The 56,196-nt window shown below is 64.2% G+C and carries 55 protein-coding genes and 1 pseudogene (2 of these 56 running past the window's edge); 25 read left to right on the plus strand and 31 right to left on the minus strand.

Annotated elements, in window-relative coordinates; all coding sequences use genetic code 11:
• Positions 1–1,300 carry the 5' portion of a long-chain fatty acid--CoA ligase gene (locus AC097R_RS16370; RefSeq protein ID WP_479599253.1) on the minus strand. 392 nt of this gene lie to the left of the window's left edge, so the window shows 1,300 of its 1,692 coding nt (coding positions 1–1,300); it begins with the start codon at positions 1,298–1,300; its stop codon lies off the left edge, out of view.
• 357 nt (positions 1,301–1,657) lie between these two features.
• Here AC097R_RS16370 and AC097R_RS16375 point away from each other — a divergent pair, with 357 nt between their 5' ends.
• The 5 genes from AC097R_RS16375 (at position 1,658) to AC097R_RS16395 (ending at position 6,152) form a co-directional block, all read left to right on the plus strand.
• Positions 1,658–2,692, plus strand: a complete 1,035-nt coding sequence (locus AC097R_RS16375; protein WP_479599254.1) for an amino acid ABC transporter substrate-binding protein — start codon at positions 1,658–1,660, stop codon at positions 2,690–2,692.
• Positions 2,693–2,807: 115 nt separating this feature from the next.
• Entirely contained in the window at positions 2,808–3,983 is a 1,176-nt protein-coding gene (locus AC097R_RS16380) for an amino acid ABC transporter permease (protein ID WP_479599255.1), read from the plus strand.
• Between the two features lie 9 nt (positions 3,984–3,992).
• Positions 3,993–5,096 carry an amino acid ABC transporter permease gene (locus AC097R_RS16385; RefSeq protein ID WP_479599256.1) on the plus strand — a complete coding sequence of 368 codons (1,104 nt, stop codon included), beginning with the start codon at positions 3,993–3,995 and terminating at the stop codon, positions 5,094–5,096.
• Positions 5,097–5,105: 9 nt separating this feature from the next.
• Positions 5,106–5,849, plus strand: a complete 744-nt coding sequence (locus AC097R_RS16390) for an amino acid ABC transporter ATP-binding protein (protein ID WP_479599257.1) — start codon at positions 5,106–5,108, stop codon at positions 5,847–5,849.
• A gap of 6 nt (positions 5,850–5,855) precedes the next feature.
• Positions 5,856–6,152: a hypothetical protein gene (locus AC097R_RS16395; RefSeq protein ID WP_479599258.1), complete on the plus strand. Its 297-nt coding sequence runs from the start codon at positions 5,856–5,858 to the stop codon at positions 6,150–6,152.
• A gap of 3 nt (positions 6,153–6,155) precedes the next feature.
• Here the strand turns inward: AC097R_RS16395 and AC097R_RS16400 are convergent, their stop codons facing one another.
• Positions 6,156–6,893: a M14 family murein peptide amidase A gene (locus AC097R_RS16400; RefSeq protein WP_479599259.1), complete on the minus strand. Its 738-nt coding sequence runs from the start codon at positions 6,891–6,893 to the stop codon at positions 6,156–6,158.
• A gap of 190 nt (positions 6,894–7,083) precedes the next feature.
• Here AC097R_RS16400 and AC097R_RS16405 point away from each other — a divergent pair, with 190 nt between their 5' ends.
• Both AC097R_RS16405 and AC097R_RS16410 read left to right on the plus strand, forming a co-directional pair.
• Entirely contained in the window at positions 7,084–7,602 is a 519-nt protein-coding gene (locus AC097R_RS16405) for a flavin reductase family protein (RefSeq protein WP_479599260.1), read from the plus strand.
• Positions 7,603–7,646: 44 nt separating this feature from the next.
• Positions 7,647–9,002, plus strand: coding sequence for a TAXI family TRAP transporter solute-binding subunit (locus AC097R_RS16410; protein ID WP_479599261.1), 1,356 nt, complete (start codon positions 7,647–7,649; stop codon positions 9,000–9,002).
• 5 nt (positions 9,003–9,007) lie between these two features.
• On the opposite strand, the gene AC097R_RS16415 is transcribed toward AC097R_RS16410, so the two are convergent.
• From AC097R_RS16415 to AC097R_RS16425, 3 genes are all read right to left on the minus strand, one after another.
• Positions 9,008–11,365: a DUF1631 family protein gene (locus AC097R_RS16415; protein WP_479599262.1), complete on the minus strand. Its 2,358-nt coding sequence runs from the start codon at positions 11,363–11,365 to the stop codon at positions 9,008–9,010.
• A 34-nt stretch (positions 11,366–11,399) separates the two neighbouring features.
• The gene (ettA, locus tag AC097R_RS16420; RefSeq protein ID WP_479599263.1) at positions 11,400–13,061 is read right to left on the minus strand and encodes an energy-dependent translational throttle protein EttA; all 1,662 of its coding nucleotides are present in this window, start codon (positions 13,059–13,061) and stop codon (positions 11,400–11,402) included.
• Positions 13,062–13,137: 76 nt separating this feature from the next.
• On the minus strand, positions 13,138–15,366 hold the full coding sequence (locus AC097R_RS16425) for a DUF1631 family protein (protein ID WP_479599264.1): 2,229 nt from the start codon (positions 15,364–15,366) through the stop codon (positions 13,138–13,140).
• 294 nt (positions 15,367–15,660) lie between these two features.
• Between AC097R_RS16425 and AC097R_RS16430 the strand changes: the two genes are divergently transcribed.
• Positions 15,661–17,433, plus strand: coding sequence for a DEAD/DEAH box helicase (locus AC097R_RS16430; RefSeq protein WP_479599265.1), 1,773 nt, complete (start codon positions 15,661–15,663; stop codon positions 17,431–17,433).
• On the plus strand, positions 17,396–18,016 hold the full coding sequence (locus AC097R_RS16435) for a Rossmann-fold NAD(P)-binding domain-containing protein (RefSeq protein WP_479599266.1): 621 nt from the start codon (positions 17,396–17,398) through the stop codon (positions 18,014–18,016). Before AC097R_RS16430 ends, AC097R_RS16435 begins: the two co-directional genes overlap by 38 nt.
• A 20-nt stretch (positions 18,017–18,036) precedes the next feature.
• Here AC097R_RS16435 and AC097R_RS16440 read toward each other — a convergent pair whose 3' ends face one another.
• The 4 genes from AC097R_RS16440 to AC097R_RS16455 are packed head-to-tail and all read right to left on the minus strand — an operon-like array spanning position 18,037 to position 21,572.
• A complete protein-coding gene (locus AC097R_RS16440) occupies positions 18,037–18,417 on the minus strand; it encodes a cupin domain-containing protein (RefSeq protein WP_479599267.1) in 381 nt (126 codons plus the stop codon).
• Between the two features lie 38 nt (positions 18,418–18,455).
• Positions 18,456–19,868, minus strand: coding sequence for an MATE family efflux transporter (locus tag AC097R_RS16445; protein ID WP_479599268.1), 1,413 nt, complete (start codon positions 19,866–19,868; stop codon positions 18,456–18,458).
• Positions 19,865–21,097, minus strand: coding sequence for an MFS transporter (locus tag AC097R_RS16450; RefSeq protein ID WP_479599269.1), 1,233 nt, complete (start codon positions 21,095–21,097; stop codon positions 19,865–19,867). The genes AC097R_RS16445 and AC097R_RS16450 overlap by 4 nt, the downstream gene beginning before the upstream one ends.
• Positions 21,090–21,572, minus strand: coding sequence for a MarR family winged helix-turn-helix transcriptional regulator (locus tag AC097R_RS16455; protein ID WP_479599270.1), 483 nt, complete (start codon positions 21,570–21,572; stop codon positions 21,090–21,092). The genes AC097R_RS16450 and AC097R_RS16455 overlap by 8 nt, the downstream gene beginning before the upstream one ends.
• A gap of 71 nt (positions 21,573–21,643) precedes the next feature.
• On the opposite strand from AC097R_RS16455, the gene AC097R_RS16460 reads away from it, so the two are divergent.
• Together AC097R_RS16460 and gloA are read left to right on the plus strand one after the other, a co-directional pair.
• Positions 21,644–22,198: a PaaI family thioesterase gene (locus tag AC097R_RS16460; RefSeq protein WP_479599271.1), complete on the plus strand. Its 555-nt coding sequence runs from the start codon at positions 21,644–21,646 to the stop codon at positions 22,196–22,198.
• Positions 22,199–22,224: 26 nt separating this feature from the next.
• Positions 22,225–22,638: a lactoylglutathione lyase gene (gene gloA / locus AC097R_RS16465; protein ID WP_479599272.1), complete on the plus strand. Its 414-nt coding sequence runs from the start codon at positions 22,225–22,227 to the stop codon at positions 22,636–22,638.
• 6 nt (positions 22,639–22,644) lie between these two features.
• Here the strand turns inward: gloA and AC097R_RS16470 are convergent, their stop codons facing one another.
• The 4 genes from AC097R_RS16470 to AC097R_RS16485 form a co-directional block, all read right to left on the minus strand.
• Positions 22,645–23,376, minus strand: coding sequence for a Crp/Fnr family transcriptional regulator (locus AC097R_RS16470; protein WP_479599273.1), 732 nt, complete (start codon positions 23,374–23,376; stop codon positions 22,645–22,647).
• Positions 23,360–24,187: a response regulator gene (locus tag AC097R_RS16475; protein WP_479599274.1), complete on the minus strand. Its 828-nt coding sequence runs from the start codon at positions 24,185–24,187 to the stop codon at positions 23,360–23,362. Before AC097R_RS16475 ends, AC097R_RS16470 begins: the two co-directional genes overlap by 17 nt.
• On the minus strand, positions 24,184–25,902 hold the full coding sequence (locus AC097R_RS16480) for a hybrid sensor histidine kinase/response regulator (RefSeq protein ID WP_479599275.1): 1,719 nt from the start codon (positions 25,900–25,902) through the stop codon (positions 24,184–24,186). Before AC097R_RS16480 ends, AC097R_RS16475 begins: the two co-directional genes overlap by 4 nt.
• Positions 25,903–26,137: 235 nt before the next feature.
• A complete protein-coding gene (locus tag AC097R_RS16485; protein WP_479599276.1) occupies positions 26,138–27,109 on the minus strand; it encodes a helix-turn-helix transcriptional regulator in 972 nt (323 codons plus the stop codon).
• A gap of 90 nt (positions 27,110–27,199) precedes the next feature.
• Here AC097R_RS16485 and AC097R_RS16490 point away from each other — a divergent pair, with 90 nt between their 5' ends.
• Together AC097R_RS16490 and AC097R_RS16495 are read left to right on the plus strand one after the other, a co-directional pair.
• Positions 27,200–27,826, plus strand: coding sequence for a LysE family translocator (locus AC097R_RS16490; protein WP_479599277.1), 627 nt, complete (start codon positions 27,200–27,202; stop codon positions 27,824–27,826).
• A gap of 184 nt (positions 27,827–28,010) precedes the next feature.
• Positions 28,011–28,283, plus strand: coding sequence for a YciI family protein (locus tag AC097R_RS16495; RefSeq protein ID WP_479599278.1), 273 nt, complete (start codon positions 28,011–28,013; stop codon positions 28,281–28,283).
• 24 nt (positions 28,284–28,307) lie between these two features.
• On the opposite strand, the gene AC097R_RS16500 is transcribed toward AC097R_RS16495, so the two are convergent.
• The 8 genes from AC097R_RS16500 to AC097R_RS16535 all read right to left on the minus strand — a co-directional run bounded on the left by AC097R_RS16500 (position 28,308) and on the right by AC097R_RS16535 (position 36,180).
• Positions 28,308–28,745: a DUF1801 domain-containing protein gene (locus AC097R_RS16500; protein WP_479599279.1), complete on the minus strand. Its 438-nt coding sequence runs from the start codon at positions 28,743–28,745 to the stop codon at positions 28,308–28,310.
• Positions 28,746–28,764: 19 nt separating this feature from the next.
• Positions 28,765–29,013 (minus strand): hypothetical protein, encoded by a 249-nt coding sequence (locus AC097R_RS16505; protein WP_479599280.1) that lies wholly within the window; start codon positions 29,011–29,013, stop codon positions 28,765–28,767.
• Positions 29,014–29,353: 340 nt separating this feature from the next.
• Positions 29,354–29,995: a bifunctional 4-hydroxy-2-oxoglutarate aldolase/2-dehydro-3-deoxy-phosphogluconate aldolase gene (gene eda / locus AC097R_RS16510; RefSeq protein WP_479599281.1), complete on the minus strand. Its 642-nt coding sequence runs from the start codon at positions 29,993–29,995 to the stop codon at positions 29,354–29,356.
• A gap of 38 nt (positions 29,996–30,033) precedes the next feature.
• Complete coding sequence (gene edd / locus AC097R_RS16515) at positions 30,034–31,902, minus strand: phosphogluconate dehydratase (RefSeq protein ID WP_479599282.1); 1,869 nt, start codon at positions 31,900–31,902, stop codon at positions 30,034–30,036.
• 86 nt (positions 31,903–31,988) lie between these two features.
• Positions 31,989–32,540: a nucleotidyltransferase family protein gene (locus tag AC097R_RS16520; RefSeq protein WP_479599283.1), complete on the minus strand. Its 552-nt coding sequence runs from the start codon at positions 32,538–32,540 to the stop codon at positions 31,989–31,991.
• Positions 32,530–33,540: an XdhC family protein gene (locus AC097R_RS16525; RefSeq protein ID WP_479599284.1), complete on the minus strand. Its 1,011-nt coding sequence runs from the start codon at positions 33,538–33,540 to the stop codon at positions 32,530–32,532. Before AC097R_RS16525 ends, AC097R_RS16520 begins: the two co-directional genes overlap by 11 nt.
• A gap of 25 nt (positions 33,541–33,565) precedes the next feature.
• Positions 33,566–35,704 (minus strand): xanthine dehydrogenase family protein molybdopterin-binding subunit, encoded by a 2,139-nt coding sequence (locus AC097R_RS16530; protein WP_479599285.1) that lies wholly within the window; start codon positions 35,702–35,704, stop codon positions 33,566–33,568.
• Between the two features lie 11 nt (positions 35,705–35,715).
• A complete protein-coding gene (locus AC097R_RS16535) occupies positions 35,716–36,180 on the minus strand; it encodes a (2Fe-2S)-binding protein (RefSeq protein WP_479599286.1) in 465 nt (154 codons plus the stop codon).
• A 221-nt stretch (positions 36,181–36,401) separates the two neighbouring features.
• Here AC097R_RS16535 and pdxH point away from each other — a divergent pair, with 221 nt between their 5' ends.
• Positions 36,402–37,040 (plus strand): pyridoxamine 5'-phosphate oxidase, encoded by a 639-nt coding sequence (pdxH, locus tag AC097R_RS16540; protein ID WP_479599287.1) that lies wholly within the window; start codon positions 36,402–36,404, stop codon positions 37,038–37,040.
• Between the two features lie 15 nt (positions 37,041–37,055).
• Here pdxH and AC097R_RS16545 read toward each other — a convergent pair whose 3' ends face one another.
• The 6 genes from AC097R_RS16545 to AC097R_RS16570 are packed head-to-tail and all read right to left on the minus strand — an operon-like array spanning position 37,056 to position 41,269.
• Positions 37,056–38,006, minus strand: a complete 951-nt coding sequence (locus AC097R_RS16545; protein ID WP_479599564.1) for an AEC family transporter — start codon at positions 38,004–38,006, stop codon at positions 37,056–37,058.
• A gap of 22 nt (positions 38,007–38,028) precedes the next feature.
• Positions 38,029–38,559 carry a DUF3299 domain-containing protein gene (locus AC097R_RS16550; RefSeq protein WP_479599288.1) on the minus strand — a complete coding sequence of 177 codons (531 nt, stop codon included), beginning with the start codon at positions 38,557–38,559 and terminating at the stop codon, positions 38,029–38,031.
• A gap of 32 nt (positions 38,560–38,591) precedes the next feature.
• Positions 38,592–38,834: a hypothetical protein gene (locus AC097R_RS16555; protein WP_479599289.1), complete on the minus strand. Its 243-nt coding sequence runs from the start codon at positions 38,832–38,834 to the stop codon at positions 38,592–38,594.
• 28 nt (positions 38,835–38,862) lie between these two features.
• Entirely contained in the window at positions 38,863–40,071 is a 1,209-nt protein-coding gene (locus AC097R_RS16560) for an ABC transporter permease (protein ID WP_479599290.1), read from the minus strand.
• Positions 40,068–40,760: an ABC transporter ATP-binding protein gene (locus AC097R_RS16565; RefSeq protein WP_479599291.1), complete on the minus strand. Its 693-nt coding sequence runs from the start codon at positions 40,758–40,760 to the stop codon at positions 40,068–40,070. The genes AC097R_RS16560 and AC097R_RS16565 overlap by 4 nt, the downstream gene beginning before the upstream one ends.
• Positions 40,757–41,269, minus strand: coding sequence for a Fur family transcriptional regulator (locus tag AC097R_RS16570; RefSeq protein WP_479599292.1), 513 nt, complete (start codon positions 41,267–41,269; stop codon positions 40,757–40,759). Before AC097R_RS16570 ends, AC097R_RS16565 begins: the two co-directional genes overlap by 4 nt.
• A gap of 105 nt (positions 41,270–41,374) precedes the next feature.
• On the opposite strand from AC097R_RS16570, the gene AC097R_RS16575 reads away from it, so the two are divergent.
• From AC097R_RS16575 to AC097R_RS16595, 5 genes and pseudogenes are all read left to right on the plus strand, one after another.
• Positions 41,375–41,539, plus strand: a complete 165-nt coding sequence (locus tag AC097R_RS16575) for a hypothetical protein (RefSeq protein WP_479599293.1) — start codon at positions 41,375–41,377, stop codon at positions 41,537–41,539.
• Positions 41,540–41,601: 62 nt separating this feature from the next.
• A pseudogene (locus tag AC097R_RS16580) lies at positions 41,602–42,300 on the plus strand (metal ABC transporter ATP-binding protein); the annotation flags it as partial.
• A gap of 5 nt (positions 42,301–42,305) precedes the next feature.
• On the plus strand, positions 42,306–43,196 hold the full coding sequence (locus tag AC097R_RS16585; protein WP_479599294.1) for a metal ABC transporter permease: 891 nt from the start codon (positions 42,306–42,308) through the stop codon (positions 43,194–43,196).
• A 43-nt stretch (positions 43,197–43,239) separates the two neighbouring features.
• Positions 43,240–44,163, plus strand: a complete 924-nt coding sequence (locus AC097R_RS16590; RefSeq protein ID WP_479599295.1) for a metal ABC transporter substrate-binding protein — start codon at positions 43,240–43,242, stop codon at positions 44,161–44,163.
• 96 nt (positions 44,164–44,259) lie between these two features.
• Entirely contained in the window at positions 44,260–44,448 is a 189-nt protein-coding gene (locus AC097R_RS16595; RefSeq protein ID WP_479599296.1) for a hypothetical protein, read from the plus strand.
• On the opposite strand, the gene msrA is transcribed toward AC097R_RS16595, so the two are convergent.
• Positions 44,445–44,987, minus strand: coding sequence for a peptide-methionine (S)-S-oxide reductase MsrA (gene msrA / locus AC097R_RS16600; RefSeq protein WP_479599297.1), 543 nt, complete (start codon positions 44,985–44,987; stop codon positions 44,445–44,447). The genes AC097R_RS16595 and msrA overlap by 4 nt on opposite strands.
• Before the next feature lie 167 nt (positions 44,988–45,154).
• On the opposite strand from msrA, the gene AC097R_RS16605 reads away from it, so the two are divergent.
• Genes AC097R_RS16605 through AC097R_RS16630 form a run of 6 tightly spaced genes read left to right on the plus strand, consistent with a single transcriptional unit; the run spans position 45,155 to position 52,608 of the window.
• Entirely contained in the window at positions 45,155–45,847 is a 693-nt protein-coding gene (locus tag AC097R_RS16605) for a TetR/AcrR family transcriptional regulator (RefSeq protein ID WP_479599298.1), read from the plus strand.
• Entirely contained in the window at positions 45,844–46,977 is a 1,134-nt protein-coding gene (locus AC097R_RS16610; protein ID WP_479599299.1) for an efflux RND transporter periplasmic adaptor subunit, read from the plus strand. The genes AC097R_RS16605 and AC097R_RS16610 overlap by 4 nt, the downstream gene beginning before the upstream one ends.
• Before the next feature lie 3 nt (positions 46,978–46,980).
• The gene (locus AC097R_RS16615) at positions 46,981–50,133 is read left to right on the plus strand and encodes an efflux RND transporter permease subunit (RefSeq protein WP_479599300.1); all 3,153 of its coding nucleotides are present in this window, start codon (positions 46,981–46,983) and stop codon (positions 50,131–50,133) included.
• A 45-nt stretch (positions 50,134–50,178) separates the two neighbouring features.
• Positions 50,179–50,832 carry a protein-L-isoaspartate O-methyltransferase family protein gene (locus AC097R_RS16620; RefSeq protein ID WP_479599301.1) on the plus strand — a complete coding sequence of 218 codons (654 nt, stop codon included), beginning with the start codon at positions 50,179–50,181 and terminating at the stop codon, positions 50,830–50,832.
• Between the two features lie 24 nt (positions 50,833–50,856).
• Complete coding sequence (locus tag AC097R_RS16625) at positions 50,857–51,198, plus strand: rhodanese-like domain-containing protein (RefSeq protein WP_479599302.1); 342 nt, start codon at positions 50,857–50,859, stop codon at positions 51,196–51,198.
• Between the two features lie 57 nt (positions 51,199–51,255).
• Positions 51,256–52,608: a TolC family outer membrane protein gene (locus AC097R_RS16630; RefSeq protein ID WP_479599303.1), complete on the plus strand. Its 1,353-nt coding sequence runs from the start codon at positions 51,256–51,258 to the stop codon at positions 52,606–52,608.
• Here AC097R_RS16630 and AC097R_RS16635 read toward each other — a convergent pair.
• The 3 genes in view from AC097R_RS16635 to AC097R_RS16645 are tightly spaced (each overlapping or abutting the next) and all read right to left on the minus strand, a layout consistent with a single transcriptional unit that may run on beyond the window.
• Positions 52,598–53,911, minus strand: a complete 1,314-nt coding sequence (locus AC097R_RS16635; RefSeq protein WP_479599565.1) for a 3-deoxy-D-manno-octulosonic acid transferase — start codon at positions 53,909–53,911, stop codon at positions 52,598–52,600. The genes AC097R_RS16630 and AC097R_RS16635 overlap by 11 nt on opposite strands.
• A complete protein-coding gene (gene waaC, locus AC097R_RS16640) occupies positions 53,908–54,981 on the minus strand; it encodes a lipopolysaccharide heptosyltransferase I (RefSeq protein ID WP_479599304.1) in 1,074 nt (357 codons plus the stop codon). The genes AC097R_RS16635 and waaC overlap by 4 nt, the downstream gene beginning before the upstream one ends.
• A protein-coding gene (locus AC097R_RS16645; protein ID WP_479599305.1) for a phosphomannomutase/phosphoglucomutase crosses the window boundary here: on the minus strand, positions 54,978–56,196 show its 3' portion. 158 nt of this gene lie beyond the right edge of the window; only the last 1,219 of its 1,377 coding nucleotides appear in the window; its start codon lies beyond the right edge, outside the window — the gene reads right to left on this strand; it ends in the stop codon at positions 54,978–54,980. The genes waaC and AC097R_RS16645 overlap by 4 nt, the downstream gene beginning before the upstream one ends.

The raw sequence follows: 56,196 nt of genomic DNA on the forward strand, positions 1-56,196 counted from the left end.
CCTCGCGCTCAAAGAACACGGCGCGCGTGGCGTCCGGGTTCTTCCAATACCCTTGGAACACCTGGGGCCCGTGCACCACGATTTCGCCCTGCTCGCCCACCGCCAGGTCCTGCAGCGTTTCAGGATCCACCACGCGCGCATCCACCCCCATGAAGGGAATGCCCAGGCACTGTTGCTTGGGATGGTCGGGCGGGTTGCTGTGGCTGGGCGCGGCGGTTTCGGTCAGGCCGTAGCCCTCGGCATAGCGCAGGCCATATTGCTCCTGCAGGCGCTGGGCCACGGCCTGCGGCATCGCGGCGCCGCCTCCGCCGATGTAGAGCAAGCTGGAGAGATTGAACGTGGCAAAGTTGGGGCTGCCCATGAGGTCAATGACCATGGTGGGGATATTGGTCCAGCTGCTGACCTGCCAGCGCGAGATCAGCTGGCCGGCCAGCTCGCGGTCCCAGCGCGGCATCAGCACCATGGTGGCACCCACATAGATGTTGGCATGCATCAGGCTCACCATGCCGGTGATGTGGAACATGGGCACCACCATCAGCGTGACGGTTTCCATACTGGCATTGCCCCACAACCCACTGGCCACCGCGTTGTGCATGATGCTGGCGTGGGTGTGCATACAGCCCTTGGGCAGGCCGGTGGTGCCGCTGGTGTACGGCAGCAGGGCCAGGTCCGCAGACCCGGTTTGCAGTGCGGGCGGCGTGGCGTCCTCGGGAATGTCTTGCCAGGCATGCACCTGCCCGCCGGCCAATGCAGGAAATGCATGGCGGGTCAGCAACCAGTCGGTCCAGGCTGCGGGCGGCGCGTCGTCCCCCGCGCCGGGGGCAAAGGCATCGGTGAAATGGGTGACCAGCAGGTGCTGCAGGCGTTGGGCCTCAGGCAAGGCGTCGCTGGCGCGGGCCAGTTCAGGGGCCAAATCTGAGGTGGTGATGGCCACCCGCACGTCGGGGTCGGTGATGTAGTGCTTGAGCTCTTCGGCCCGGTTCATGGGGTTGACCGGAACCACCACCGCATTGGCCCGCAGGATGCCAAAGTGCGCTGCCACCAGCTGCGGGCAGTTTTGCATGTTGAGCAGCACGCGGTCTCCCTTGGCCACGCCCTGGGCCTGCAGCCAGGCCGCCACGCGTTCGGCCTGGGCCGCCAGCGCGGCGTAGGTCACCACGCGGCCGAAGAAAATGAGTACAGCTTTGTCCGGATAGCGGCGCGCGTTGGTGGCCAGGTTGTCCCACAGGGACGTGGCGGGAATGGTGATCTGCTTGGGTAGCCGCGTGGGCCACACCGCGTGGTGCGCGCTGGGATTCATGGTGCCGTGTCTCCGTATTGTTGTGCATGCACGATACGTGAACCCGCACGGCTTGAAAACCGCGCCTGTCACCGCAGCGACCAAGCCCGTCAAAGCATGCGCCCGCAGGTCTGTACGAAAGCCTCAAAAGCCCTGTACGCGCCGGCAAAACCGAGAGCCAGTGGCATGCTTTCTGCTTTACGCAGCTGAACACCAAGCGGCGCACGCACGAATTAGCTTATTACTTTTTTGCATGCCGCTCGATGGTAAACCCCGATGATCCTGCCCTGGGGGCAGCGCTAAAGTTCAGCGGCAGAATCGGGGCGCGGACACCACTCTGGTGCACCCTGCTGATTCATCTATTTGGAGAAATGACATATGAGCATCAAAAACCTGAAGACCCTGGCCGCAGTAGTGGCTGCGCTGGGTGCTGTCATCGCAGCCCCCGCCCACGCAGGCAAAACACTGGACGCCATCAAAGCGCGTGGCCAAGTGGTTTGCGGCGTGAACACTGGCCTGGCGGGGTTCGGTGCAGCCGACTCCAACGGCAAGTGGACCGGCCTGGACGTGGACGTATGCCGCGCGCTGGCTGCAGCCACTTTGGGCGATGGCGAAAAAGTCAAATACATTCCCCTGAACGCACAGGCCCGCTTTACCGCGCTGCAGTCTGGCGAAATCGACATCCTGTCGCGCAACACCACGTTCACGTTGACCCGTGATGCGTCCCTGGGCCTGACCCAAACCGCCGTGACCTACTACGACGGCCAGGGCTTCATGGTGCCCGTGAAGAGCAAGCTCAAGAGCGCCAAGCAGCTCAAGGGCCAGACCGTGTGCGTGCAGTCCGGCACCACCACAGAGAAGAACCTGACCGATTACTCCAAGGCCAACGGCCTGGGCATCAAACCCATCGTGTTTGAAAAGCTGGAAGCCGCTGAAGGCGCGTACTTCGCTGGCCGTTGTGTGGCTTACACCACCGACGCATCCGGCCTGGCCTCCACCCGCAACAAGGTCGCGAAGAACCCCGCTGACCACATCATCCTGCCCGAGCTCATCTCCAAAGAGCCTCTGGGTCCCATGGTGCGCCGCGGTGATGACGAGTGGACCACCATTGTGAAATGGGTGATCTACGGTCTGCTGGAAGCCGAGGAGTACGGTGTAACCGCCGCCAACGTTGACGACCTGAAGACCACCAGCAAGGACCCCGTGGTGGGCCGCCTGTTGGGCTCCACCGAAGACACCGGCAAGCTGCTGGGCCTGGACAAGGAATGGCTGGCACGCGCGGTGAAGACCACCGGCAACTACGGTGAAATCTTCGAACGCAACGTGGGCCCCAAGTCGCCTCTGCAACTGCCACGCGGTTTGAACAACCTGTGGAACAAGGGTGGCGTGCAATACGCACCTCCCGTCCGTTAAGCAGGCATGCGAGACGCTGTGACCGGCGTTTCGCACCGCAAAAGGGCAGCCGCAGTCACCATGCGCTGCCCTTTTCAACTGGTTGAGCGAATTCTCCGTGACTACAAGGGCTGATATGTCCACACCCTCTTCTCCTCCCAAAAAATCATGGTCCTGGCGCAGCCAGGCATTCCGTGGTTTGGTGTACCAGATCATCGCCATCGTGGTGGTACTGGCCACCGTGCTGTACCTGGCCCACAACACCACCACCAACATGAAGTTGCGCGGCATCCAGAGCGGCTTTGATTTCCTGTCCAGCCCCGCCGGCTTCGACATCGGTGAGAGCCTGTTTGCGTTTGACTCAGGCGAGTCCTACTGGCGCGCCTACCTGGTCGGCTTTGTCAACACCTTGCGCGTGGCCGTGGTGGGCATCATCCTCACCACCATTCTGGGCACGCTGATCGGCGTGGGCCGGTTCTCGCGCAACGCGCTGATCCGCGGCCTGTGCACGGTGTATGTGGAATTTTTCCGCAACATCCCGGTGCTGCTGCAGTTGCTGATGTGGTACTTGATGTTCACCGAGGTGCTGCCCGCATCCAATGAACCCCTGGTGCTCGGCCCCTTCTTTCTGAGCAAGGGCGGCCTGAACTTTCCAATTCCCGAATGGGCCACCGGCCATGTCTGGGGCGCCTGGGGCCTGTTGGCCGGCGTGGGCCTGGCGTGGGCCTACCGCCGCTACGCCTACCGCGCATTCGAGAAAACCGGCACGCCCAAGAGCATGTTCTGGGTACCGGTGGCCATCGTCGTGGCCGCTGGCATTGTGGGCTGGCTGCTGGGCGGTGCGCCCACTGCGTTGAACATGCCGGTGCAGGGCGACTTTGCCATTGAAAACGGTGGCGCGCTGACGCCCGAGTACCTTTCGGTGCTGCTGGGCCTGACGATTTACACCGCGGCCTTTGTATCCGAGGTGGTGCGTGGCGGTATCCAGTCCGTGGCACTGGGCCAGTCGGAGGCCGCTGGGGCCTTGGGCCTGAGCCGTGGCCAGACCATGCGCCTGGTGATGCTGCCGCAAGCGCTGCGCGTGATCATTCCGCCCGTCACCAACCAGTTTTTGAACCTGACCAAAAACTCGTCGCTGGCCGTGGCCATTGGTTACCCCGATGTGGTGTCCATCGCCAACACCGCGATCAACCAGACTGGGCGCGCCGTGGAGTGCATTGCCATCATCATGCTGGTGTACCTGAGCACCTCGCTGTTCACCTCGATCAGCATGAATTGGTACAACACCCGCTCAGCCATCAAAGAACGCTAAGGGACGCACATGAGCGCAACTACTTTTCAACCGATTGCCGCGCGCCCCGCTCCCGTGAAAACGGAAGGGCTGGTCGCGTGGATTCACACCAACCTGTTTGGCGACTGGAAAACCACACTGGGCACCCTCATCATCGGCGCCGTGCTGCTGACCGTGCTGCCGCGCCTCCTGAGCTGGGCCCTGGTCCACGCGGTGTGGGTCCCGAACTTTGATGCCTGCCACGCCGAGGGCGCTGGCGCCTGCTGGGGCGTGGTGGTGGAGAAATTCCGCATCATCATTTTCGGCCGCTACCCCTTTGAGGAACAGTGGCGCCCCCTGATTTCCACCCTGTTGCTCTTGAGCCTGCTGGTGGTGAGCTGCATGCGCGCGTTCTGGAAAGCCTGGCTGGGTCTGGCCTGGATTGCGGTGCTGGCCTTCTTCTTTGTGGTGATGTACGGCGGCGTGCTGGGCCTGAGCCGCGTGGACACCGACCGCTGGGGCGGCCTGCCGCTGACCCTGTTGCTGTCATCGCTGTCCATGGCCATGGCGTTTCCCATTGCCTTGCTGATCGCCCTGGGTCGCCGCTCTACCTTGCCCGCCATCCGCAGCTTTTGCACGATCTATGTGGAGCTGATCCGTGGCGTGCCGCTCATCTCGGTGCTGTTCATGGCCTCGTTCATGTTCCCGCTGCTGATGCCCCAGGGCTTCAACATCGACGTGCTGATCCGGGTGCTGGCTGGCATCACCCTGTTTGCCGCAGCCTACATGGCCGAGGTTGTCCGCGGGGGCCTGCAGTCCCTGCCCAAAGGGCAGATCGAAGCAGCAGCCACGCTGGGCCTGTCGTACTGGCAAACCCAGCGCAAGATCGTGCTGCCTCAGGCCCTGGCCATGGTGGTGCCCGGCATCATGAACAACTTCATCTCCACCTTCAAGGACACCTCGCTGGTGACCATCGTGAGCCTGTACGAGCTCACCGGCTCCATGAGCCTGGCCCTGAACTCGGACGCGGACTGGCGCCCCTTCAAGATCGAAGGCTACCTGTTCATCGCCCTGATTTATTTCGGTTTTTGCTTCTCCATGTCGCGCTACAGCCTGTGGATTGAAAAGCAAGTGAACAAAAGCAAACTCCGCTAAGGAACGAATATGTCTGAACCCATCATTACCTTCGACAAAGTCAACAAGTGGTACGGCAACAACTACCACGTGCTGCGCGACATTGACCTGACCGTGACCAAGGGCGAGCGCATCGTGGTCTGCGGCCCCTCCGGCTCCGGCAAGTCCACGCTGATCCGCTGCATCAACCGCCTCGAAGAGCACCAGCAGGGCCACCTGACCGTGGACGGCGTGGAGCTGACCGACGACGTGAAAGCCATCGACGACGTGCGCAAAAAAGTCGGCATGGTGTTCCAGCAGTTCAACCTGTTCCCCCACCTCACGGTGCTGGAGAACCTGACGCTGTCGCCCATGTGGGTGGGCAAGATGCCCAAGAAGGAAGCCGAAGAAAAGGCCATGGAGCAGTTGCGCCGCGTGCGCATTGCCGAGCAGGCCAGCAAGTACCCGCTGCAGCTGTCCGGTGGCCAGCAGCAGCGTGTGGCGATTGCCCGCGCGCTGTGCTTGACTCCGAAGATCATGCTGTTCGATGAGCCCACCAGTGCGCTGGACCCCGAGATGATCAAGGAAGTGCTGGACGTGATGGTGGAGATGGCCAGCCACGGCATCACCATGATCTGCGTCACCCACGAAATGGGCTTTGCCAAGGCCGTGGCTGACCGCGTGATCTTTATGGACCAGGGCCAGATCGTGGAGCAGAACACACCCGACGAGTTCTTCAACCACCCGCAAAGCGACCGCAGCAAGGACTTCCTGTCCAAGATTCTGGGCCACTGAAGCACCGTGACCACACGGGTACAACAGCAATGGGAGGTCCTGAGCGCAGGGCTGGCCCAATTGCGCGGTGGCAGCCTGGGTGCGCACGGGCTGTCGGACCTGGCACGCAACCAGCACGCCCTGCTGGACGCACTGGGGCCGCGCTACCGGGAAGTACTGCTGCAGCTTCTGGACCGGCTCGAATCCAGCGCCTTGTTTTCGGAAGAGAGCTGCTCGTTCAGCCAGCAGGGCCTGCTGGACAACCTGCAGATCTGGTTGGACAAAGCCAGCGCCCAACTGGGCACGGGCCAGCAAAACAGCTAACCCTTACGGCGTGGCGGCCACGTGGGCGGGGCCCAGCCGGTCGGTGGTCCAGCGCAGCAGGTCCATCCACATTTGCCGCGTCTCGGCCTCTTGCGGCATGCGGGAGGCACTGGGCAACTCAATGGTGACCACAGGCACACGCTTGTGGATGCCGCCGTAGTTGCCCAACGACCCGGGGAAGATGCCCACCTGGTCCAGGTACAGCCGACCCAACTTGCTGGGTGGCACCGACGGACCATCAAAGTCCAGCACGCCGTAGGGCGCATGCACACTGACGATCAGGTTGGGTTTGAAGCTGTCCATCTGCTCCAGCAAAAACCGTGATTCGGGTTCGGACAGCGGCTTGTTACCAGGCCAGCGGCGCGGGTCGCGCTTGGTGCGGGTCTCCCAGTACTCGCGGGCGTCGCGCGCCCAGTTGGGCGTGGGAAAGTTGCGGTTCAGGTCCACCCCATTGGCATTGGTGCGGCGTGAGGGCCGGGCAAACAGGCCATCGGGGTTCAGCGCGGGAATGAAGCGCCAGTGCACCGAGAGCGCCATGTCCGCGGGCGGCGTTTGCGCCAGTGCGATCCAGTGGAACACCAGCGAGGAAGATGCCATCTCGTCCCCATGGATGCCCCCCACCACCAAAACCCGGAAATTAGCGTCTGCGGGCTGGATGTCGCGCCCCCACAGCGTGCGCCCCTGTACCGAGCGCACCTGCATATCGTGCAGCGCGGCCGCCTCGCACATGCCGGCGCTCACACTCGGAATTTTGGAAGAATAATCGGCGCAAGCCCTCGCCATATCTGCACGAGCAGCTATTGAAACGATAGCAAAAAAACAGGCCGCCAAGGTTCGGATGTGCATAGGCCGGATTGTAGAGGGCACTGGTGACCGGAGTTTTCACCACAGGCGACTGCGGGAGCTGGTCAAAAGCAGTTAAATTGCGTGCATGTCGTCGCCCCCCTCGCCGCAGCACGCGGTGCCCCCCAATTTCTCGTCCGCTGAATTCCGTCTGGCCCTGGGTATGTTCGCCACCGGTGTGACCATCGTGACGGCCCGCGCGCCCGATGGCAGCCTGGTCGGGCTCACCGCCAACTCGTTCAACTCGGTGTCGCTCTCCCCGCCTCTGGTGTTGTGGAGCCTGGCCCGCACGGCAGGTTCAATGGCCGCCTTCAGCACCGGTTCGCACTACGCGATCAACATCCTGGGCGCCGACCAGCAGGCGTTGGCCCGCCAGTTCGCCGCCCGTGAAGGTGACCGCTACGCCAATGTAGCGTTCACCACCGGTGCTGGCGGTGCGCCCCTGCTGGAGGGCGCGGCGGCTACGTTCGAATGTTTCAACCGCAGTCGCTACGAAGAAGGCGACCACGTGATTTTTGTGGGTGAAGTCGAACGCTGCAGCCACCGTGCAGGCGCGTCCCCGCTGCTATTCCACGGCGGGCGTTTCTACACCGAACACCCGCTGTAAAGCGGCGCCCCATTGCCTCCCCCTAGATAGAGATAGCCAGTCGCATGCCCTCTTTGCCCCGCTCCGTACGCCACGTCCTACTGTCCCTGCGGGACCTCTTGACCTCTGCCAGCCCGCTGGTGCTGGCCGCGGCCGGACTGCTGTGGCTGGCCTACTGGTGGCTAGACCCCATGCCGCCCAAGCGCCTGACGTTGGCCACCGGCCCCGAACAAAGCGCCTACGCCGAGCTGGGCAAGCGGTACGCCAAGGCCTTGGCGGCCAGCGGCATTGACGTGGTGCTGTTGCCCAGCGAAGGCTCTTCCGCCAACTTGAGCCTACTGCGCACCGGCCAGGCCGACGCGGGCTTTGTGCAGGGTGGCACCGGCAGTGGCAATGTGCCCGATGACGAGGCCGAGGAGCTGGTCACGTTGGGCAACCTGTTTGTGGAACCCATCTGGCTGTTTTACCGCACAGCGTCGGCCCGCGCCGTGGTCCCCAGCGGGCGCCTGAGCTCACTCACCCAGCTGGCCCACATGCGCGTCAACGTGGGTGCGGCCGGCAGCGGCGTGCCCACGCTGATGCAAACCCTGTTGGACATGAACCGTGTGGAGCCCCGCACGCTCAAGTTGTCACAGCTGGAACAAACGCCGGCCACCGTCAAGCTGCTGGACGGCCAGCTTGATGCCGTGGTGTTTGCCTCGGCCCCGGAAGCGCCGATTGTGCAAATGCTGCTGCAGACGCCGGGCATCCGGCTCATGGATTTCTCGCAAAACGAGGCCTACGCGCGGCGCCTGCCCTTTGTCAGTCCGGTCGTGCTGCCCAACGGCATTGTCGATTTGGCGCGCAACATGCCCAAAGAGGATGTGCACCTGATCGCCACCACCACCAGCATGCTGGCACGCGACGGCGTGCACCCTGCCCTGCGCCAACTGCTGTCCCAGGCGGCGCTTCAGGTCCATGGCCAGGGCGGTTGGTTCAACCGCGCCCGCGAATTCCCCAACGCGGCCAATGCCGAATACCCGCTGGCCCCTGAGGCCGAGCGTACGCTGCGCAACGGCACGCCCTCGCTGCAGCGCTACCTGCCGTTCACGCTGGCCAACCTGATCGAACGCATGTGGCTGGCCATGGGCATCATCATTGCCGTGCTGCTGCCCCTGGGCAAGATTGCACCGCCACTGTATGCGTTCCGGGTGCGCTCGCGCGTGTTCCGCTGGTATGGCCAGCTGCGCGAGATTGAAGAGCGGCTGGAAAAGGACACCGAGCAGGCGCCGGCGCTGCTGGAAGAGCTGGAAGCCCTGGAAGCCAAGGTAGAAAAGGTGATCGTGCCGCTGTCTTACACCGACGAGCTGTACACCCTGCGCAACCACATTGGCTTGGTGCGGCAAAAGCTGCAGGCCAAACTGACCGGCAAAGCTGCGTAGAACGACTACAGCGTGGAGTCCATGCTGTTGCGCATGGCCTGCTGGGCCACGGCATCGAGCGCGCCGTCCACCACAGGCTGCCCGGAAATCACGCGCAGCTGACCACCGGCCACCAGTTTGTCGTGCGTGCGTCGTGTCATCGACTGGGTGGTGCCTGCACTGCTGGTGAACAGGAACAGCGTGCCATGCGGGCTCGCCCAGGTGAGCTGGGTGCGCACCCACTGCTCACCCACCATCAGCTCCACCCATGAGCCCAGGGGCAAGCTGCCCGTACTTGCCACGACCGGTTCAATCGGTGCAGTGCTCGGGGTTTCTGCCGTGCCCGCAGGAGCCACAGCCTCGGCGCTCTCTGCAGTCTCTGGCAATTCGATGAAATTGGAATCGTGGGCCTCTTCGGGGGCCACCCAGGGGTCGCCATCTTCCACCGGACGGGTGCGCGCCACGGCAGCAGCAGGCTGCGCCGGTGCGGCCTGGGGCTCCGCCGGCTTGGCACCTGCGCGAAACGCCAACTGGTGCAAGCCCATCAGGGCTTCAAGGAAGGCACTGGTTTTGGTGACCGGGTAGCGGATGGTGTCCAGCCCTTCACGCAGGGTGCTGATCAACAGCGGCACGAGGCGCGTCAGCTTGGACACGTTCATACGGGCCAGATCCGGGTGGGTACTCCACAGCGTTGCCGAAATCAGCGCCTGGTATTTGTCCGCCACGCTTGAGCCCGCACCGACCTGCAGGCGGGCCTGCGCCACCACCTGGGCCCAGGGGCCACACAAAAAGGCAATCACCACCTCGGGCACCTTGGCGGCATCCGGGTGGGAGTCAATTTCGCGCGCAATCTTCTCCGCCAGCAGGTTGCGCTGCTCGGCCTGCTGCAAGGCCCGCACGGCCTGCGCGCGGGAAGCTTCCTGTTGCCGGGCTTTGGCGTCCCAGAGCTGACGCAAATCCGCCAGTGCATGTTCAAAGGGCTCGGCGCTGGTGATATCGGCATCCACCACGGGGGCCAAGGCGTCTTGCACCTGCTGGTAGAACTCGGCAAAACCCGGGCTCTGGGGCGAGGTAAATGCCAGACTGCGGTGTGTCAGCTCCTGCACCAGCACGCGGGCCGCATGCTCCTTGTCGGTGAAGATGCGTGGGTCTACCAGCGCAAGACGCATCAACGCGGGCTCCAGGCCACGCACGACCTGCTGCACCGGTGTCACCAGGCGCGGATCGCGGGCGATGTTGTCCACCATCAGGTTGACCACTTCCAGGCTCAGGGCCTGCGCAATGCCTGCAGCGCTGCGGCGTATCGCCTCTCGGGCCGCGTGGGCCGCTTTTTCATCGGGGGCCACGAGCGTGCCCGCGCTGCGCCGCTGCTCCAGGCGCTGAACCACACGGTCCACCTGTTTCATTTCGGTCAACGCTTCCAAAGCGGCCGGCATGGTGGCGTCAAAATCCTGGTCAGCCCCCGGCATGGGCATACCGCCACTCTCAAACTCACGGGAAAATTGCTGGGCAAAGGCCGCCACCCGGTGCGGCGTGCCGTGCTGGTCCAACTCTCCGGCCAACAGGCGGCGCAAGCGGTCCAGGGTCAGCAGCGCCGGGTCGCTCACCCGCCGCGCGGCCCGCATCTCGGATGCCACCAAGGCTTCGCGCGCGGCACTGCCGGGTGCACCCGAGCTGATGGCCTGCGCCGTCGCACTCTTAGACCCACCACCAGACGTGCCACCGCCCGGCGTAGGCACCACGGCATAGCCGGCTGCCACCACGCCCTGCGAGCGCATGTGCTGCGACAGGCTGGTGTACAGCTCGCGCAGCTCGCTACCCAAAGACACGCCCATGGTGGTCAGCCAGTCCAGCCGTACCGCGGCAGGCACGGCCAGGCGCTCCACGACTTGTTTGAGGGCTTGCAGATAAATCTCAGGCCGCAGCGGGTTGCGCTCGGGCCGCACGGTGGCCAGGCCCAGCGTGGCACAAATGAGGGTGTTGAGATCAGCCAAGCTGGCCTCCGCCGCCAGCATGGCCATTTGCTGGGCACGCGCCATGTTGACGCTTTCCTGCACCTGCACTTCGTCCATCAGCTCCAGCTGGTCAAAGTGCACCTCGGCCAAAGATAGATTGGGCGCCTTCGCAGTGGGCACTGGCTTGTTGAAGGCTTCCAGCAGCACTTGCGGGTACTGGGCGCGCAACACCGGCTCTTGTACCAGCAGGTGCTTGAGCGACTCCTCGTGCACATCGCGCTCGCGCATGTCGCGCGCACCCGCAACCCGGGTGTGCAGCGACTTGCGCACCGCAGCAATCAGCTTGCCCATGATGGCCCCGCCTCCCGCAGCAGCCTCCCTCACCGTGGCTTGGTACAGGGCAGCGTACTGGGGGGTCGGCTCAGTCATGTCGTGGGCACTCTACAGGCGGGATGGAACAGCTTTACTTCAGGGCCTTGTAGCGCATGCGCTTGGGCTTGGCGCCCTCTTCACCCAAACGCTTCTTCTTGTCGGCCTCGTACTCCTGGTAGTTGCCGTCAAAGAACGTCCACTGGCTGTCGCCTTCGGCGGCCAGGATGTGGGTGGCGATACGGTCCAGGAACCAGCGATCGTGGGAGATCACCAGCATAGTGCCGGCGAATTCCAGCAGCGCGTCTTCCAGCGCGCGCAGGGTTTCGACGTCCAGATCGTTGGACGGCTCATCGAGCATCAACACGTTGCCGCCAGCGATCAACGTCTTGGCCAGGTGCAAACGACCGCGTTCACCGCCGGACAGCATGCCAACCTTCTTCTGCTGGTCCGCACCGTTGAAGTTGAAACGGCCGCAGTAGGCACGGCTGGCCATCTGGAACTTGCCGACGTTGAGGATGTCGAGTCCACCGGACACGTCTTCCCACACCGTCTTGTCGTTGGACAAATCATCGCGGTGCTGGTCCACAAAGGCCATCTTGACGGTGGAGCCGATCACGACTTCGCCGGAATCCGGCTTTTCCTTGCCGGCGATCAGCTTGAACAACGTGGATTTACCGGCACCGTTGGGGCCAATGATGCCGACGATGGCACCTGCGGGAATGTTGAAGCTCAGGTTATCGATCAGAACGCGGTCACCAAACGATTTGGTCACGCCCTTGAACTCGATGACCTGACTGCCCAGGCGCTCGGCCACGGGGATAAAGATTTCGTTGGTTTCGTTGCGCTTCTGGTATTCGAAATCGCTCAGTTCTTCAAAGCGGGCCAGACGGGCCTTGCTCTTGGCCTGGCGCGCCTTGGGGTTCTGGCGCGACCATTCCAGTTCCTTCTTCAGAGCCTTGGCGCGGGCTTCCTCGCCCTTTTGTTCGGCTTCCAGGCGGGCGCCCTTTTGCGTCAGCCAGTCGGAGTAATTGCCCTTGTACGGAATGCCGGAGCCGCGGTCCAGCTCCAGAATCCATTCGGCCGCGTTGTCCAGGAAGTAACGATCGTGGGTGATGGCCACGACGGTGCCCGGATAACGTTGCAGGAACTGCTCCAGCCAGTCCACCGATTCGGCGTCCAAGTGGTTGGTGGGTTCATCGAGCAGCAACATGTCGGGCTTGGACAGCAGCAAACGGCACAGCGCGACACGGCGTTTTTCACCACCGGACAACACGCCAATATTGGCATCCCATGGGGGCAGGCGCAGCGCATCGGCGGCGATTTCGAGTTGGTGTTCAGAATCAGTGCCAGCGGTGGCAATGATGGCTTCCAGCTCGGCCTGTTCGGCGGCCAGTGCATCGAAGTCGGCGTCTTCGGCGCCGTAAGCGGTGTAGACCTCTTCGAGGCGTGCCTTGGCGGCAAATACCTTGCCCATGCCCGCTTCCACGCTTTCGCGCACGGTCTGGGTGGGGTCCAGCTGGGGTTCCTGCGGCAGGTAGCCGATGTTGAGGCCAGCCATGGGAATGGCTTCGCCTTCAATTTCCTTGTCGATGCCCGCCATGATCTTGAGCAAGGTGGACTTGCCGGAGCCGTTGGTCCCCAACACGCCGATTTTGGCGCCCGGGAAGAAGCTCAAAGAGATGTCTTTAAGAATGTGACGCTTGGGCGGCACGATCTTGCCGACGCGGTTCATGGAGAAAACGTATTGGGCCATTGCGAGTCTGGTTGTTTCAGCGGGAAAACCCACATTATCGACTGCCGCACTCCGGTTGGGCCGGGCGGCCCCGGAATTAGCTGGTGCCGGCGGTGTTTCCGAGGTCGTTGCGCAAGGCCGCCTGGGCCACCGCGTCCAGCGCGTTGTCCATCACATGGCCATCCGACACCAGGTGGATCAGCCCGAGGCCACGCAAGCGGTCCATGGTGCGGCGAGACATGGAATGCGCCAAGCCCCCCGACGAAATGAACATAAACAGCGTGCGGTGCGGGCTGGCCCAGGTGAGCTGGGCACGCACCCATTGCCCAGCCAGCGCCAGGTCCACCCATGACCCGGTTTGCAAGCTGTCGGCGCCCCAAGCGCTCTGCAGCGCGGGGTCCGCCACTTCGGCCACCTCGGGCAGCGAGGGTGGGGGTTCAAAGCCATCGCGCAAAAAGCCTGAATCGGTAGCCTCGCTCTCGGCCATCCAAAAGCCCTCCGGCTCCGAGCTCCCCGCATCGTCGTCTTCGTCGGCACCTGGCACCACAGCCTCGGGGGGCACCGCACCGGCTTCCTGGGCAGCGCCCCTGGCGCTCTCAAACACCTGTTCATGCACGGCAATCAGTCCGTCGAAAAACACGGGGATGCGGTCTTCCGGGTACTCGATGAGCTGCAGGCCCTGCCGAATTTTCACCAACATTTGGGGCACCAGTTCCACCAGGCGCGAGCGGTTGCGCCGCGCCAGGCGCAAGCGCACGCTCCAGATCAGGTCATCCACCAGCGCCAGGTAGCCATCCGCATCCTGCGTGCCATCGGCACAGCGCAACTGGGACTCCGCCACCACCTGGGCCCAGGGGCCTTGCAGAAACTTCACCACCAGCTCGGGCACGGTCTTGCGGCTCAGGCGCTCGCTGAAATCCTTGCTGAAGCGCTCGGCCAGCAAGTTGCGTTGCTCTGCGTGCAGCAGTCCACGGGCCGCTTCTTCGGCGCGGGCACGCTGCGCTTTTTCATCCAGTGTCCAGCCATCTTCCAGCTTGCGCAGCAAACGCGCAAAGGCGTTGGCATCGCCCTCGCCCCCGGTCAGCACGCTGAACGCGTTGTCAAAGGTCTTCTGGAACCGGCTGAAGCCGGGTTCGTCCTCGGAGGTAAAGGCCAGGCTGCGGTTGGTGATCTTGTCCAGGAACAGGCGCGCGGGGTGTTTCTTCTCGCTGAAGAACCGGGGGTCGGACTGCGAGAGCCGGATGAGCACGGACTCCATGCTTTTGAGCCCCTGGCGCACCGGCGCGAGCAGTCGGCGGTCTTGCATCAGGTTTTCCAGCATGAGGCGCACGACTTCTTCGCCCAGTTGCTGGCCCAGCGCCCGGCCTTGCACGCCCTCTTTCGCCGCTTCCCTGCCGTGGGCCTTGGCTTTGGGTGACACCTGGCCGGACAGGTTGGCGCGCTCCGCCAAGCGCTTCATCATGGGCTCCACCAGCTTCATGTCTTCCAGAGCCAGGAACGAAGCCGGCACGGTGTGGGTGAAATCCTTGATGCCCCTGGCTGCACCGCTGGGGTCCAGCTCGCCCGACAGCAGACGGCGCAGCTTGTCCAGCGTCAGCAGGGTGCGGGTCACCGAGTTTTCCGCCACTTTGACCTGCCCGCCAAACGGGCCGGTGCTGGAGGTGGCCGACGCCACGGGTTCTACTCCCTGGGAGCGCAGCCAATCCGCCACCTCGCGGTACAGCTGGTGCAGGGCCGCGCCCAGCAGCCCGGCCGCAGGGGTCATCACGGCGCCACGGGCTTCGTCTTCGGGCACCAGCTGCCCCAGCGCCTCGCGCAGGGAAAATACAAACGCCTCAGGCTTGATCGGGTTCAGGTGGGGCTGCACACTGGACCAGCCCAGCAGACTGCTGACATACGCGTTCAGGGCGGGCAGCACATCCTCCACCGCGGAGAGGACCTCTTGCTCGGTCAGTGCCAGTTCGATGTTGGCGTCGATCTGTTCGTCTTCGAGAAACTGGAAATCGTCAAACTTGACCCGTGCCGGGCTGACGCGTCGCTGGGTGTCGCCACCATAGACCGCCGCACGCAAAGATTGGGAAAAAATGGATTTGAGTTCGGTCTGGCGCTGCTGCAGCAGCTCGACCGTGGCGCGGCGCACCGGGTTTTGCCGGGCATGCAGGTTTTTGCTGTTGACGGGAGACAGGGCAGACTGCAACCCCGACAGCACATCGTCCATCAGCGCATCGCTTTGGTCCAACACCGCCTCAATGCAGGTTTGCAGCGAAGGCTTGGTTTGCCCAGGGTCCTGGGCCACACCCAGTCGCCGCAAAAGGTATTTTTTCATTGTGCCGACATTCTCCACATACGGGCCTGCTGTGCCAGTGGTCTGACAGTTTGTTACCGCACTTTAACCCCCTGTTTTACACGGTGCCAAGCCCTTGTTTTCGGGGTCTGGGCCAGACCATGCGACAATACACCCCATTGCGGCGCTTCAGTTGCCCGCAATACCAGCACCTTGCTGGGGACCCCTCGACACAGGGCGTCCCACTTTTGAATCCATCTGCCTTTGACTGACTGCCGGCCTTTGTGCCTGCAGAACGGCCGATTCCCAAGCGTCCCGGACGGACGCATCTATCTAATGAACTTCGAAGAACTGAACCTGGCCCCTGCCATTGTCAAAGCCGTGCGTGAGCAAGGTTACGAGACCCCCACCGCGATCCAGGCCCAGGCGATTCCGCTGGTGCTGGAAGGCCATGACCTGCTCGGCGGCGCCCAGACCGGTACCGGCAAGACCGCAGCCTTTACCCTGCCCCTGCTGCACCGCCTCTCCATGAGCCGCAGCGCGCAAAACAAATTTGGCGGCACCGGCATCCGTGCCCTGGTGCTGACCCCCACCCGCGAACTCGCCGCCCAGGTGGAAGAGTCCGTGCGCCAGTACGGCAAATACCTGCAACTGTCCTCCACCGTCATCTTTGGCGGCGTGGGCATGAACCCCCAAATCTCCAAAGTCAAAAAGGGCGTGGACATCCTGGTAGCCACCCCCGGCCGTCTGCTGGACCTAGCACAACAAGGCATGCTGGACCTCGGCCAAGTGCAAATGCTGGTGCTGGACGAAGCCGACCGCATGTTGGACATGGGCTTCATCCACGATGTGAAGAAGGTGCTGGCCCTAGTGCCCAAGGAAAAGCAAAGCCTGCTGTTCTCTGCCACCTTCAGCGATGAAATCCGCGAACTGGCCAACGGCCTGCTGAAGAACCCGCAAAGCGTGCAAGTAACGCCACGCAACACCACGGTGCAACGCATCACCCAGGTGATTCACCCCGTGGGTCGCGGCAAGAAAAAGGCCTTGCTGGCCCACATCATCAACGAGCAAAACTGGAGCCAGGTTCTGGTGTTCACCCGCACCAAGTTCGGCGCCAACAACGTGGCCGAGTTCCTGGAAAAGAATGGCATCACTGCCATGGCGCTGCACGGCAACAAGAGCCAAGCTGCCCGTACCCAGGCGCTGTCGGGTTTCAAGAGCGGCGATGTGCGCGCCCTCGTGGCCACCGACATTGCCGCCCGCGGTATCGACATTGACGACCTGCCGCACGTGGTGAACTACGAAATCCCGAACGTCAGCGAAGACTATGTGCACCGCATTGGCCGCACCGGCCGCGCTGGGGCCGATGGCGCCGCGGTGAACCTGGTGTGCCTGGACGAAGAAGGCTTCATGCAGGACATCGAGCGCTTCACCAAGCAAAAGATCGACGTCAAGGTTATCGACGGCTTCGGCCCTGAGCCCGGCGAAAAGGGTGAACCCATTGCCATGGGCCGCCAGACTATTTGGGGCGGCGCAGGCAAGCCGCCTAGCCGCGACGTGATGCAGGCTGCTGCCAAAGCCGCCCGTACTGAAATGCTGCAACGCGTGCGTGACAGCAAGGCTGGCCAGGGCGGTGCACGCTCCGGCGGCGGTGGCAATGGTGGTGGTAACGGTGGAAATGGCGGCGGCCGTGGTGGCCAGGGCCAACGCGGTAATGGCGGTGGCAATGGCGGCGGCGGCCAAGGCCGTGGTGCCGACCGCAGCGGCGAGTTCCAGCCTCCACGCCCCCAAAGCGCTCGCCCTCCCCAGGGCCAAGGCCGCGGTCGTGGTCCCGGCATGGGCCAGCCTGCGGGCTTTGCCAACGAACCGCGCGCACCACGCGCGCCAGCCGGTCAGCCTGACCCGATGCGCACCAGCGTGGATATGATGGCCGAACGCGGCGCTCGCCGCAGTTACGGCGGTGGAAACCGCAACGGAGGCGGCAATGGCGGTGGCGGATACGGTGGTGGTGGCGGAGGCTTCGGCGGCGGCGGTCGCTCGGGTGGCTTTGGTGGCGGGGGCAACGGGTCTCGTGGGCCGCGAGGTTCTGGCGGCTCTTCTAGCCGATAAGCACACCAGCGCGGTGCACAGTCTGGGGCGGCGCACGCTGCCCCTTACACACCCCAAGCTGACCCAACACATCGTCGACTTCGCGGCGCTCCCCGAGCTGCCGCGGACCGACGATGTTTTTATTTGTCTGGGTACCACCATCAAGGTGGCGGGCAGCCAGCAGGCTTTTCGCGCCGTCGACTATGAGGCAGTTGTGGCTGTAGCCCGCGCAGCCTATGCGCGAGGCGCTACTAAATTAGGAGTAGTCAGTGCCATGGGCGCGGACGCCAAGTCCAGCATTTTCTACAACCGGACCAAGGGCGAGATGGAAGCTGCGGTGTCGGCCATTGGCTACCAGAGTGTGTCCATCGCGCAGCCGTCCATGTTGGCGGGCGACCGGGCCACATTGGACCAACCGGTGCGCAACGGTGAGGTCTGGGCCCTCACTATTTCACGCTGGCTGGGGCCTCTGATTCCGGCCAACTACCGATCCATCTTGGTGACGGACGTAGCCGCAGGCTTGGTTCAAGCCGTCAAGGCTGGACGCCCCGGCGTGCAGCGCATTCATTCAGGGGCACTGCAGGGTGCCGCCAACCGCGGTTAATCCACCGCGCGCAATTGCGCTCAACCACGCACAAACAGGGTCACCAACGCATCCGGCCCGACCTGCTGGCTCCAGTGGCCGTGGATGGCGGGGTCAAACGTGGCGTCTTCGGGCAGCAGATCAGCAGAGTAGAAATGCTCACCGGGTTTGAAGATGCGTGATTCACCGTGCACACCAATCTCCATCTGCCCCTGCAGGATGAAGCACCACTGCGTGTGGCCCGAGCAATGGAACTGGCTGCGAAAGCCCACAGGGCTGGTGCGCAGCTGGTAGCCACCGGTGGCAAACACCTCGGACAGCAACGATTGCGGTGTGCCCTGGTCCAGCGGCACGGCCTCTTCCTTGAAGCGGGCGCGGCCGTCAGTGTCGGTAAACAAGATTACTTTGGTGAATGTGGTCATGGCCACAAGCTTACTACCGACCGCAGCCCTAGGCCCCCCTAGGCCCCTGCCCAGGCCGCCGGCATGCGCGGCCAGCCAGGGCGACCAAACCACGCGCCCCCGGCAATGGCATAGGCGTTGACCACGCCGTACACCACCATGGCGGCTGCCTGCGCCGCAAACACAATGCCCAAATCACCACCCCAGTGCAAAGCCAGCAGCCCACCCGCCGCAGCCACCACCAAGCGTGCGGCGTTGCCGATCACCGGCCACAGCAGCTTGCCCGCACCTTGCGATGCAAAGTACAGCACCAGCCCCAGGCCAAAGAAGCCGTAGAACGGTCCCACGATCTGCAGGTAGCGCGAACCCGCAGCAATCATGGCTGGGTCGCTATCAAACAAGGACAACCAAGCAGCAGGGAAGATGGCTGCCGCAATGCCAATGGCCTCTGACAGCGCCATCGCCAGGCCTGCACCTATCCAGGTGGCGCGCATGGCCCGCTCGCGCTGGCCTGCGCCCACGCAAGTCCCCACCATGGCCACCAACGGTGCCCCCAGGCCAAACACCAGCGGCACCAGCAGGTATTCCAGGCGAGACGCCGTGCCGTAGCCGGCAATCGCGGCAGGTCCGAACGCGCCCGACAGCGCCGTGGCAATGCCGATGCAGACGTTGGTGGCCACGGTGGACACCGCGCCAATCACGCCGACCCGCAAGATGTCCTTGAACAGCGGCCAGCGCAATGTGCAATGCGCCCACTCGATGCGCAGCAGGCTGCGGCTGGAGCGCAGGTAGGCCACCAGGACCAGCGTGCCCACGGCGTAGTACACCAGCAGTGCCAAGGCCCCGCCGGCGATACCCATCGCAGGCACCGGGCCCCAGCCAAAGATCAGCAAGGGCGACAAGGGCACCAGCAGCACCAGCCCCCCCACCGTGACCAGGGCAGGCACCGCCATATTGCCGGTGCCGCGGATGATGGCGGACAGTGAATTGAACATCCACACCAACACCGCCCCGGCGAATACCCAGTTGGAGTACATCAACGCGGCTTCCAAGGCCGCACCGGTTCCGCCCATGCGGGTATAGAGCCAGCGCCCGCCCAGCAGCAGCGTCAGCGTGAACGCCGCAGCAAACAACAGCGCGATGACCAGCGCGTGGAACACCAGTGCATTGGCGTCGTCACGGCGGCGCGCCCCCAGGGCGCGGGCAATGGCCGATGCAATGCCGCCGCCCATGGCGCCTGCGGACATCATCTGCATCAGCATCACCGCCGGGAACGCCAGCGCCATACCGGCCAGCGCATCGGTGCCCAGCTTGCCGACAAACCAGGTCTCAATCAACCCCACTGCCGCTTGCGCCAGCATCACCAACACCATGGGCGCGCCCAGACGCAGTAGGGTGGGCACGATAGGGCCTTCCAGCAGCAAACGGGTGCGCGGGTCGAGTGCGCCCTGCCCCGTCGCGGCGGTGCTCATGCGGCCACCGCACGTGCAGGCAACTTGGCCTCTTTGATCGGCAAATGGATCAGCGCCGCACCCACCGCCAGCACGATATCCGCGTACCAGATCCAGTTGTAGCTGCCGGTGGCATCAAACACCTTGCCACCCAAAAACGCGCCCAGGAAGCCGCCCACCTGGTGTGTCAGCATCACCAGGCCAAACAGCGTAGCCATGTGAGCCGTGCCAAAGAACTTGGCGACCAAGCCCGCCGTGGGTGGCACGGTGGACAAAAAGCTCACGCCCATCACCGCAGCAAACACCAGCACCACGGGGCCGGTCTTGGGCGCGAAGAGAAACACCAGCACGGCCACGGCACGCACGGCATAGACCAGCGACAGCAGCGACTTCATGCGCCAACGGCCCACGGCCCAGCCCATGGCGATGCTGCCCACAATGTTGAACAGGCCCAAAATGCCCAGCGCCCAGGCGCCCCACTGCGTGGGCAGGCCACAGGCAGCCACCACACCTGGCAAGTGCGTGGCCAGAAACGCCACGTGGAAACCGCAGACAAAAAAGCCTGCAGCCAGCAGCAGGAAGCTGGGCGTGCGCAGCGCCAGGCGCACCGCGTCTCCCGTGCCCATGGACTTGACGCCAGGCGCCGCTACCTGCACGTTATTGCCTTGGAGAAAGAAGGCCGCGGGCAGCGCGATCAGCACCAGCCCCGCCATCACCTGCATGGCATCGCCCCAGCCCAGGCTGACCATCAGCGCACCCGCGATAGGTGCCATCACGAACTGTCCGAACGAGCCGCCCGCATTCACGATGCCGGTGGCCATGCCGCGCTTGTTGGCGGGCAGCAGGCGCGTGGTGGCTGCCATCAGCACTGCAGGGCCCGCCATGCCCGCACCACCCGCGGCCAGCACGCCAATGGCAAAAATCAGCCCCGCTGTTGTCGTCATGTAAGGCGTGATGAAGGTACCCAGTGCCACCAATGACACTCCCAGTAAGAGCACGCGCCCGGCGCCCACGCGGTCGGCAAAAGCACCGGCAAACGGCTGCGTCAGCCCCCACCACAGCTGGCCAAACGCAAACGCCAGGCTGATGCTGCCCACGCCCAGGCCGGTGGAGGTGTTCAGCGAACTGAGGAACAGGCCCATGGTCTGGCGCACGCCCATGGTCAGTGCAAAGGCCCCCGCGGCGGCCAGCAGCACCACCCAGACGGACCAGGTGCGTGAGGTGGAAGGTGTTGTAGGTGCATCAGACATCGTCTTCTCCAGAGTCCAGGGGGGATAGCAATTCGAGGGATTCGTCAATCAGCGCATGCAGCGCCATCACGCGTTCGATGCCCAACGTGGCGTTGATGCCTTCTTGCGCAATGCGCCATTTGCGCTGCGCCTCGGTGCGTTTGGTCTGGCCGGCCTCGGTGGCGCTGATGAGGCGGCTGCGTGCGTCATCGCCCGCGTTCACCTCAATCCAGCCGCTGGCGATCAGGGGCTGCAAATTACGCGACAGCGTGGAGGTGCTCATGCGCATCGCACCCGCCAAATCCACGGCACGAATCGGCCCCAGCTTCACCACATGGGACAGCAAGGAGTACTGCGTGGTCTTCAAGCCGGTCTTGGCCAGCTCCACGTCGTAGTGCTGGGCCACGCGGCGCATCAGTTGGCGCAGCTTCAGGTTCGTGCAGCCCTGTGGCTTGGGAACATCCGCGACAGCGGTTGGCTTGACAAGGGTTTTCATGTCAATTATTGTAGCTACATCAGTTGCATATGCAACAATGTATTTTTAATAACCCTATTGACGAGATTTCCATGAACACCATGACCAATCCCTCCACCCTGGACGCCTGGCTGGCCGAAGAGGCCGCTGTCGTCGCCCGACTGAACGCAGGTCCCGGCCCCGGTGTAGCCCGCCCGGACCAGATCCTGCCCCTGAGCGGCATGGAGCAGATGCAGGCCATGCTGCGCGGCGAGCTGCCTTATGCCGAAATTGCCAGGACGCTGGACTTCACCATCCTGGAAGTGTCCGAAGGCCGCGCGCTGTTCCAAGGCACCCCGGGCCCTGCCCACCGCAACCCCATGGGCGGCATCCACGGTGGCTGGTACGCCACGCTGCTGGACTCGGCGTTGGGCTGCGCCGTGCACACCATGATGCTGCCCGGGCGCGGCTACACCACGGCCGAACTGGGCGTGAACCTGGTCAAGGCCATTGGCCCCAAGGTGCAGCGCATCCGCGCCGAAGGCAAGGTCATCCACTGCGGCCGCCAGCTTGCCACCGCTGAGGCCCGCCTCTACGGCCCCGACGGCACGCTGTACGCCCATGCCACCACCACCTGCCTGGTGTTTGACCTCAAGCTGCCCGGGTAAACGCAGGCTGCGGCACAATGTCTGGCATGCGATTCCTCCACACCATGCTGCGCGTTGGCAACCTTCAACGCTCCATCGATTTCTATACCAGCGTGCTCGGCATGCAGGTGCTGCGCACCTCGGAGAACCCCGAGTACAAATACAGCCTTGCTTTCCTCGGCTTTGACGGCGGCAACCCCGGCCAGGCCGAGATTGAACTCACCTACAACTGGGGCGTGGAAAGCTACGAGCTGGGCACCGCCTACGGCCACATCGCGCTGGGCGTGCCTGATGCGTACGCGGCCTGCGCCAAGATCAAGGCGGCGGGCGGCAACGTGACGCGCGAAGCCGGCCCCGTCAAAGGCGGCACCACGGTGATTGCGTTTGTAACCGACCCCGATGGCTACAAGATTGAGCTGATCCAGCGCGCAGAGCAAGCGGCTGGTGGCGGACTGCGCTAAAACAACTCACGGGTTGGTTGACGTGCGGCGTGCATCCGGCAAGAGGCGCGTCAATTCCTTTTTGACCACGGCATAGCATTCGCACACGCGCGACTCCAGCCCGTGCCGGTCCAGCACCGCAATGTGTCCACGCCGGTAGCGGATATAGCCCACCTGCTGCAAGCGCCCGGCGGCCTCCGTCACACTCTCCCGCCGCACACCCAGCATATTGGAGACCAGCTCCTGCGTCATGACCAGTTCACGCCCGGGGTGGCGGTCCACCGTCATCAAGAGCCAGCGACACAGCTGCTGCTCCACATTGTGGTGGCGGTTGCACACTGAGGTTTGCGCCACCAGCGTGATCAGCGCCTGGGTGTAGCGCAGCAGCAAGCGCATCAAAGAATCTGCCCGCAGGAACTCCGCATTGAGCAGATGCCCAGCCAAACGGTAGGCATGCCCTTGCGTCATGACCACCGCAGAACCGTTGGTGGTGTCGCCCCCCATGAACAGCGAGACCCCCACCACACCCTCATTGCCCACACTGGCACTTTCGGCCATGGCGCCTGACTCGGTCACATAGTGCAATGAGACGATGGCCGTCGTGGGGAAATAGGCGTGCCGCAACGGCACACCCGGCTCATACAGTGCGGCCCCCACGCGCAGCGGAATCAGCTCCAGGTGGTCGGCAATGCGTGCGAAATCGGCCGCAGGCAAAGCGCCAAGCAGTTGGTTGTGGCGAGGCTCATGCTGGAGCGTCATATCGCACTTCAACACCGATACCACGGTAACCAATGAGCGTGCACGAGCGGTTGAACATCGGCTCCCCACTGACCCGGAACTGCTGGCGTAGGCCATTGGGGTGGACACGGTGGAACAGAAAATCCAGGAAAGGCTGGCGCGCGGCGATCTTCTCCTGCAGCGCGGCGCGCTCTTCCGCATTCCAACCCTCGGTGGGCTCCTCCTCGGGGTCCCCCAGCAAGGTGTCCACCCGGATGCCCAGCATGTCCAGCACCGGGCCCGAGACTTTGGTGAACACCCCGTGTTCGTCCTGTTCCCAGTACCAGTCGGAGGCCAACTCCGTGAGGCTGCGGTAGCGTGCCTCGCTTTCCTGCAGTTCTTGCGTTCTGCGGTGTACGGCCAGTTCCAGCGCCGTGTTGAACTCGCCCAGTTGCCGGTAGAGCAGCCGTACTTCCAGCATGTTGTGGATGCGTATCTTCACCTCCACCAAGTCAAAAGGCTTGCTGATGAAGTCCTTGGCCCCCGCCTGCAGCGCGCGCAGTTTGTGGCCCGGCTGTGCGGTCAGCACGATCACCGGCAGGTAGCCTTCGGCCACATTGGCCTTGAGCCCTTCCATCACCTGGAACCCATCCATGCCGGGCATCTGCAAATCCAGCAGGATCAGGTCGTACGCGTTGTCACGGTGCAAGCCGCACACCTCGCGCGGGTTGGAGGTGGAGGTCACATGGGTGTAGCCCGCGCTCTCCAGCAATTGCTCCAGCAGCGCCACATTGGGCTGCTGGTCGTCCACTATCAAAATATGCGCCGCCAAAATTTCCGCTGTAGTGATCATGGTGTCTGTTCCTGTTTTTCATTCTTATTTGCTCCCATGCGTGTTTTTGCCACTTTCAACGACATGTCCAGGGTGTCCATGAACTCATTGACCTTGATCGGCTTGGTGAGGTAGCGGAAAAAGCCCGCCTCCAACCCGCGCTCTATGTCGCGCGGGATGGCATTGGCGCTGAGCGCTATCACCAGAATGTGGGCCGTGGCGGGGTCGTCCGCCAAAATCTTCATGGCCTTGATGCCGCTCAGGCCCGGCAGGTTGATGTCCATCAGGATCACGTCGGGCTGCGACGCGCGCGCCATGGCAATGCCGTTCATGCCATCGGGCGCACTGAGCAAACGGATATCGGGCCGACGCGCAATCAGCTCCTGCACCAGCAGCAGGTTGGCGGGGTTGTCCTCAACATAAAGCAAGGTGTACACATGGACGCTGTCCGACGGGGGCATGGCCACTGCGCCACTGAGTTCGGGGCCGTGGGCATCCGCCTGCCGTTCGCTGGTCAGGTTCAGTTCGAACCAGAACACACTGCCCTCACCCACTGTGCTTTGCACCCCGATGCTGCCGCCCATCAATTCCACCAGGCGCTTGGTCATGACCAGGCCGATGCCGGTGCCTTCTTCGGCACTGGCCTCTTGGCCCAGCCGGTTGAAGGGCTGGAACAGATGGGTCAGTTGCTCTCCCGTCAGTCCCTCTCCGGTGTCCTCAATGGCGATGCGAATCCGCTCTACCGAGAGCGCAGTGCAGGTCAGCGTCACGCGGCCACCGATGCGGTTGTACTTGATGGCGTTGGACAACAGGTTGATGACCACCTGCTTGACCCGGGTGCGGTCGGCGCGCACACAGTAGTGGGTGCTGACCAGCGGAAAGTGCATTTGCACATTGCGCTTGGCCGCCTGCGGCTCGCACATGGTTTCGCATTCCTGCAGCACCTCGCGCAGGGCCACGGGTTCGGGCGACAGCGACAAGCGCCCCGACTCGATCAGCGCCAGATCCAGGATTTCGTTGATCAGCTTGAGCAGGTACCAGCCCGCGTTCAGGATCTGGTCCAGGCTGCGCTTCTGCGACACCGTGGGCGGTGGCATGCCCGATTCGATCAACTGCGCAAAGCCCAGAATCGCGCTCAGCGGCGTGCGCAGCTCGTGGCTCATGCCCGACAGGAAATCCGACTTGGCCAGATTGGCCTGCTCTGCGGCCGCCATTGCCAGCTTCAGGTTGGCCTCCACCTGCTTTCTGACCGAGTTGTCGGTGGCAATCAGCAGGTAGCCAATGATGTCTTCGTACTCATTGCGCAGCGCGGTGATAGACGCAATGGCCGGAAAACTGCTGCGGTCCTTGCAGATGTAGGTCAGCTCGTAGATGTCTTCAATACCGCGCGAGGCCTTGAACGCCAGGGCCTCAAAGCCCGGGGCAATGGTGGTGCCCAGCTCGGCGCTCAGCGCCTGCGCACGGGCGATCACCTCCAACGGGTCCTGAATATCGCTGGGCTTGATCTTGTTGACCACCTCGGCTGCCAGGTAGCCGAGCTTGCGCTCCGCCCCCACGTTGAAGAGCTGGATGATGCCCTTCTCGTCGGTCGCAATGATGGAAAAATTGGCACTGGTAAGGATGGCACTTTGCAAGGCCCCGGTCTTGAGCCAAGCCTGTTGGCGCAACAACTCGTGGCTCGGGCTGAAAGCCGACAAGGCGCCACTGGCGGGCGCCTGGGGGAACGTTTCTGGCATGGATGCTTCCGTGGTGGGGGCGTGGTCCGTTCGCTGCGCCCATCGGGTCCCACGGTTGGAAGCCCCGTAGGTGTGTGGTTTGGCGCACAGACAATGGACGGACCTTATCCATCCCTCGGCCGCATGTAGGTGCGTTACCGAACATAGGCCTTCAAAACGCGGCCACGCTGCGCCTATTTACTATCAAAATGATAGCTGCTAGCGCCCTATCTACGAGGGCCAGAGGCCTATTTGTCTATTTATTGCCCGCATAGCAAGCCTGAATCGCTTTCAGCCGCTGCCCTATGGCCCGGCGCAGGGCGATGGGCGACACCACCTCCACATCGGGCGCCATGCGCAGCAGCTGGTAGCTCGCGTTCTCCAGGGTTTCTATCGGTATCCTCAGGCGCACGGTCTCACCTGGTTGCATGGGCAGTGCTTGCAAAACGACGGCCTTGGCCACCGCGCTGCTGAGCTGGCGCAGCTGCTTCACGCCCTGGGCGGTGGCCTGCACCACGGCATGGCCCTGGTACAGCTCGGCCTCAAAGCGCTGAATGGATTCGGTCCAATAGGCCGGCAGGTCAAACTGCTTGGGCCGCGTGCTGGCCTTGTCCAGCAACTCGGCGCCCAGGATGTTGGAGATGCGGTAGGTGCGCGGCTTCGCGTCAGAGGTGGCCACCAGGTACCAAACGCCCGCCTTCAGCACCAGCCCCAGCGGGTGCACGGTGCGCTGTACCTCGGCCTTCCAGCTGTCGTAGCGCAGGCTCAGCTGGCGCTCTTGCCACACCGCGGCAGCCACCGTGGCCAGATGCGGCACCGGGTCCGCCTCGCGGTACCAGTCGGCGGGGTCCAGGTGAAAGCGGGCCTGCACGCGCTGCGCGTCGTCGCGCTGGTGCGCGGGCAGTGCGCTCATGAGCTTGAGCTGCGCGTCCACCACTTGCTGGCCCAGGCCCAGCTCGGCCGCGGGCCCCGCCAGCCCGCTCATGAACACCGCCTGCGACTCGGAGGCGGTGAAACCCGTGAGCGTGGTCTTCCAGCCCTCCACCAACTGAAAGCCACCGTTGCGGCCCTGCTCCGCATAGATGGGCACACCCGCCGCGGTGAGCTGGTCCACATCGCGGTACAGCGTGCGCACCGACACCTCTAGCATCTGGGCCAGCGCCTGCGCGCTCATGCGCCCGCGGGTTTGCAGAAGCATCTGGATGGTCAAAAGGCGGCTGGCACGCATATCTGCATGGTAGCCATAAAAGCTGACATTCGGTGGCAGCTATTACTGCACACACTCACTCCCATCTTCATGCATTGAAAAGGAATCGAGATGGAACACCTCTGGCTTTACGCGGTTTTGGTAGCGGGCATCGTGGTGCTGCCGGGCATGGACATGGCCTTTGTGCTGGCCAGCACGTTAGTAGACGGCCGGCGTTCAGGCGCTGCCGCGGTAGCAGGCATTGTGCTGGGCGGCATGGTGCATGTGGCCATGGGGGCGCTGGGTGTGGGCCTGCTGTTGCAGCACTTGCCGATGGCGTTCAACGCCCTGCTGCTGGCCGGCAGCCTGTATGTAGCGTGGATGGGCTACGGCTTGCTGCGCAACACGCAGGCGCTGTCCGAAGTGCAAGACCAGCCCTCCCGCCCCTGGCACAGCACCTTGGTGCGCGCCACCCTCACCTGTCTGATGAACCCCAAGGCCTACCTCTTCATGCTGGCCGTATTCCCACAGTTCATCCGCCCGCAGCTGGGCCATATCGCCGCCCAGTCCATCGCGCTGGGTGCCATCACTGCTGCGGCGCAGATCGCGGTGTACGGTGGCGTGGCACTGGCGGCCGCGCAATTGCGCGTGTGGCTGCGTGGGAGCTCGTCCAGCCAGACGGCGTTCAGCCATGGGTTGGGTGGCTTGCTGGTGCTGACGGCAGTGTGGACCTTGTGGATGGGCTGGCGGGCGGCTTGATGCCGTCAATGGCAACCAGTGGCCAAAGCGGCCCCTTACATCTGGCAATACAACGGACCGTTCATAGCTTGCATCCGAGCGAGAATTTTCCTACTGTCTGATACGAACAGGGAGACGATGCATGGCGAAGTTCATCACGATAGGCTACGGGGACGAGGCGGGATACCAACGGACAAGCCCGTCCGTGCGAGACGCTGCACACGCGCACGATGCACGCATGAAAGCCGACGGCGCTTTGATCGGCATTGCCGGCGCCCCAGTGCAGGTGCGCAACACCGAGAATCGCGGCCTGCAGACCACAGCCGGCGCATTCATGCGCAGTGATCTTCCCATCGCCGGGTTCGCCGTCATTGAGGCCAAGGATTTGCAGGACGCTATCCGGATCGTCTCCGCCACGCCGTGTGCCGTAGCCCACGGTGTGGTTGAGGTGTGGCCTCTTGCGCACATGCCAGATTGAAACTCCACGGCGAGTTCATGCGGGTCAATTAATCTCAGTAGCTGCGCGCTTGCGTTGCCGTTTTTTGAGATGGTAAGTGAGCGCAGCAGCGATGCAAACCGCCAATTCATCCTCAGGCAATTTGCCGGACAGCATAAGGACCAGCGCCCGGTTGCCGTCGAACCTGAAGTCTTGGAGGAACATGGTTTTGAACATCTCCACCAGACCCGTCTGGCAGTGGAAGTACATCGCGACCTGGTGGGGTGCTTTCTCCTTCCAGTCCATCCGGAAGGGGCTGCCAGCCTTGTTGCGCGTAGTGTAGGTCGGTTCACCCCATTTCAGCGACTCTTCAATCCCCCCTACCCCGGGCGTGGCTGCGGCAACACGGAAGACGAGTTCACGGAGCGCGAGTAACCGTTTGCGAGGCACCGGTGGGTAGGCGTCGAACTTGGCTTGGACTTCGGGGTGGGTAAATGGCGTCATACGAATCTCGCGACGTTGCTCACGACCAGAAGATGCCCAAAAGTGCCAACGCATTCACTATCCAGTTGCCCTGTCGAGAAGCCTTTGCACTTTCGCCCGATATGGGCCAGAGCGTCGCATTTTTCCAAGCCCAGACGTTGTAGAACCAAGCCAACGGAATGCCCACCAGGCCCAGCGCAGCCATATTCATACCAGCGCCAAAAAGGAAGAAGGCACCGGCCAGGAGCAGCGTCGCGACAGGAATCCCGGACTTGGTGCTTGCGATCACGTGCGACAACTTGCCACAAAGACTGCAGGTCGCAGGATGCTCACGGCTCGAGCATCGCTTGGCCCAGGACGTGATCCCTTGCCCCAAGCAATGTGGACAGCGTGTCATGTGGCTGGGCGTGTTTTGAATATAGCAATCGTCTTGCAAAGAAGTCTTGTTTTGCGCACCGCTGCTCCCGGTTGATATGTGTCTTCAATTTATACATGAGACTAGTCACCAGGCCAAAGAAGTCGGGGATTGAAGATTCATGAGGAATCGGATCTGCTATTCATTTCATAGCTGCTTCCGCAATAGCAAAGGGGGCCGCAGCCCCCTTTTCATTCCATCGTCAGTGCAGCGCTTACTTGCGCAGTGCCTGCGTATCCTTGGCCAGCTGCGTGATCTTGTCCCACTCGCCCTTCACCATCGCGTCCGCCGGCACGATCCACGAACCGCCCACGCAGACCACATTGGGCAGCGCCAGAAACTCGGGCGCGTTTTGCAGCGTCACACCGCCCGTGGGGCAGAACTTCACGTCGAAGAACGGGCCGCTCCAGGCCTTGAGCATGGCGGGGCCGCCGGCTTGCATGGCGGGGAAGAACTTGAGCTGGGTGAAGCCGTCTTCCTGCGCCATCATGATTTCGCTACCGGTGGCCACACCGGGCAACAGCGAGAGGCCCAGGTCGCGGCAGGCCTGGCCCACAGCGCTGGTGTAGCCGGGGCTGACGGCAAAACGCGCGCCCGCGTTGGCGGCGGCTTGGGCGTCTGCCTTGCTGCGCACGGTGCCGGCGCCAACCACGGCTTCGGGCACGTCGCGGGCAATGGCTTCCATGCAGGCCAGGGCTTGTGGGGTGCGCAACGTGACTTCGAGCATGCGCACGCCGCCGGCCACCAGGGCGCGGGCCATGGGCACGGCGTGGGCCACGTCGTTCAGCACGATCACGGGGATCACGGGGGCGTCCTGCATGACTTGCAGGGCGGTAAAGGCGGGGGCATTAGACATAGAGAAATTCCAGATCGACGTTGTGGGGTGTTGTTGGTTTAAAACCAGGTGCAGGCGCCTTCTTCGGCGGCCAGTGCATTGCGGCGGAAGTTGGCAAACAGTTCGCGGCCCATGCCGATGCCGTTCGCCGCGCGCAGCTCTTCAGGCATGGTGTCCAGCGGGCGGGCGGCCCATTCGGCGTCGCTCACCAGCACTTGCAGGGTTTCGGCATTCGCGTCCAGGCGGATCACATCACCATCGCGCACCTTGGCCAGCGGGCCACCAGCGGCCGCTTCGGGCGACACATGGATGGCGGCGGGCACCTTGCCCGAGGCACCGCTCATGCGTCCGTCGGTCACCAGTGCCACGCGGAAGCCCTTGCCTTGCAGCACGGCCAGCGGCGGCGTGAGCTTGTGCAACTCAGGCATGCCGTTGGCCTGCGGGCCCTGCCAGCGCACCACGCAGATCACGTCGTGGTTCAGCTCGTTGGCGCTGAAGGCCTTGTGCAGCGCGTCTTGCGAATCGAACACGCGGCACGGCGCTTCGATAATGTGGCGGTCTTCGGGCACGGCGGACACCTTGATCACGCTGCGGCCCAGGTTGCCTTTGAGCAGTTTCAAACCACCGCTGGCGCTGAACGGAGCACTCGCTGGGCGCACCACGGATTCGTCTTTGCTGGCGCCGGCATCGGTCCACTGCAAGCTTCCATCGGCCTTGGCCGAGGGAATGGCGGTGAATTCACGCAAGCCATTGGCCCGCACGGTCAGCACATCGGCATGCATGAAGCCGGCGTCCAGCAGCTCGCGGATCACATAGCCGGGGCCGCCGGCGGCCTGAAACTGGTTCACATCGGCGCTGCCATTGGGGTACACGCGGCTCAGCAGCGGCACCACGTCCGACAGGGCCGAGAAGTCGTTCCAGTCGATCACGATACCGGCCGCGCGGGCCACGGCCACCCAGTGGATCAGGTGGTTGGTAGAGCCACCGGTGGCCAGGAGGGCCACCATGGCGTTGACGATGCAGCGCTCGTCCACGATCTTGCCGATCGGTGCAAAACGCTTCGCCTTGGTGATGCCCAACACCGTGCGCACGGCTTCACGCGTGAGCTCCTGCCGCACGTCCTGGCCGGGGTTGATGAAGGCGGTGCCGGGCACATGCAGGCCCATGGCTTCGAGCAGCATCTGGTTGCTATTGGCCGTGCCATAGAAGGTGCAGGTGCCTTCACCGTGGTAGGCGGCGCTCTCGGCGGCCAGCAGCTCGGGGCGGCCCACCAGGCCCTGGGCGGCTTTTTCGCGCACCTTGGCTTTTTCGTTGTTGGGCAGACCCGAGGTCATAGGACCGGCGGGCACAAACACCGTGGGCAGGTGGCCAAAGTGCAGCGCGCCAATCAAGAGGCCGGGAACGATCTTGTCGCACACGCCCAGCATCAGCGCGCAGTCAAACACATCGTGGCTCAGTGACACGGCCGTGGCCATGGCAATCGCGTCGCGGCTGAACAGACTCAGCTCCATGCCCGGGGTGCCCTGGGTCACGCCATCGCACATGGCGGGCACGCCGCCGGCCACTTGCGCGGTGGCGCCGTGTTTGCGGGCCTCCACCTTGATGAGGTCGGGGTAGTGCTGCAGCGGCGCGTGGGCCGAGAGCAGGTCGTTGTAGGCGTTGACGACGCCGATGTTGGCGCCCTTCTCTTCCACGATGCGGAGCTTGTCCAACCCAGTGACGCGGGTCTTGTCGGCGTCGGGCATGGCGGCAAAGGCGTGCGCCACGTTGGCGCAGCCCATGCGGTCGGCGCCGGGTTTGCGGTTGGCGGCCTGGTCCAGCTGGGCGAGGTAGGCGGTGCGGGTAGCCACACTGCGCTCGCGGATGCGGCGGGTAACCGCCTCAACAACGGGGTGCAAAGCGGCGGGGGATGGGGTGGTGTCTGGCATGGTGCTCTTGTAACTAAATTACAGATTCTGATAGTAACTGGGAAACACCGGCTTGTGTGCGGGCGGAGTTACCAGGCGGGTACGAACTAGCGAGATTGCCGCCACGCGATACGGGCCCGCTCCAGGTCGTCCACGGTGTCAATGTCCAGCACACAGCCCGCGTCAGTCACTATCATTTTGCTAGCTACTCGCGCAGAGACGACGGGGGCTGCACCCTGATTTCCCTTCAAACCGGCAAGTGCATCGCCACAGCTGGCCGCAAAGCGCACCGGGTGGCCACGCTGGCCCTCAAACCACGGCACCAGCACCTCCCCACCCAGGGGCGCGCGAGCGATGGTAACCAGAGTGTCCGGTTGTAACAGCGGCAGGTCGGCCGGCAGCACCATCCAGCCCCCAGTGGCCTCGCGCGTGGCGCGCACCGCGGCGGCAATGCTGTCGCCCATGCCGGGGTGGCCCGCGTCTTCCAGGTGCCAGCGCAGGCCACTGGCACGCACCGCGTCCAACGTACGTTGCAGCACCGTGGCGCCACACAGGTCGGCCTGCAGTTTGTGGGTGGTGCCGCCCGACGCCAGAAAGCGCTCGCCCCGGCCCGAGGCCAGCACCAGCACTACGGGCAGGCTCAGCGCCTCAGGTAGCACAGCTGGATGCAGCGTGGGCCACAGCGGGGGTGGCTTGGGTGTTTTTGACCTGAATGATCTCGGCCAGGATGGACACGGCGATCTCGGCCGGAGTGCGTGCGCCAATCTTTAACCCTACGGGGCCATGCAAGCGAGCCAGTTGGGCTTCGGTCAAGTCAAAGTGTTCGGCCAAGCGCTGCTTGCGCGCCTGCTGGTTGCGACGGGAGCCGAGGGCGCCCACATAAAACGCGTCGCTGCCCAGTGCTTCGAGCAGGGCCATGTCGTCCAGCTTGGGGTCGTGCGTGAGTGCGACGATGGCGGTGTGGGCGTCTGGCTGCAGCGCGCGCACCACGTCGTCAGGCATGCCCTCCACCCGGCGCACGCCGGGCACGCCCGCCATCTCCAGCACGGCGGCATATTCCTCACGCGGGTCGCACACCAGCACCTCAAAGTCCAGCGCGGTCGCCATGCTGGCCACGGCCTGCGAGAGTTGCCCGGCACCGATAAGCAGCAGGCGCCAGCGCGGGCCAAACAAGGTGGTGAGTGTGGTGCCGTCAAACTGCATGGCCTGGCCGCGTGCCGCCGGGTGCAGCGTGACCGCACCCGTCGACAAGGTCAGTGTGCGCGCCACCAGTTGGTGGCCTGCCGTGCGCTGCAGGATTGTGCGGATCCAGCCAGTGTCATGCAGCGGCTCCTGCACCAGGCGCAGCGTGCCGCCGCAGGGCAGGCCAAAGCGCGCGGCCTCTTCCTTGCTCACGCCATACGCCACCATCGATGGCTTGGTGGAGTGGATGTCAGTCGACTGGTTGAGCGCGGCCTTGGTGCGGGCGATCAGGTCGTCCTCAACACAGCCACCCGAGACCGAGCCGCTGACCACACCATCGTCACGCACGGCCAGCAAGGCACCGGGCGGACGCGGCGCACTGCCCCAGGTCTCCACCACGGTCACCAGCGTGACCGCATGGCCGGCCTGTTTCCAGGCCAGCGCGTCTCCCAGCACCCTTAAATCCAGACTTTCCATACCCGCACTGTAGCGACTCGGCCGCTCAGGCGGCCCGAATAGCCGCTTCGTTGATGGGCAGCTTGCGCACGCGCTTGCCGGTGAGCGCCGCCACCGCATTCGCAATGGCGGGCGCCACCAGGGCCGTGGCAGGCTCACCGATACCGCCGGGCTTCTCGGTGCTATTGACCAGCGTGATGTCGATCACCGGTGTCTCGTACATGCGCACCAGCGGGAAGGTGTTGAAGTTGGTCTGCTGCACCCGGCCATTGACCAGCGTGATCTCCTGCATCGTCGCGGCCCCCAGGCCAAACACGATGCTGGACTGGATCTGCGCCTCCACCGTATCCGGGTTCACCATGCGACCCAAGTCAGCGGCCACCGTGACCTTGTGCACCTTGACAGCCCCGCCCTCCAGACTGATCTCGGCCACCTGGGCCATGTAGGTGTCGTAGCCTTCCATCAGCGCAATGCCGCGCGAGCGGCCTGCGGGCAGCGCCGTGCCCCAACCGGCTTTGTCGGCCGCGAGCTTGAGCACGTTGGCAAAGCGCGGCTGTTTCTCCAGCAGGCTCATGCGGTAGGCGTAGGGGTCCTTGCCCGCGGCAATCGCCAGCTCGTCAATAAAGCTCTCGTTGGCAAAGGCGTTGAGCGCATGGCTGACCGAGCGCCAGTAGCCCACGCGCAAGCCCGCGTCGTGCTTGACCACATCGTGGCGCGAGGCCGGGATGTCGTAGCCCGCCACGGCAGCCTCGGTCATCAGCGGGTCTTGCACTTCGCCCGGCAGGCCGAAGATGCGCCCGGTGACCGACTGCGAGGTCAGGCGGAAGGTCAAGGCCGTGGGTTTGCCATCCGCACCCAGCGCGGCAGCCATGGTGTGGATGGCCTGCGGGCGGTAGAAGTCATGTGTCATGTCGTCTTCACGCGACCACACCAGCTTGACCGGTTTGCCCACGGCCTTGGAGATTTGTGCGGCCTGGATGATGAAGTCGATGTCGATGCGCCGCCCGAAACCGCCGCCGAGGAAGGTGGTTTCCACACTCACGTCTTCGGGCTTCACACCCACGGCCGCGGCAATCGCGCTTTGCGCGGCGTCCTGCCACTGGGTGGGGCCAATCAGGCGCACCTTGCCGTTGTTGTAGTCGGCGGTGAAGTTCATCGGCTCCAGCGGCGAATGCGAGAGCAATTGGCTGGCGTACTCGGCGCGCACCACTTTGTTGGATGCAGCAATCACCGCGTCCGGGTCGCCCACGGCTTTGAGTGGAATTGGCGTGCCGGTCTTGGCCGCACCGCGCAGGCTGTCGAGCATGGCTTTTTCATTCAAAGCGGCGCCCGCACCTTCGTCCCAGGTGATGTTGACCGTCTTGCGCGCCGTGTTGGCCCGCCACCAGCTGTTGGCCACCACGGCCACGCCGTCGGGGATCTCCACCACAGCAATTACGCCGGGCATGGACTTGGCCTTGGCCGCATCAAAGGACTTGACCTTGCCGCCAATCACGGGGCACTGCTCCAGCGCCGCATAGACCATGCCGGGCAGCTTCACGTCGATGCCGAACTCGGCCGTTCCGTTGACCTTCATGGGGGTGTCCAGGCGCTTGGTGCGCTTGCCCACGATGGTGAAATCTTTGGGGTCCTTGATGCTCACCTTCTCGGGCACCGGCAGCTTGGACGCATCGGCCGCCAGCGATCCGTAACTGGCCTTTTTGCCGTTCGGACCAATCACCATGCCATCTGCCGCTTTCAGCGTGGAGCGGTCCACGTTCCATTGGTTGGCCGCAGCGGTGATGAGCATTTCACGCACTTGGGCGCCGCCTATGCGCAGCTTCTCCCAGCCGTCACGCACCGAGGTCGATCCGCCGGTGAGCTGCGGGCCACCCAACAGGGGGTTGCCATAGAGCTTGGCATTGGGTGGCGCAATGCGCACCTTGACCTTGCGCAGGTCCACGTTGAGTTCTTCGGCAATCAGCATGGGCATGGAGGTGTAGACGCCCTGCCCCATCTCCGAGCGCGCCGAGATCAGCGTGATGGTGTTGTCATCGGCAATGTGCACCCAGGCATTGGGCGTGTGCACGGTGCCGGCCGCCTGCAGCGCGCCGGGCACTGCAATGCCCATGAGCAGGCCGCCGCCGGCCAAGGCCGTGGAGGTCTTGAGGAAGTCGCGACGCGAGGCGTTGTTGATAGTGGTCATGGTGCTGCTCCTCAGGCTTTGCGCATCGTGGAGGCCGCATCCTTGATGGCGGCCTTGATACGGGGGTATGTGCCGCAGCGGCAGAGGTTGCCGCTCATGGCGGCGTCGATGTCCGCATCAGATGGGTTCTTGTTGCCAGCGAGCAATGCCGCTGCACTCATGAGTTGGCCCGACTGGCAGTAGCCGCACTGCGGCACGTCGTGCTTGATCCACGCCACCTGAAGCGGGTGGGTGTTGTTGCGCGACAGCCCCTCGACGGTGGCCACCTTTTTGCCGGCCACGGTGGACAGCGGCGTCTGGCAGGCGCGCACGGGGGCACCATTCACATGCACCGTGCACGCCCCGCACAAGGCAGCGCCGCAACCGAACTTGGTGCCGGTCATGCCCAGCTCATCACGGATCACCCACAGCAGCGGGGTATCAGGCTCTGCGTTCGCTGTCACCGCCTTGCCATTGACTTGGAATTTGACGCTCATGGGGGTGTCTCCTGGTGAGAGGGGCACGGCGCTCCCCGCCTGCCCTTCGGTTGCTGGTGCAAAGGACAGCGTAGTACTCGGCACCACCGCCAGTTAGCGGGTAAGCCCTAATGCCAAAACGGCAATCGGCGGCGGGTCAGCCCCACTGTCCGCTGCGCGACACCTCCTGGCGCATGACCCAGCGCAACGCGTGGGCTACGCGCTCTTCCTATACTGCAGGCATGACCTCTATTGCCGACCTTCGCAAAAGCTACGAGCGCGCCGAGCTGGACGAAAAAGCCTCGCACGCCGATCCCCTGCAACAGTTTGACCAGTGGCTCAAAGAAGCCATTCAAGGCGAGGTGCCCGAGCCCAACGCCATGACGCTAGCCACCGTGGGCAGTGACCTGCGCCCCTCTACCCGCGTGGTGCTGATCAAGGGGTATGACGCGCAAGGCATCGTGTGGTACACCAACTACGAGAGCCGCAAGGGCCATGAACTGGCCGGCAACCCGTATGCGGCCCTGCAGTTTCACTGGGTGGAGCTGGAGCGCGTAGTGCGCATTGAAGGCGTGGTGGAAAAGGTAAGCGCAGAAGAAAGCGACGCCTATTTCCAGAGCCGCCCGCTGGATTCACGCATTGGGGCGTGGGCATCACCCCAGAGCGAAGTCATACCAGGGCGAAGTGTGCTGGTGACCAACGCCGCCAAATACGCCGCGCAGTTTCTGCTAAAGCCCCCGCGCCCGCCGCATTGGGGTGGCTACCGGCTCAAGCCGGACAACTGGCAGTTTTGGCAAGGCCGCAAGAGCCGGCTGCACGACCGGCTGCGCTACACGCTGGGTGCCGATGGCAGCTGGCAGCGCGATCGGCTGGCGCCCTGAATCTGTCTCAAACGCTCAGGCAATCAGCGGCACCAAGGTCATCACCAAAGTCACACTGACCAAGGCCACCAAGGTAGACACCGCCACACTGGCCGTCACCAGATCCTCGGCTTTCTGATACCGCTGCGAGAACAGGAACACATTGGCCCCAATGGGCAGCGAAGCCGCAACCACCAGCACGGTGAGCGACATGCCGCGCAGACCAAATACGTAGCCCGCCAGCGCCATGAGCGCGGGGTGCAACAGGGTCTTCACTGCAGAGACGACCAAGGCGCCTTTCAGGTGCCGCCCAATGGAGGCCTGCGACAGCGTAACGCCCACCAACACCAACGCCACCGGACCAAAGGCATTGCCCAGCAGCAGCAACGGACGGTCCACTACATCGGGCAAGGTCCAACCGGTTTGTGCAAACAGCAAGCCGGCGATGATGGGCATGGGCACCGGGTGCACCACGGCGTTGCGCACGGCCAGGCCGATGGACACCAGCGGGTGGCGCTCGGGCGCGTCACTGTGCTTGGACTGTTCCCGCGCGTGCAGCAGTTCCAGCACCACTGTGGCCATCGTCAGTAGCACCAGCGCGTGCAAGGAGATGAGCGTGAACAGCAGCACCAGCGCCTCTTTGCCATAGGCGAGGCCAACCAGCGGGATGCCGATCATCACGGTGTTGCTAAAGGTGCCCGACAACGCAATGACAGCCGCGCGGCTGCTGGCACCTTGTATCAACAAGAGCGCAGTGAACAGGCCCGCGGCCACGGCGAAGTAGAGCGACACGGGCCGGAAGTCCAGCGTCTCGATGTGCACGCTGCTCATGGTGCGAAACAGCAGTGCCTGGGTCAGCACCAGAAACACGAGGTTGGAAAGATCGCGCACCGCCTCTTGGCGGATCAGCTTGGCCTTGCCGGTGATGAGGCCCACCACAATCAACAAAACCACTGGCAGCAGGGAGGAGACGACCGGGTTGTCCAGCGGCATGTGCAGCGGGCCCGCGTTACTTCACGGGCACCGCGTCGGTGATGCGGTAGTACAGGCCATAGGGATCGTCGTTCAGCACCGCAAACTGGCCTTCCACCACCACGGCCTCCAGCGAGTATTTCACCGGGGTTTTGGTCTTCACCTCCACCATGCTCTCGGGCCCACCGGGCACACAGAAGGCGCAGGTCAATGGCACCGAGCTCAGCAAAAAGTGCTTCTGCTTTTCACCGGGCTCCAGCGGCATCATGAAACCCTGGATGCGCTGGCTTTTTTTGTTGAGTGCCTGCACGTCTGACGGAAACACCGGCAGCAGGCGGTTCTTCTCATTTTTGGTTTTCACCGCGGTCAGCACCGACCAGGGCAGCACATCGGCGCGGTCCTGGAGGGGGGCAAACGGGCTGTTGGGGCTGTGCACCCCAGGACCGCTCCCCAACGGAATGCCACCGGGCGGGATGGCAGCGCCCCCCATGGGCGAACTCAGTTGGGCAGTCGCCGCCACAGCCACCAGGCTGAGGGACAGGGCAAGCACGCGGGCCAAGGGTTTCATGGTGTGGTCTCCAACGGGCCGAGTTTACGCCTTCAGTGTTCGTGCTTCATGCCGCAGAACTTGCCAATCGCCAAGCCCTTGCAGGCGGCCTGCAGGTCCTTGTTGCAGACGTCTTCGTCCTTGCCGGACTCGCGGCAGGTGGCCGCAGCGAGGTGTGCGGCGGCGATGGCACGGTGCTTGAGCACGTCCTGTTTGGTGTCTTCGGCGCTTTCTTTTGCTATGGAAACCGTAGCTACCTGCGCAAGGAACATGAGGGCTAGCAATGTTTTTTTCATATACATCTCAAAGGTTGGGGGTTAGAAATCATCGGGATTGCAAAAGTTCCAGCACGCTGACGCGGTAGGCGCCGATGGCCGGCAGCAGTGCCGACACCAGCGACACACCCAGCGCCAGCGCGGGTACGACCCACAGCTCTGCGGGCCAGACCACGCCGCCAATCAGCAACGAGTTGTCCAGCTGCAGCAGCCAGGCCAGCGCGGCTGTGCAGGCCTGCCCCAGCAGCACGCCCAGCACCGCGGCCACCAGGCCCAGCCACAGCGCCTCGCTCAGCAACAACGTGGCAACCTTGCTGGGTGGTGCACCCAACATGCGCAGCAGGGCCAGATCCGCCCGGCGCTCACGCACGGCGCTCCACAGCGCGATGAACACGCTCAGTCCCGCGGTCAGCAGCAGCACACCGGCAAAGGCGCGCAACACGTCCGTGCCCAGACCCAGCATGTGCAGCAGGCGGCTGATTTCCAGCGCGGGCGCGGCGGCTTGCATCTCGGTGCTGGTGTTCACATAGCGCGGAAAACTCAGGGCGGCCATGGGCGTTTTGTATTGGACCAGCGCCATGGTGATTTCGCGTTCTTCTTCCATGACCTTGCGGTCATCGTCGTCCACCGCCGTGTAGTCCTCGTGGACCTTCCACACGGAGGCTGTGTCGGTCAGGATGAGGCGGTCCAGCACGCTGCCACTGGGCGCCAGGATGCCGACCACCGTGTAGGGGTTGTCGCCATGCAAGTGCCCGCCTGCGCCCAGGCCGTGCGAGCCCACAAAGCTCTGCCCCAACTGCAAGCCCAGCTTGCGCGCCGTGGTGGCGCCGAGCACCACTTGCATGGGGACACCCGCTTCCCATACGCGACCCTGGGCGAGCTTGGCCCCGTAGTGGTCCATATAGGCATGCGAGGTACCCACGATGCGGTAGCCCGCAAAGTTGTCACCCAGGCTGATAGGAATGATGCTGTCCACCAGCGGATTCTTGGCCAGCTCTTTCACGGCCTTGAGCGGCACGTTGCCGGGCGGCACGTCGATGTGCAGCACGCCGGAGAGGATGAGCTGCATGGGGCTGCCTTTGGCACCCACCACCACGTCGATGCCGGCCAGGTCGCGGTCAAACGCCTTGGACAGCTGCGCACCTACCAGCAGCAAAAAGGTGATGGAGGCCAGCCCCAGGCTTAGCAGCAGCACATTGAGTGCGGCCCCCAGCGGGCGCGACCACAGGTAGCGCCAGGCAAACACCAGTGTCTTCATGCGGTTTGCTCCTGTTTCAGGAGCGGCTGGCGCAATAAACGCAGGGGCTGGAAGCCGGTTTGGCCATCAACTCCGGCCGGAATGAGCGCCGCCACACGGGCATCGTGCGTGGCAATCACCAGCGTGGCACCATGGGTGCGGGCCGTGGCCAACAGCAGCGTCACGGCGTCGGCCGCGGCCTCGTCGTCCAGGCTGGCCGTGGGTTCATCGGCCAGCAGCACACGCGGCTGCAGCAGCACGGCACGCGCCAGCGCCACGCGCTGCGCCTGCCCGCCGGAAAGCTGCGCGGGCTTGCGCGCCGCCAGCTCGGCCACACCCAGCGCCTGCAGTGCGGTGTGGATAGCAGCGGTGTCTTCGGGCTGGCCCGCCGCCCACTGCGCCATGGCCAGGTTTTGCTGCACGGTGAGTGCCGCACTCAGGTGCAATTTTTGCGGTAAAAAGCCGATAGCCCCCGCCCGCCATGCGTCAGCCGCTACAGATTTGAGAGCATGCAGCGCTTGCCCCGCCACCTCGACGGTGCCCGCCGTGGGCGCCACCAGCCCCGCCACCAACGCCAACCAGGTCGACTTGCCACAGCCGGAGGGACCACTGAGCAGCAGCACCGCGCCTTGGGCCACGTCCACATCGGGGAACTGCAGCGCCGCACCGGCGCCCGCGTATTGGTAACGCAGACCCTGCGTGCGGATCATGCGGCGGGCCCTGCTGCGGCTTCGGGTGCCGCGGTGCCGGTAGCGCAGTCCACGCAAACGCCGCGCACCGCAAAGTCCATGCTCATGCCCTGGTAGCCCAGCGCCGCCAGCGTTTCCAGCGCGGTCTGGGCGGCTTTTTCCAGGTCGTTGGCATTGGCCTTCAAGGCGCCGGCCAGCGGGCTGTCGCGGTGGCAGCTTTGGCATTCAAAGTGGGGAATGGCGTGCACGCTGGTGGGCATGGCCTGGTAGCGGCGCACGCGCTGGCTGTCCACGCGGCACAGCAGCAGGCCCACCTGCGTAAGCCGGTCGATGAGGCGGTACAGCGTCACGCGGTCCAGCGCAGCCTCGGCATCGTCTGCCAGTGCAATCTGCAGCTGGCCGTGGGTGTAGCTGGTGTCCGGGTGGGCCAGCAGCCAGCCCAGCACCTGGCGGGCAGCGGCGGTGCGGCGCAGGCCGTGGGCCGACAGCAACGCGTCAATCGGGTCTGTGGACGGGGGCAAGGGAGCCATACAACGCCTTTAAAAAATGCAATTGTGTTGCATTAAATGCAAATACGCAACCAAGTTGCGTTATATTCGCACTCCATTTACTGCAATCAAGTTGCATTATTAACGATGACACCCACCGATCCACGCCCTTTTACGCCGTCTTTACACAGCCGCTCACGCGCCAGCGTGCTGGCCTGGCCGGCCTGGCGCCGCGCCGCCGTGGTGCTGCCCGCGCTGGTCCTGCTATGGCTGGCCGTGGCCTGGGCATGCGCCGAGGTGGCACCGCTATGAGTGCGCCGGTCACCCTGGACAACCTGACGGTGAGCTACCGCCGGCACCCGGCCCTGCACCATGTCAGCGGGCAGCTCGCCGCGGGTTCGCTCACCGCCGTGGTGGGGCCCAATGGCGCGGGCAAAAGCACGCTGCTCAAAAGCATCGCCGGGCTGCTGCCCGCCGCAGGCGTCCGGCTGGGCCTGCCGCGCCACCAGTTGGCCTACCTGCCGCAGCAAAGCGAGCTGGACCGCAGTTTCCCCATGCACGTGCGCGACTGCGTGCTGCTGGGCCTGTGGCACCGCACCGGCGCGTTGAACGGCCCCACCGCCGCCATGCTGCGCGAGGTGGACGCGGCCCTGCACACCGTGGGCCTGCAGGACTTTGAGCACCGCCCCGTGGGCACGCTCTCCAGTGGCCAGCTGCAGCGCGTGCTGTTTGCGCGCCTGCTGGTGCAGGACGCGCAACTCATCCTGCTGGACGAACCCTTCAACGCCGTGGACGCCAAGACCACCGCCACGTTGCTGGGCCTGGTGCAGCAGTGGCACCACCAGGGCCGCACGGTAGTGGCCGTGCTGCACGACGAGGCCCAGGTGCGCCAGCACTTTCCGCAAACGCTGCTGCTGGCGCGCGAACTCGTGGCCTGGGGCGCAACGGATCAGGTTCTGACGGCACGAAATCAGCAACGTGCCCGCGCCATGGCCGAAGCCTGGGACGAGCAAGCACCCTGGTGCGAAGCCGATGCCCCGGCCACCACGCCCCAATGGCAAACCGCGAGCTGAGCCCCATGGACACCGTGCTTCCCCAAGCCTGGGACCTGCTGGTCGCTCCCTTTGCCGACTTCGCCTTCATGCGCCGCGCGCTGGTAGCCACGCTGGCGTTGTCGCTCAGCGCCGCGCCGCTGGGCGTTTTTCTCACGCTGCGGCGCATGAGCCTCCTTGGCGATGCGCTCAGCCACGCCATCCTGCCGGGCGTGGCGCTGGGCTTCATGGTCAGCGGGCTGTCGCTCACGGCCATGGCGCTGGGCGGTGTGCTGGCGGGCCTGCTGGTCGTGGGCGTGGCCGGGGCGGTGAGCCGCTTCACCACGCTGAAGGAAGACGCCAGCCTGGCCGCCATCTACCTGGTGGCACTGGCGCTGGGCGTGACGCTGATTGCGCGCCACGGCACCCAGCTGGACCTGCTGCACATCCTGTTTGGCAGCGCGCTGGGGGTGGACACCGCGGGCCTGCGGCTGGTGGCCGGTGTGGCCACGGTGAGTGTGCTGGCGCTGGCACTGATGTACCGCGGCCTGGTGCTGGAGACGCTGGACCCCGTGTTTCTGGCCGCGCACCGCCGCGGCCTGCCCGCATGGGCGTGGCACCAGAGCTTTCTGGTGCTGGTGGTGGTGAACCTGGTGGCGGGCTTTCAGACCCTGGGCACGCTGATGGCCGTGGGCCTGATGATGCTGCCCGCCGTGAGCGCGCGCCTCTGGCACGACACGCTGCCCGCCCAACTGCTCAACGCCAGCGCCCAGGCCGCGCTGGCCGGCGTGGCCGGGCTGCTGTTGTCCTACCACTGCGACACGCCGTCGGGCCCCACCATCATCGGCTGCGCAGGTGCGCTCTACGCCACTTCGCTGCTGCTGGCACCCGGTGGCTGGTTGCCACGTCTGCGCACTGCGGCCCACCGCGTGGCCTGACCTTTCTCTTTCCCATTTCTTTTCCCCACCCTCTGGAGCTTTCATGCTGCGCACCCCTGCCCTTGCCGCCCTTCCCCGCCGTTTTTTGCTCGCCAGTGCCGCTGCCCTGGCCCTGCTGGGCCCGCAGGCGCATGCCGACACGCCCTTGCCCGTCACCGCCAGCTTCAGCATCCTGGGTGATCTGGTGCGCGTAGTGGGTGGCGAGCGCGTGGCCGTGACCACGCTGGTCGGCCCCAACGAAGACGCCCATGTGTTTGAACCCAAGCCCGGCCATGCCAAGACCCTGCTGGCCAGCAAGCTGCTGGTGACCAATGGCCTCGGCTTTGAGCCCTGGGCGCAAAAGCTGGTCAAGTCGGCCGGCTACCGCGGCACCGTGCTGGTGGCGGCCAAGGGCGTGAAGCCACGCAGCATGGCCGACGAGCACGGCCATGCTGAAGCCGACCCCCACGCTTGGCAAAACCCGCAAAACGTGGTGCTGTACGTACGCAACATCGCCACCAGCCTGGCCCATGCCGACCCCGCAGGCGCGGCCAGCTACCAAGCCAACGCCGAGGCGTATGTCAAGGAGCTGCAAGCGCTGGACACCTGGGCGCAGGCGCAGATCGCCAGCATCCCCGCGGCCAAGCGCAAGGTCATCACCTCGCACGACGCCTTCGGCTACTTTGGCGCGCACTACGGCATCCAGTTTCTCGCGCCCCAGGGCATCAGTACCGAGACCGAGCCCAGCGCCAAGCAGGTGGCGCAGCTGATCCGGCAAATCCAGCGCGAAAAAATCCGCGCCGTGTTCCTCGAAAACATGGGCAGCCCCAAGCTCATCGCCCAGCTCAGCCAGGACGCCGGCGCCACGCTGGGCGCTACGTTGTACGCGGACGCCCTGTCTGCCGCCGACCAGCCGGGCGCCACCAGCTACCTGCAAATGGTTCGCTACAACGTGACACACCTGGTCGCCGGTATGCGCTTGAACTAAGGCCAGTTTTTGCTATATCTACCGTAGCTGCCCGCACAGCGTGCGCGGGGGCTACCGGCCAGGAAGGCACAATATCGGCCAACTGGAGAAAGTGCCATGAAGCGCAATGAAGAACCCAAGCTCTGGGTCACCGTACTGAAACTCGTTGTTGGAGCCGTCGTGCTGATCGGCGGAGTGGGCGTCGCCCTTTGGTATGTGGACCAAGTACAAGGTCCACCAGAAATACCGAAGCCCGTATCCAACTGGGGCATCGCAGGCGACTCGCCCCTGCGGGGCAAACGCTAGGCTTTTTGCAAGCGGCTAAAGGTCTTGCGGAACTTGGCCACCTTGGGGGCCGCCACGGCCATGCAATAGCCCTGGTTCGGGTTGCGCTCAAAAAAGTCCTGGTGGTAGGCCTCGGCAGGCCAGTAGTTGTCCACGGGCAGCACTTCGGTGACGATGGGGCGGCTGTAAACACCACTGGCAGCCATTTCGGCAATGACCTCGCGCGCCACGGCCTGTTGCTCGGGCGTGGACACATAGATACCGCTGCGGTACTGCGTGCCCGTGTCGTTGCCCTGGCGGTTCAGCGTGGTGGGGTCGTGGATGACGAAGAAAATCTCCAGCACCTCGCGGGTAGATATCTGTGCCGGGTCGTACACCAGCTTCACCACTTCGTTGTGGCCGGTGCTGCCGGTGCACACGTCTTCGTAGCTGGGCTGGACGACATGGCCGTTGCTGTAGCCGGATTCCACATCCACCACGCCTTGGACTTGCACAAACACAGCCTCGGTGCACCAAAAGCAGCCGCCGCCCAGCACCAGGGTTTGAAGGGAATCAGACATGGGTTCTCCAATAAGATCAACAGGGTTCATGCAACTTAGTCGCCCCAGACCACTCCATCTTACGCAGCGCCCCCAAAACCCCGCGCTGTGGCACAGCTTTTCAGGCCCCCCGTTTGACAGCCTGCGGGTGCGCGGCTACATTAATAACCAATCAGTCAGTAATTTTCATGCCCGCGCCCCTCAACCTCTGTGACATCGCCGCCAATGTGCGCGCCAAGCGCGAGCGCCGCAAGGACGCACGCCCCGGCGAGCTGTTGGCCGCCGCGCTGGAGCTGTTCGTCGAAAAGGGCTTTGCCGCCACCCGTGCCGAAGAAGTGGCCAAGCGGGCCGGCGTGTCCAAAGGCACGTTGTTCCTGTATTTCTCCAGCAAAGAAGAACTGTTCAAGGCCGTGGTGCGGGAGAACATCTCTGGACGTTTTGACCAATGGCGCGTGGAGCTGGAGCAGTACCAAGGCAGCAGTGCCGACCTGTTGCGCTATTGCATTACAGAGTGGTGGGAGCGCGTAGGATCTACCCAAGCTGCCGGAATTTCCAAGCTCATGATGAGTGAGGCAGGTAACTTTCCAGAGCTGGCGGCGTTCTACCAAACAGAGGTGGTACAGCCAGGCAACGCATTGATCCAGCGGGTATTGCAGCGAGGAATTGACAGTGGGGAATTCCGCCCCATGGACTTGAACTACGCCTCGTATGCAGTGATGGCACCCATTTTGTTTTTGGCAATTGCACGCCAATCAATGGGCGGATGCATGCCCTCTGGTGTTCCTCTGGACCCCGCGATGTGCATCCAGTCACAGCTCGACAACATGTTGCTGGGATTCACTACACGCTCGTCTCAGAACTTCCTTGAGCACGCCCCATGAAACGCTGGCTGAAATGGATTGTTATTGGGCTCGTGATCGCCGCCATCGTGGTGGTCGCCGCACGCCTGCTCTCGGCCCGCAAAGCCAAGAAAGAGGAACTGGAAGCCCAACAGGCATCGCAAAAGGCCCAAGCGTCCCTGGTGTTGCCCGCCACCGACCTGGTGACGGTGAAGACCGCGGAGCTAACCCAGGGCCTGTCCATCTCCGGCCCGCTGAAGGCCGTCAACTCCGCCTTCGTCAAAGCCCGCGTGGCCGGCGAGCTGCAAGGCCTGACCGTGCGCGAAGGCGATTTTGTGAAAGCTGGGCAGATCGTCGCCCGCGTGGACCCCACCGAATTCCAAGCCCGCGTACGCCAGGCCCAGCAGCAAGCCGAAAGCGCCAAAGCCCAGGTGGACATTGCCAAGCGCAACTTTGACAACAACCGCTCCCTGGTAGACCAGGGCTTTATCTCCAAGACCGCGCTGGACTCGTCCATCGCCACGCTGACCTCTGCCGAGGCCACCTACCGCGCGGCCCAAGCCGGTGTGGATGTGGCCACCAAGTCGCTGGACGACGCCGTGTTGCGCGCCCCCATTGCGGGCCAGATTGCCCAGCGACTGACCCAACCCGGCGAGCGCGTGGCGATTGATGCCCGTGTGGTGGAAATCGTGGACCTGAGCCGCCTGGAACTGGAAGCCAGCCTCAGCGCCACCGACTCCCTCAGCGTCAAGGTCGGGCAAACCGCCCAACTGACCGTAGAGGGTGCCGCCAAACCGCTGACCGCCAAAGTGGTGCGCGTGAACCCCAGCGCCGTAGCGGGCAGCCGCGCCGTACTGGCCTACCTGTCGATTGAGGGCAATTCTGAATTGCGCCAGGGCCTGTTTGCCCAGGGCACCTTGGCCACCGGCAGGGGCAACAGCCTGGTCGTGCCACTGAATGCGGTGCGCACCGACAAGCCCCTGCCCTATGTGCAGGTGCTGAACAACGGACAGGTGCTGCACCAGACCGTGACCCTGGGTGCGCGCGGCGACGTCGCTGGCCAGACCATGGTGGCGGTCCAGGGCCTGGCCGAAGGCGCGCAGGTGCTGGGCGGTACGGTTGGCACGGTGCGCGAAGGCACGCTGGCCAAAGCCCAAACCGCGGCGAAGTAAGCCATGTGGTTTACCAAAGTCAGTCTTAAAAACCCGGTGTTCGCCACCATGGTCATGTTGGCCCTGGTGGTGCTGGGCCTGTTTTCGCTGCAGCGCCTGCAGGTGGACCAGTTTCCCAACATTGACTTTCCCGTGGTGGTGGTGATCTCCGATTACCCCGGTGCCTCGCCCGAGATCGTGGAGAGCGAAGTCTCCAAAAAGATCGAGGAAGGCGTGAACTCCATCGCCGGCATCAAGGCGCTGACCTCGCGCAACTACGAAGGCCAGTCGGTCGTGGTCATCGAATTCGGCCTGCATGTGGATGGCCGCAAGGCCGCCGACGATGTGCGCGAAAAAGTGGCGTCGGTCAAGCCGACTCTGCGTACGGAAGTGAAAGAACCCCGCGTGCTGCGCTTCGACCCGGCCGCGCGTGCCATCTGGTCGGTGGCGGTATTGCCCGACACCACAGCCGGCGCCAAGGCGCTGAGCGCGGTGGAGCTGACCAACTGGTCCGAGCAAACCCTGAAGAAGCGCCTGGAAAACGTGCGCGGCGTGGGCTCGGTCACCGTGGTGGGCGGTACCCGGCGCGAGCTGAACCTGTACCTGAACCCGCAGGCGCTCGAAGCCTTCGGCATCACGCCCGACCAGGTGGTGAGCGCGGTGCGCAATGAAAACCAGGACGTGCCCGTGGGCACCATCCACTCCAACGAACAAGAGCGGGTGATCCAGATTGCCGGGCGCATGGAGCGGCCGGAAGACTTCGGCAAGATCATCGTGGCACGCAAAAATGGCGCCCCCGTGCTGCTGCAGCAGTTGGCCCGCATCTCCGACGGCGCCCAGGAAGTGGACAGCCTGGCGCTCTACAACGGCCAGCGCACGCTGCTGCTTAATGTGCAAAAGTCGCAGGACGAGAACACCATTGCGGTGGTCGATGGCCTGGCCAAGACGTTGGCCGAGATGCAGAAACAGCTGCCTGCCGGCGTGCGGCTGGAGCCCATCATGGACGGCTCACGCCAGATCCGGGTGTCGGTAGAGAACGTACGGCGCACGCTCATCGAAGGTGCGGTGCTGACCGTACTCATCGTGTTTCTGTTCCTGAACTCCTGGCGCTCCACGGTCATCACCGGCCTCACGCTGCCCATTGCGCTGATTGGCACCTTCCTGTTCATGAACCTGTTTGGTTTCACCATCAACATGATCACGCTGATGGCGCTCTCGCTCTGCGTGGGCCTGTTGATTGACGATGCGATCGTGGTGCGCGAAAACATCGTGCGCCATGTGCAAATGGGCAAGAACGCCTATGACGCCTCCATGGACGGCACGCAGGAAATTGGCCTGGCCGTGCTGGCCACCACGCTGTCCATCGTGGCCGTGTTCCTGCCCATCGGTTTCATGGGCGGCATCATCGGCAAGTTCTTCCACGAGTTCGGCATCACCATCGTGGCCGCCGTGATGATCTCCATGTTTGTGAGCTTCACGCTGGACCCCATGCTCTCCAGCATCTGGCACGACCCCAGCATCGAATCGCACGGCCGCCAGGGCCCGCCCGTCACCTTCTACGACAAGACCATTGGCCGTGTCACGGGTCTGTTTGACCGCGCCACCGACTGGCTGGTCGACGCCTACCAGACCATCCTGCGCTGGTCGCTGGGGCACAAGCTGGCCACGGTGCTGCTGACGGTAGCCATTTTTGTACTCAGCATTTTCATGGTGCCCCTGCTGGGAACTGAATTTGTTCCGAAGTCAGACTTTTCCGAAACTTCACTCAACTTTTACACACCGGTGGGATCATCCCTGGAAGTGACCGAGGCACGGGCCAAACAGGTCGAATCCATCATTCGTGATTTCCCCGAAGTGCGCTACACACTGACCACCATCAACACCGGCAACGCCCAGGGCAAGATGTACGCCAGCATCTATGTGCGCCTGGTGGACCGCAAAGCCCGCACGCTGGGGGTGGACGCCATGTCCGTGGTGCTGCGCCAGCGCCTGCGCCAGGTACCCGGCATTACTGTTACCCACGTCGGCCTGCTGGACTCGGTGGGCGGCAACAAACAGATCCAGTTTTCCATCCTCGGCCCCGACACCGGCGAGCTGGAACGCCTGACACAGCTGGCCATCGACAAGGTGCGCCCGGTGGTGGGCCTGGTGGATCTGGATTCGAGCGTCAAACCCAATAAGCCCACGCTGGACGTGCAGGTGCAGCGCAATGCCGCGTCCGACCTGGGCGTGGGCGTGGCCCAAATTGGCTCTGCCCTGCGCACCCTGGTGGCCGGACAGACCGTGGGCAACTGGCGCGCACCGGATGACCAGACCTACGACGTGAACGTGCGCCTGGCGCCCGAAGCCCGCAGCAGCGCGCTGGACATGGAACGCATTCCCTTTGCGCTGGGCACCAACGCCGACGGCAGCCAGCGCATCGTGCGCCTGAACCAGGTGGCCAAGGTGGTCGAGTCCACAGGCCCCAACCAGATCAACCGCCGCGACCTGACGCGCGAAGTATCTTTCAGCGCCAACGTGTCGGGCCGCTCGGCGGGCGAGGTGTCGGCCGACATCAAGACGGCGATGGACAGCATTGCCCTGCCCCCGGGCTACAGCTACCAGTTCAGTGGTTCCACCAAGGACATGGCCGAGTCGTTTGCCTACGCGGTGTCAGCGCTGGCCCTGGCCATCATCTTCATCTACATGATTCTGGCCAGCCAGTTCAAGAGCTTCTTGCAGCCGCTGGCGCTGATGACCGCGCTGCCGCTCACGCTGATTGGCGTGGTGCTGGCACTGATGATCTTCAACTCCACGCTGTCGATGTTCTCCATCATTGGCGTGGTGATGTTGATGGGCCTGGTGACCAAGAACGCAATTTTGCTGGTGGACTTTGCCATCCGCGCCCGCGAAGACGGCATAGAGCGCTCTGAAGCGCTGCTGCTGGCCGCCAAGGTGCGCTTGCGCCCGATTTTGATGACTACGCTGGCCATGATTTTTGGCATGGTGCCGCTGGCGTTTGCGCTGACCGAGGGGTCTGAGACCCGCGCCCCCATGGGCCAGGCCGTGATTGGCGGGGTGATTACCTCCTCGCTGCTGACGCTGGTGGTGGTGCCCGTGGTGTATTGCTACATGGACGACCTGGCCAACTGGGCCAAGCGGCTGTGGGGTGGTACCCCCAGCACCCCGGCCCCGTAAAATTTGGCCCCCTTGCCGCCCCCCGATTCCGAAGGAGTAATAACGATGAATTTTGCCCAAGCCCGCTTCAACATGATTGAGCAGCAGATCCGCCCCTGGAACGTGCTCAACACCGATGTACTGGAACTGCTGAGCACCGTGCCGCGCGAGGATTTTGTCCCCAAGACGCACCAGATGCTGGCCTTTGCCGACCTGGAAATTCCGCTGCCCGGCGGCCAGACCATGCTGGCGCCGCGCCTGGAAGCGCGCCTGCTGCAAGACCTGGCCATCCAGCCGCACGAGTCGGTGCTGGAAATCGGCGCCGGTTCCGGCTTCATGGCCGCGCTGCTGGCCCACCGCGCCCACCATGTGCTGAGCATTGACCTGGTGCCGGAACTGGTCACCATGGCCCGCACCAACCTGGCAGCTGCCGGCATCCACAACGTCACCGTGCGCGAAGCCGATGGCGCCAAGCTGGCCACCGGCGAGGGCAACTTTGACGTGATCCTGCTGAGCGGCTCGGTCACCCAGGTGCCGCAAGACCTGCTGCAGCGCCTGAACGTGGGTGGCCGCCTGGCGGCCGTGGTGGGGGATGAACCGCAGATGCGCGCCACCTTCGTGACACGCACCAGCACCACCGAGTTCCGCACCACCCAGCCCTGGGATGTGAACGCCCCCCGCCTGCAGCACTTTGCCGAGCCTTCGCGCTTTTATTTCTAAGCCACTCAGCCCCGCGCCCTGCCCATGATTGACCAAGTCCGCCCCTCCCAACTCACGCCCTGGTTTGCCAGCGTGGCCGAGCACGGCACGCCCCTGGTGCTGGACGTGCGTGAGCCGCACGAACTGGCGGTTGCCAGCGTGCAGGCCGACGGGTTTGAGCTGCTGACCATTCCCATGGGCACGGTGCCACAGCGACTGACTGAGCTGGACGCTTCCAGGCCTGTGGCCTGCCTGTGCCACCACGGCGCACGCAGCATGCAGGTGGCGATGTTTCTCCACAGCCACGGGTTCACCCACGTGGCCAATATTGCCGGCGGCATTGACGCCTGGTCGGCAGAGCGCGACCCCAGCGTGGCGCGCTACTGAACCGGCGTCATTCCTCCCCCCGATAGTTCCACCTCCCCGAGCCTGAGAAAGCACTCCATGTCCCGATCCACTGCCTCCACCCACCTGCGCCTGCTGCCCCTGTTTGTGGCCATGGCCTCTTGCCTGGCCGCATCCGCCCAGGCCCAAAGCCTGGTCGAGCTGTACACCGCCGCGCGCGGCTTTGATGCCACCTACCAGTCGGCCAAATCGCAGTTTGATGCGACACTGGCCAAGGCGGACCAGGCCAAGGCCCTGCTGTTGCCCACGGCCAACTTCTCGTTGGGCGCGAATACCAACAACCAGGACGTCAACTCCCCGGTGGTCAGCCGCAGCTACAGCTACGACTCCCAAACCGCCACTGTCAGCGCTGCGCAGCCGCTGTACCGCCCCGCCAACAAGGCCAGCTACGACCAGGGCGTGAAGCAGGTCGAACTGGCCAATGCCCAGCTGCTGGCGGCTGAACAGGACTTGATCGTGCGGGTGAGCCAGGCCTACTTCGACGTGCTGGCAGCCAGCGACAACCTGGCCTTTGTGAAGAGCCAAAAAACGGCGGTGGCCGAACAACTGGCCTCTGCCAAGCGCAACTTTGAAGTGGGCACCTCCACCATCACCGACAGCCGCGAAGCCCAGGCCCGCTACGACCTGGTGATTGCCCAGGAACTGGCCGCCGAGAATGACCTGCGCGTCAAGGGCATTGCGCTGAGCCAGTTGGTGGGCAAGACCGACGCCGCGCCCAAGCCCCTGGCTGCACCCGTGGTGCTGGCCCCGCTGGAGCCAGCCGATGCCGAAGTCTGGGTGCAACAGTCGGAAGACCAACACCCCGGCCTGGCCCAACTGAAGGTGGCGCTGGAAGTGGCCAAGCTGGAAACCGCCAAGGCCGAAGCCGGCCACAAGCCCACGCTGGACCTGACCGGCAGCTACACCGTAGCCAACAGCCAGAAAGGCAGCTCCAGTGGCCCGGCCGCGTATGACACCCGCAGCAACATCGCCACCGTAGGCTTGGCGTTCAACCTGCCGCTGTTTGCCGGCTTCGCCACGCAAAACCGCATCAAGGAAACCCTGGCGCTGGAAGACAAGGCCCGTACCGACCTGGAAGCCACCCGCCGCAATGTGGCGCAGGGCACGCGCACTGCCTTCTTTGGCGTGCTGTCGGGCCAGGGCCAGGTGAAGGCGCTGGAAGCCGCCGAGGCATCCAGCCAAAGCGCGCTGGACGCCAACAAACTGGGCTACCAGGTAGGTGTGCGCATCAACATCGACGTGCTGAACTCGCAAAGCCAGCTGTTTGACACCAAGGCCAAGCTGGCCAAGGCGCGCTACGACGTGCTGCTGGGCCAGTTGAAGCTGCGCCAGGCCAACGGCACGCTCAAGGCCGAAGACCTGAGCCCCATCAACAGCCAGCTCACAAACTGACCGTCAGCACCGCGGCCACGGCCTGCGCGGTGCGCAGCGCCGCACCGCGGTGGGCAGCGCCCAAGCCCAAGGCAGCCTGCTGCGCCTGAGCCAGTGCTGCGTCGTCGTGCAGCAATGCAGTCGCCTGCTCCACGGCTTGCGCCAAGTCAGCACAGGCAAATGCCGCACCGGCCTCGGCTGCCAACTGGGCGGCCTCGGCAAAGTTGTAGGTGTGCGGGCCCATAAAGACGGGCGTGCCACAGGCCGCAGCCTCGATCAGGTTTTGCCCCCCCAGGCGCGCAAAGCTGCCGCCCAAAAGCGCGGCCTGCGCCAAGCCCAGGTACAGCGCCATCTCCCCCACCGAATCGCCCAGCCACACATCGGCCGCCACGGGCGCATCGCTCCACTGGCTGCGGCGCGCCACGGTGTAGCCCGCGTCAATGAACAGCGCGGCCACCTCATCAAAGCGCTGGGGGTGGCGCGGCACGATCAGCCACTGCACCTGGTTTGCTATGGATTCAGGAGCTGCTGGCGCAGTGCTGACGGGGGCTAGAGGCCTATTTCTCTTAAAAACCTCCAGCAGCATGGCCTCTTCACCCTCGCGCGAGCTGACAAACATGAGCACGGGATGTGCCGCCTCAGCACGCCATGCCTGGCCTTGGGCCAGATGCGCCGCGTTGGGCGTTGCGTCGAATTTGAAATTGCCAAACACACCGCGCACGGGCGCGCCCAGCTGCTGCAGGCGCTCGGCATCGGCCTGGGACTGCGCCCACACCGCGTGCAGACTGCGGTAGGTGGGCCGGGCCAGCCAGGCCAGGCGCTGCGCCTGGCGCAGGCTCTTCTCGCTCAAGCGCGCATTCACCAGGCACAGCGGCACACCGGCACGTGCGCTCTCGGCCACCAGGTTGGGCCAGAGCTCGGTTTCCATCAGCAGGCCGATCTGCGGCCGGAAGTGGGCAAGGAAGCGGCGCACGGCGCCCACCGTATCCCAGGGCTGCCAGACCTGCACATCACCCGGTTGCAGCAGGCTGCGGCCCGCCTCACGCCCCGTGGCCGTGCCATGCGTGAGCAGCAGGCGCATGCCGGGCAACGCCAGGCGCAACTCTTTCAGCAATGCGACGGCAGCCCGGGTTTCCCCGAGCGACACCGCGTGCAGCCACACCAGCGGGCCCGGGCCGCTTGGCGAGGCAGGGTGCGGGTAGTGACCAAAGCGCTCGTCCAAGTGTTCGCCATACAGCGGCTCGGCCACCGCGCGGCGGCGCAGCTTGCGCCGCACCAGCGGCTGCAGCAGCCAGGTGGCGCAGGAGTAGAGCGCCCGCATCATCGGCACAGCACCGGCGTGGCCAGGCTTTCCCAGGCTTGCCAAATGGCATCCACCGTGGGTTGGGGCTGGCCAAACACGCTGAGCTGGCGTAGTGGCAGGCGTGGCGCGGTGGCCGCGTCGGTGCCGGCCAGCACCTCGGGCCCGGTGCGCCAGGCGGTGTCGAAGTTGTAGATCTGCACATGCGGCAGATCCAGCGCCACGGCGATGTGGCTCACGCCGCTGTCCACCCCCACCACGCCGGCACAGTGGGCCAGCGTGTCGGTCATCGCGTCCAGCGCCATGGCGGGCCAGACCCAAGCGTCTTGCAGCTGCTTGGCAATGGCCTCGCTGGTGGTTTTTTCGCGCGGTGAACCATGTGGCAGGGCCACGGCAAAGCCCGCGTGGTTCAGGCGCTGGCCCAGCTCTACCCAGGCGGCCAGCGGCCACTCCTTGTCGGCGCGCGAGGTGCCATGCACCAGGGCCACCACGGCTTTCTTGGGCGTGAACGGGTTGTCGGCCTGGCCAATGGGACCAGGTTGCACGCTGGCCAAACCACCGGGCTTGAGGCCACACAGCGCGGGCCCTTGCAGGTCATAGCCGAGTGAAGCTGCGCACAAGATGCGCGAACGTTGCACGGCATGCACATGGGGTTCGATCTCGATGGCCACATCGGCCACCCAGCGCGCAGGCGCCTCAAAGCCCGAACCTTCGGTCTGATTCGCCAAGCCATAGCGCTTGCCCGTGGGCGTGGTGCGTGCCAGCCAGGACACCAGCGCCGATTTGCTCAGGCCCTGCAGATCGATCACTGCGTCGTAGGCTTGGGCCTGCAGCTGGGTCTTGAAGGCTTTCCACTCGCGCCGCGTAGTGGCATTGAAAGGGGATTTGCGCCAGCGCCGCAGGTCGCAGGCGATGACCTGGCCCACACCTTCGCAACGCGCCACCAGGGGCGCAAACGCGCCCTCCACCACCCAGTCGATCTGCGCCTGCGGGTAGGCGCGGCGCAGGTCTTGCACGGCAGGCATGGCATGCACCACATCGCCCAGCGACGAGAGCTTGACGATGAGGATGCGTTGGATGTTCGCGGCTTTCAATGGGCGGCCTTGCTGAGTTGGGCCTGTGGCAGCACGGTGCGCAGCAGGGCCAGCATATCGGTCTGGATGCGCTGCAGCGCGGCCTCGGTGTGGCCCTCAAAGCGCAGCACCAGCACCGGCGTGGTGTTGGAGGCCCGCACCAGGCCAAAGCCATCGGGCCAGTCCACGCGCAGGCCATCTACCGTATGTATGACGGCGGGGGCAGCGAACTGGGCATTCGCAATGAGTTGCGGAACCACCGCATGCGCCTGCTCGCAGGCCACCGTGAGTTCGGGTGTGGAAAAACTGGTGGGCAAGGCCTGCAGCTGTGCCGACGCATCGGGTGCCCGGCTCAAAATCTCCAGCAGGCGGGCGGCAGCATAGGTGCCATCGTCAAAGCCGTACCAGCGTTCCTGGAAGAAAATGTGGCCCGTCATCTCGCCGCCTAGCAGCGCGCTCACTTCACGCATCTTGGCCTTGATCAGCGAGTGACCGGTCTTCCACATGAGCGGTGTGCCGCCTGCCGCCTCAATCGCCGGAGCCAGTTGCTGTGAGCACTTCACGTCAAACACCACGGTACCGCCAGGCGTGCGCGACAGCGCATCGCGCGCAAACAGCACCATCTGCCGGTCGGCGTAGATAGTTTCTCCATCGCGCGTGACCACACCCAGCCTGTCGCCATCGCCATCGAAGGCCAGGCCCAGTTCGGCGTCGCCCGCTTGCAGCGCGGCAATCAGGTCGCGCAGGTTTTCGGGCTGGCTGGGGTCGGGGTGGTGGTTGGGGAAGTTGCCGTCCACGGTGCTGAAGAGTTCTTGCACCTCGCAGCCGATGGCGCGCAGGACGCCGGGTGCCGACGCACCGGCCACGCCGTTGCCACTGTCCACCACGATCTTCATCGGGCGTGCCAGGCGAATGTCGCCCGCAATGCGCGCCGTGTAGTCGGCCAGCAGGTCCACACTGCGGCAGCTGCCGCCGGGCTGAAACACCCAGGTCTCGGCCTCCATGGTTTGGCGCAGCGCCTGGATGGCATCGCCATAGAGCGCAGCGCCGGCCAGCACCATCTTGAAGCCGTTGTAGTCGCGCGGGTTGTGGCTGCCGGTGACCTGGATGCCGCTGCGGCACAGGGTGCTGGTGGCGAAGTACAGCAGGGGCGTGGTGACCTGGCCTACGTCGATGACCTGCACGCCAACATCTTGCAGGCCCTGGATGACCGCAGCCACCAGCGCGGGGCCGCTC

The organism is Rhodoferax sp. ZS1R25 (genome assembly GCF_056521335.1).

Bases quoted from the DNA above. Each gene is read 5' to 3' on its own strand.
- AC097R_RS16550 (WP_479599288.1), bottom strand. From the start codon at position 38,559: ATGAAACCCTTGGCCCGCGTGCTTGCCCTGTCCCTCAGCCTGGTGGCT.
- pdxH (WP_479599287.1), top strand. From the start codon at position 36,402: ATGACCTCTATTGCCGACCTTCGCAAAAGCTACGAGCGCGCCGAGCTG.
- AC097R_RS16375 (WP_479599254.1), top strand. From the start codon at position 1,658: ATGAGCATCAAAAACCTGAAGACCCTGGCCGCAGTAGTGGCTGCGCTG.
- AC097R_RS16535 (WP_479599286.1), bottom strand. From the start codon at position 36,180: ATGAGCGTCAAATTCCAAGTCAATGGCAAGGCGGTGACAGCGAACGCA.
- AC097R_RS16625 (WP_479599302.1), top strand. From the start codon at position 50,857: ATGATTGACCAAGTCCGCCCCTCCCAACTCACGCCCTGGTTTGCCAGC.
- edd (WP_479599282.1), bottom strand. From the start codon at position 31,902: ATGCCAGACACCACCCCATCCCCCGCCGCTTTGCACCCCGTTGTTGAG.
- AC097R_RS16620 (WP_479599301.1), top strand. From the start codon at position 50,179: ATGAATTTTGCCCAAGCCCGCTTCAACATGATTGAGCAGCAGATCCGC.
- AC097R_RS16585 (WP_479599294.1), top strand. From the start codon at position 42,306: ATGGACACCGTGCTTCCCCAAGCCTGGGACCTGCTGGTCGCTCCCTTT.
- eda (WP_479599281.1), bottom strand. From the start codon at position 29,995: ATGTCTAATGCCCCCGCCTTTACCGCCCTGCAAGTCATGCAGGACGCC.
- AC097R_RS16480 (WP_479599275.1), bottom strand. From the start codon at position 25,902: ATGCCAGAAACGTTCCCCCAGGCGCCCGCCAGTGGCGCCTTGTCGGCT.
- AC097R_RS16565 (WP_479599291.1), bottom strand. From the start codon at position 40,760: ATGATCCGCACGCAGGGTCTGCGTTACCAATACGCGGGCGCCGGTGCG.
- gloA (WP_479599272.1), top strand. From the start codon at position 22,225: ATGCGATTCCTCCACACCATGCTGCGCGTTGGCAACCTTCAACGCTCC.
- AC097R_RS16595 (WP_479599296.1), top strand. From the start codon at position 44,260: ATGAAGCGCAATGAAGAACCCAAGCTCTGGGTCACCGTACTGAAACTC.
- AC097R_RS16575 (WP_479599293.1), top strand. From the start codon at position 41,375: ATGACACCCACCGATCCACGCCCTTTTACGCCGTCTTTACACAGCCGC.
- AC097R_RS16485 (WP_479599276.1), bottom strand. From the start codon at position 27,109: ATGCGTGCCAGCCGCCTTTTGACCATCCAGATGCTTCTGCAAACCCGC.
- AC097R_RS16415 (WP_479599262.1), bottom strand. From the start codon at position 11,365: ATGACTGAGCCGACCCCCCAGTACGCTGCCCTGTACCAAGCCACGGTG.
- AC097R_RS16390 (WP_479599257.1), top strand. From the start codon at position 5,106: ATGTCTGAACCCATCATTACCTTCGACAAAGTCAACAAGTGGTACGGC.
- AC097R_RS16460 (WP_479599271.1), top strand. From the start codon at position 21,644: ATGAACACCATGACCAATCCCTCCACCCTGGACGCCTGGCTGGCCGAA.
- AC097R_RS16475 (WP_479599274.1), bottom strand. From the start codon at position 24,187: ATGATCACTACAGCGGAAATTTTGGCGGCGCATATTTTGATAGTGGAC.
- AC097R_RS16560 (WP_479599290.1), bottom strand. From the start codon at position 40,071: ATGAAGACACTGGTGTTTGCCTGGCGCTACCTGTGGTCGCGCCCGCTG.
- AC097R_RS16430 (WP_479599265.1), top strand. From the start codon at position 15,661: ATGAACTTCGAAGAACTGAACCTGGCCCCTGCCATTGTCAAAGCCGTG.
- AC097R_RS16490 (WP_479599277.1), top strand. From the start codon at position 27,200: ATGGAACACCTCTGGCTTTACGCGGTTTTGGTAGCGGGCATCGTGGTG.
- AC097R_RS16590 (WP_479599295.1), top strand. From the start codon at position 43,240: ATGCTGCGCACCCCTGCCCTTGCCGCCCTTCCCCGCCGTTTTTTGCTC.
- ettA (WP_479599263.1), bottom strand. From the start codon at position 13,061: ATGGCCCAATACGTTTTCTCCATGAACCGCGTCGGCAAGATCGTGCCG.
- AC097R_RS16385 (WP_479599256.1), top strand. From the start codon at position 3,993: ATGAGCGCAACTACTTTTCAACCGATTGCCGCGCGCCCCGCTCCCGTG.
- AC097R_RS16525 (WP_479599284.1), bottom strand. From the start codon at position 33,540: ATGGAAAGTCTGGATTTAAGGGTGCTGGGAGACGCGCTGGCCTGGAAA.
- AC097R_RS16500 (WP_479599279.1), bottom strand. From the start codon at position 28,745: ATGACGCCATTTACCCACCCCGAAGTCCAAGCCAAGTTCGACGCCTAC.
- AC097R_RS16380 (WP_479599255.1), top strand. From the start codon at position 2,808: ATGTCCACACCCTCTTCTCCTCCCAAAAAATCATGGTCCTGGCGCAGC.
- AC097R_RS16615 (WP_479599300.1), top strand. From the start codon at position 46,981: ATGTGGTTTACCAAAGTCAGTCTTAAAAACCCGGTGTTCGCCACCATG.
- AC097R_RS16635 (WP_479599565.1), bottom strand. From the start codon at position 53,911: ATGATGCGGGCGCTCTACTCCTGCGCCACCTGGCTGCTGCAGCCGCTG.
- AC097R_RS16440 (WP_479599267.1), bottom strand. From the start codon at position 18,417: ATGACCACATTCACCAAAGTAATCTTGTTTACCGACACTGACGGCCGC.
- AC097R_RS16445 (WP_479599268.1), bottom strand. From the start codon at position 19,868: ATGAGCACCGCCGCGACGGGGCAGGGCGCACTCGACCCGCGCACCCGT.
- AC097R_RS16605 (WP_479599298.1), top strand. From the start codon at position 45,155: ATGCCCGCGCCCCTCAACCTCTGTGACATCGCCGCCAATGTGCGCGCC.
- AC097R_RS16555 (WP_479599289.1), bottom strand. From the start codon at position 38,834: ATGAAAAAAACATTGCTAGCCCTCATGTTCCTTGCGCAGGTAGCTACG.
- AC097R_RS16425 (WP_479599264.1), bottom strand. From the start codon at position 15,366: ATGAAAAAATACCTTTTGCGGCGACTGGGTGTGGCCCAGGACCCTGGG.
- AC097R_RS16610 (WP_479599299.1), top strand. From the start codon at position 45,844: ATGAAACGCTGGCTGAAATGGATTGTTATTGGGCTCGTGATCGCCGCC.
- AC097R_RS16410 (WP_479599261.1), top strand. From the start codon at position 7,647: ATGCCCTCTTTGCCCCGCTCCGTACGCCACGTCCTACTGTCCCTGCGG.
- AC097R_RS16630 (WP_479599303.1), top strand. From the start codon at position 51,256: ATGTCCCGATCCACTGCCTCCACCCACCTGCGCCTGCTGCCCCTGTTT.
- AC097R_RS16570 (WP_479599292.1), bottom strand. From the start codon at position 41,269: ATGGCTCCCTTGCCCCCGTCCACAGACCCGATTGACGCGTTGCTGTCG.
- AC097R_RS16450 (WP_479599269.1), bottom strand. From the start codon at position 21,097: ATGTCTGATGCACCTACAACACCTTCCACCTCACGCACCTGGTCCGTC.
- AC097R_RS16530 (WP_479599285.1), bottom strand. From the start codon at position 35,704: ATGACCACTATCAACAACGCCTCGCGTCGCGACTTCCTCAAGACCTCC.
- AC097R_RS16470 (WP_479599273.1), bottom strand. From the start codon at position 23,376: ATGACGCTCCAGCATGAGCCTCGCCACAACCAACTGCTTGGCGCTTTG.
- AC097R_RS16405 (WP_479599260.1), top strand. From the start codon at position 7,084: ATGTCGTCGCCCCCCTCGCCGCAGCACGCGGTGCCCCCCAATTTCTCG.
- AC097R_RS16455 (WP_479599270.1), bottom strand. From the start codon at position 21,572: ATGAAAACCCTTGTCAAGCCAACCGCTGTCGCGGATGTTCCCAAGCCA.
- msrA (WP_479599297.1), bottom strand. From the start codon at position 44,987: ATGTCTGATTCCCTTCAAACCCTGGTGCTGGGCGGCGGCTGCTTTTGG.